This window comes from Bacteroides sp. MSK.20.12 (genome assembly GCF_019052435.1).
In the GTDB taxonomy this organism is placed as follows: Bacteria; Bacteroidota; Bacteroidia; order Bacteroidales; family Bacteroidaceae; genus Bacteroides; species Bacteroides xylanisolvens.
Map to the genome: position 1 here is coordinate 1 of NZ_JAHQVH010000021.1, position 57,671 is coordinate 57,671.

53 protein-coding genes and 1 pseudogene (1 of these 54 running past the window's edge) are annotated in these 57,671 nt (G+C 42.2%); 33 read left to right on the forward strand and 21 right to left on the reverse strand.

The genetic code is table 11. The features are described from left to right. Positions 1–431 precede the first annotated feature (431 nt). Both KTR06_RS12420 and KTR06_RS12425 read right to left on the reverse strand, forming a co-directional pair. Entirely contained in the window at positions 432–1,043 is a 612-nt protein-coding gene (locus KTR06_RS12420; protein ID WP_120070647.1) for a LuxR C-terminal-related transcriptional regulator, read from the reverse strand. Continuing rightward, entirely contained in the window at positions 1,033–1,737 is a 705-nt protein-coding gene (locus KTR06_RS12425; protein ID WP_120070650.1) for a hemerythrin domain-containing protein, read from the reverse strand. The genes KTR06_RS12420 and KTR06_RS12425 overlap by 11 nt, the downstream gene beginning before the upstream one ends. A 209-nt stretch (positions 1,738–1,946) precedes the next feature. Between KTR06_RS12425 and KTR06_RS12430 the strand changes: the two genes are divergently transcribed. The 10 genes from KTR06_RS12430 to ccsA all read left to right on the forward strand — a co-directional run bounded on the left by KTR06_RS12430 (position 1,947) and on the right by ccsA (position 13,887). Next, the gene (locus KTR06_RS12430; RefSeq protein WP_008640643.1) at positions 1,947–3,122 is read left to right on the forward strand and encodes a phosphoribosylaminoimidazolecarboxamide formyltransferase; all 1,176 of its coding nucleotides are present in this window, start codon (positions 1,947–1,949) and stop codon (positions 3,120–3,122) included. A gap of 135 nt (positions 3,123–3,257) precedes the next feature. Beyond that, entirely contained in the window at positions 3,258–3,764 is a 507-nt protein-coding gene (gene fldA, locus KTR06_RS12435) for a flavodoxin FldA (RefSeq protein WP_117684302.1), read from the forward strand. Between the two features lie 33 nt (positions 3,765–3,797). Continuing rightward, positions 3,798–4,160, forward strand: coding sequence for a DUF2023 family protein (locus KTR06_RS12440; RefSeq protein WP_117684301.1), 363 nt, complete (start codon positions 3,798–3,800; stop codon positions 4,158–4,160). A gap of 391 nt (positions 4,161–4,551) precedes the next feature. Further along, positions 4,552–5,892, forward strand: coding sequence for a hypothetical protein (locus KTR06_RS12445; protein WP_118407765.1), 1,341 nt, complete (start codon positions 4,552–4,554; stop codon positions 5,890–5,892). A 26-nt stretch (positions 5,893–5,918) separates the two neighbouring features. After that, positions 5,919–7,073 carry an imelysin family protein gene (locus KTR06_RS12450; RefSeq protein ID WP_008640647.1) on the forward strand — a complete coding sequence of 385 codons (1,155 nt, stop codon included), beginning with the start codon at positions 5,919–5,921 and terminating at the stop codon, positions 7,071–7,073. A 110-nt stretch (positions 7,074–7,183) separates the two neighbouring features. After that, complete coding sequence (locus KTR06_RS12455) at positions 7,184–8,614, forward strand: di-heme oxidoredictase family protein (protein ID WP_008640649.1); 1,431 nt, start codon at positions 7,184–7,186, stop codon at positions 8,612–8,614. 27 nt (positions 8,615–8,641) lie between these two features. After that, positions 8,642–9,856 (forward strand): porin, encoded by a 1,215-nt coding sequence (locus KTR06_RS12460; protein WP_217290381.1) that lies wholly within the window; start codon positions 8,642–8,644, stop codon positions 9,854–9,856. A 23-nt stretch (positions 9,857–9,879) separates the two neighbouring features. Then, positions 9,880–10,593, forward strand: a complete 714-nt coding sequence (locus tag KTR06_RS12465; protein ID WP_008640651.1) for a cytochrome c — start codon at positions 9,880–9,882, stop codon at positions 10,591–10,593. Positions 10,594–10,613: 20 nt separating this feature from the next. Continuing rightward, positions 10,614–11,768, forward strand: a complete 1,155-nt coding sequence (locus tag KTR06_RS12470; protein ID WP_008640652.1) for a Rid family hydrolase — start codon at positions 10,614–10,616, stop codon at positions 11,766–11,768. A 19-nt stretch (positions 11,769–11,787) separates the two neighbouring features. Next, positions 11,788–13,887: a cytochrome c biogenesis protein CcsA gene (gene ccsA / locus KTR06_RS12475; protein ID WP_008640653.1), complete on the forward strand. Its 2,100-nt coding sequence runs from the start codon at positions 11,788–11,790 to the stop codon at positions 13,885–13,887. A gap of 171 nt (positions 13,888–14,058) precedes the next feature. Here the strand turns inward: ccsA and KTR06_RS12480 are convergent, their stop codons facing one another. Beyond that, on the reverse strand, positions 14,059–16,380 hold the full coding sequence (locus KTR06_RS12480; protein WP_217290382.1) for a family 20 glycosylhydrolase: 2,322 nt from the start codon (positions 16,378–16,380) through the stop codon (positions 14,059–14,061). 188 nt (positions 16,381–16,568) lie between these two features. Here KTR06_RS12480 and KTR06_RS12485 point away from each other — a divergent pair, with 188 nt between their 5' ends. Next, positions 16,569–17,483 (forward strand): cation diffusion facilitator family transporter, encoded by a 915-nt coding sequence (locus tag KTR06_RS12485; protein ID WP_008022898.1) that lies wholly within the window; start codon positions 16,569–16,571, stop codon positions 17,481–17,483. Positions 17,484–17,572: 89 nt separating this feature from the next. After that, positions 17,573–19,135 carry an ATP-binding protein gene (locus tag KTR06_RS12490; RefSeq protein ID WP_217290383.1) on the forward strand — a complete coding sequence of 521 codons (1,563 nt, stop codon included), beginning with the start codon at positions 17,573–17,575 and terminating at the stop codon, positions 19,133–19,135. 280 nt (positions 19,136–19,415) lie between these two features. Here KTR06_RS12490 and KTR06_RS24500 read toward each other — a convergent pair whose 3' ends face one another. The 12 genes from KTR06_RS24500 to KTR06_RS12555 form a co-directional block, all read right to left on the reverse strand. After that, complete coding sequence (locus KTR06_RS24500; protein WP_227236521.1) at positions 19,416–20,537, reverse strand: Ig-like domain-containing protein; 1,122 nt, start codon at positions 20,535–20,537, stop codon at positions 19,416–19,418. A gap of 120 nt (positions 20,538–20,657) precedes the next feature. Further along, a complete protein-coding gene (locus tag KTR06_RS12505) occupies positions 20,658–21,473 on the reverse strand; it encodes a DNA-binding domain-containing protein (protein WP_004312541.1) in 816 nt (271 codons plus the stop codon). Between the two features lie 60 nt (positions 21,474–21,533). Continuing rightward, positions 21,534–22,733 (reverse strand): Ig-like domain-containing protein, encoded by a 1,200-nt coding sequence (locus KTR06_RS12510; protein WP_217290384.1) that lies wholly within the window; start codon positions 22,731–22,733, stop codon positions 21,534–21,536. A gap of 218 nt (positions 22,734–22,951) precedes the next feature. Continuing rightward, positions 22,952–24,145, reverse strand: coding sequence for an AraC family transcriptional regulator (locus KTR06_RS12515; RefSeq protein WP_141409364.1), 1,194 nt, complete (start codon positions 24,143–24,145; stop codon positions 22,952–22,954). A 104-nt stretch (positions 24,146–24,249) separates the two neighbouring features. Then, positions 24,250–26,589: a TonB-dependent receptor gene (locus tag KTR06_RS12520; protein WP_004312544.1), complete on the reverse strand. Its 2,340-nt coding sequence runs from the start codon at positions 26,587–26,589 to the stop codon at positions 24,250–24,252. Positions 26,590–26,698: 109 nt separating this feature from the next. Next, complete coding sequence (locus KTR06_RS12525; RefSeq protein WP_008770610.1) at positions 26,699–27,040, reverse strand: hypothetical protein; 342 nt, start codon at positions 27,038–27,040, stop codon at positions 26,699–26,701. A 125-nt stretch (positions 27,041–27,165) separates the two neighbouring features. Beyond that, positions 27,166–29,493, reverse strand: a complete 2,328-nt coding sequence (locus KTR06_RS12530) for a TonB-dependent receptor (protein WP_217290385.1) — start codon at positions 29,491–29,493, stop codon at positions 27,166–27,168. A gap of 84 nt (positions 29,494–29,577) precedes the next feature. Then, on the reverse strand, positions 29,578–29,934 hold the full coding sequence (locus KTR06_RS12535) for a hypothetical protein (RefSeq protein ID WP_032851504.1): 357 nt from the start codon (positions 29,932–29,934) through the stop codon (positions 29,578–29,580). Between the two features lie 71 nt (positions 29,935–30,005). Further along, on the reverse strand, positions 30,006–31,604 hold the full coding sequence (locus tag KTR06_RS12540; protein ID WP_009040471.1) for an aspartate:alanine exchanger family transporter: 1,599 nt from the start codon (positions 31,602–31,604) through the stop codon (positions 30,006–30,008). A gap of 48 nt (positions 31,605–31,652) precedes the next feature. Beyond that, entirely contained in the window at positions 31,653–32,555 is a 903-nt protein-coding gene (locus KTR06_RS12545) for a cation diffusion facilitator family transporter (protein ID WP_074910586.1), read from the reverse strand. Between the two features lie 276 nt (positions 32,556–32,831). Beyond that, entirely contained in the window at positions 32,832–33,500 is a 669-nt protein-coding gene (locus KTR06_RS12550) for a bifunctional 4-hydroxy-2-oxoglutarate aldolase/2-dehydro-3-deoxy-phosphogluconate aldolase (protein ID WP_217290386.1), read from the reverse strand. Positions 33,501–33,569: 69 nt separating this feature from the next. Beyond that, complete coding sequence (locus KTR06_RS12555; RefSeq protein WP_015530936.1) at positions 33,570–34,595, reverse strand: sugar kinase; 1,026 nt, start codon at positions 34,593–34,595, stop codon at positions 33,570–33,572. Between the two features lie 253 nt (positions 34,596–34,848). Between KTR06_RS12555 and KTR06_RS12560 the strand changes: the two genes are divergently transcribed. The 6 genes from KTR06_RS12560 to KTR06_RS12585 all read left to right on the forward strand — a co-directional run bounded on the left by KTR06_RS12560 (position 34,849) and on the right by KTR06_RS12585 (position 40,445). Next, positions 34,849–35,913, forward strand: a complete 1,065-nt coding sequence (locus KTR06_RS12560) for a LacI family DNA-binding transcriptional regulator (RefSeq protein ID WP_004303832.1) — start codon at positions 34,849–34,851, stop codon at positions 35,911–35,913. 30 nt (positions 35,914–35,943) lie between these two features. Then, positions 35,944–37,434 carry a UxaA family hydrolase gene (locus KTR06_RS12565; protein ID WP_008022926.1) on the forward strand — a complete coding sequence of 497 codons (1,491 nt, stop codon included), beginning with the start codon at positions 35,944–35,946 and terminating at the stop codon, positions 37,432–37,434. A 234-nt stretch (positions 37,435–37,668) separates the two neighbouring features. Then, the gene (locus tag KTR06_RS12570; RefSeq protein WP_217290387.1) at positions 37,669–38,268 is read left to right on the forward strand and encodes a hypothetical protein; all 600 of its coding nucleotides are present in this window, start codon (positions 37,669–37,671) and stop codon (positions 38,266–38,268) included. After that, positions 38,269–38,565 (forward strand): transcriptional regulator, encoded by a 297-nt coding sequence (locus tag KTR06_RS12575; protein ID WP_004313179.1) that lies wholly within the window; start codon positions 38,269–38,271, stop codon positions 38,563–38,565. Positions 38,566–38,591: 26 nt separating this feature from the next. After that, positions 38,592–39,944: a cell envelope integrity protein CreD gene (creD, locus tag KTR06_RS12580; protein WP_217290388.1), complete on the forward strand. Its 1,353-nt coding sequence runs from the start codon at positions 38,592–38,594 to the stop codon at positions 39,942–39,944. A 33-nt stretch (positions 39,945–39,977) separates the two neighbouring features. Beyond that, entirely contained in the window at positions 39,978–40,445 is a 468-nt protein-coding gene (locus KTR06_RS12585; RefSeq protein WP_049702551.1) for a macro domain-containing protein, read from the forward strand. A 441-nt stretch (positions 40,446–40,886) separates the two neighbouring features. On the opposite strand, the gene KTR06_RS12590 is transcribed toward KTR06_RS12585, so the two are convergent. The 4 genes from KTR06_RS12590 to KTR06_RS12605 all read right to left on the reverse strand — a co-directional run bounded on the left by KTR06_RS12590 (position 40,887) and on the right by KTR06_RS12605 (position 43,494). Further along, on the reverse strand, positions 40,887–41,408 hold the full coding sequence (locus tag KTR06_RS12590; protein WP_217290389.1) for a DinB family protein: 522 nt from the start codon (positions 41,406–41,408) through the stop codon (positions 40,887–40,889). Positions 41,409–41,469: 61 nt separating this feature from the next. Beyond that, positions 41,470–42,150 carry an RNA polymerase sigma factor gene (locus KTR06_RS12595; protein ID WP_022275226.1) on the reverse strand — a complete coding sequence of 227 codons (681 nt, stop codon included), beginning with the start codon at positions 42,148–42,150 and terminating at the stop codon, positions 41,470–41,472. A gap of 9 nt (positions 42,151–42,159) precedes the next feature. Beyond that, on the reverse strand, positions 42,160–42,603 hold the full coding sequence (locus tag KTR06_RS12600; RefSeq protein ID WP_008022934.1) for a GNAT family N-acetyltransferase: 444 nt from the start codon (positions 42,601–42,603) through the stop codon (positions 42,160–42,162). A gap of 162 nt (positions 42,604–42,765) precedes the next feature. Next, positions 42,766–43,494 (reverse strand): TetR/AcrR family transcriptional regulator, encoded by a 729-nt coding sequence (locus KTR06_RS12605; RefSeq protein WP_120070601.1) that lies wholly within the window; start codon positions 43,492–43,494, stop codon positions 42,766–42,768. 252 nt (positions 43,495–43,746) lie between these two features. Between KTR06_RS12605 and KTR06_RS12610 the strand changes: the two genes are divergently transcribed. The 9 genes from KTR06_RS12610 (at position 43,747) to KTR06_RS12645 (ending at position 48,676) form a co-directional block, all read left to right on the forward strand. Next, positions 43,747–44,025, forward strand: a complete 279-nt coding sequence (locus tag KTR06_RS12610) for a hypothetical protein (RefSeq protein WP_233471866.1) — start codon at positions 43,747–43,749, stop codon at positions 44,023–44,025. Between the two features lie 7 nt (positions 44,026–44,032). Beyond that, positions 44,033–44,731, forward strand: a complete 699-nt coding sequence (locus KTR06_RS12615) for an Imm19 family immunity protein (protein ID WP_217290390.1) — start codon at positions 44,033–44,035, stop codon at positions 44,729–44,731. Positions 44,732–44,802: 71 nt separating this feature from the next. Continuing rightward, positions 44,803–45,267 carry a hypothetical protein gene (locus KTR06_RS12620; protein ID WP_217290391.1) on the forward strand — a complete coding sequence of 155 codons (465 nt, stop codon included), beginning with the start codon at positions 44,803–44,805 and terminating at the stop codon, positions 45,265–45,267. An 80-nt stretch (positions 45,268–45,347) separates the two neighbouring features. Beyond that, positions 45,348–45,614 (forward strand): hypothetical protein, encoded by a 267-nt coding sequence (locus tag KTR06_RS12625; protein ID WP_151926703.1) that lies wholly within the window; start codon positions 45,348–45,350, stop codon positions 45,612–45,614. Positions 45,615–45,712: 98 nt separating this feature from the next. Then, complete coding sequence (locus tag KTR06_RS12630; protein ID WP_151926704.1) at positions 45,713–46,588, forward strand: pentapeptide repeat-containing protein; 876 nt, start codon at positions 45,713–45,715, stop codon at positions 46,586–46,588. Positions 46,589–46,631: 43 nt separating this feature from the next. Then, on the forward strand, positions 46,632–47,225 hold the full coding sequence (locus KTR06_RS12635; RefSeq protein WP_217290392.1) for a hypothetical protein: 594 nt from the start codon (positions 46,632–46,634) through the stop codon (positions 47,223–47,225). Between the two features lie 104 nt (positions 47,226–47,329). Then, entirely contained in the window at positions 47,330–47,884 is a 555-nt protein-coding gene (locus KTR06_RS12640; protein WP_120070701.1) for a hypothetical protein, read from the forward strand. Between the two features lie 69 nt (positions 47,885–47,953). Further along, entirely contained in the window at positions 47,954–48,040 is an 87-nt protein-coding gene (locus tag KTR06_RS24750) for a DUF6578 domain-containing protein (protein ID WP_317196101.1), read from the forward strand. Between the two features lie 369 nt (positions 48,041–48,409). Further along, positions 48,410–48,676: an immunity 17 family protein gene (locus KTR06_RS12645; protein WP_120070693.1), complete on the forward strand. Its 267-nt coding sequence runs from the start codon at positions 48,410–48,412 to the stop codon at positions 48,674–48,676. A 124-nt stretch (positions 48,677–48,800) separates the two neighbouring features. Here KTR06_RS12645 and KTR06_RS12650 read toward each other — a convergent pair. Beyond that, positions 48,801–49,617, reverse strand: a pseudogene (locus KTR06_RS12650) (MBL fold metallo-hydrolase). A 14-nt stretch (positions 49,618–49,631) separates the two neighbouring features. Beyond that, positions 49,632–49,988, reverse strand: a complete 357-nt coding sequence (locus KTR06_RS12655; RefSeq protein WP_217290393.1) for a helix-turn-helix domain-containing protein — start codon at positions 49,986–49,988, stop codon at positions 49,632–49,634. A 166-nt stretch (positions 49,989–50,154) separates the two neighbouring features. Here KTR06_RS12655 and KTR06_RS12660 point away from each other — a divergent pair, with 166 nt between their 5' ends. The 6 genes from KTR06_RS12660 to fucI all read left to right on the forward strand — a co-directional run. Next, positions 50,155–50,682 (forward strand): DJ-1/PfpI family protein, encoded by a 528-nt coding sequence (locus tag KTR06_RS12660; RefSeq protein ID WP_074708345.1) that lies wholly within the window; start codon positions 50,155–50,157, stop codon positions 50,680–50,682. 458 nt (positions 50,683–51,140) lie between these two features. Further along, complete coding sequence (locus KTR06_RS12665; RefSeq protein WP_151923724.1) at positions 51,141–52,742, forward strand: ATP-binding protein; 1,602 nt, start codon at positions 51,141–51,143, stop codon at positions 52,740–52,742. Positions 52,743–52,943: 201 nt separating this feature from the next. Continuing rightward, the gene (locus KTR06_RS12670; RefSeq protein ID WP_008640665.1) at positions 52,944–54,245 is read left to right on the forward strand and encodes a Na+/H+ antiporter NhaC family protein; all 1,302 of its coding nucleotides are present in this window, start codon (positions 52,944–52,946) and stop codon (positions 54,243–54,245) included. A gap of 106 nt (positions 54,246–54,351) precedes the next feature. Continuing rightward, complete coding sequence (locus KTR06_RS12675) at positions 54,352–54,906, forward strand: 30S ribosomal protein S16 (RefSeq protein WP_004300172.1); 555 nt, start codon at positions 54,352–54,354, stop codon at positions 54,904–54,906. Between the two features lie 178 nt (positions 54,907–55,084). Next, positions 55,085–56,080: a GntR family transcriptional regulator gene (locus KTR06_RS12680; protein ID WP_217290394.1), complete on the forward strand. Its 996-nt coding sequence runs from the start codon at positions 55,085–55,087 to the stop codon at positions 56,078–56,080. Between the two features lie 67 nt (positions 56,081–56,147). After that, a protein-coding gene (fucI, locus tag KTR06_RS12685) for an L-fucose isomerase (RefSeq protein ID WP_217290395.1) crosses the window boundary here: on the forward strand, positions 56,148–57,671 show its 5' portion. Its footprint extends 252 nt past the window's final position; 1,524 of the gene's 1,776 nt are visible here — the first part of the coding sequence; its start codon is at positions 56,148–56,150; its stop codon lies beyond the right edge, outside the window.

Sequence of the window (57,671 nt, forward strand, 5' to 3'; positions counted from 1 at the left end):
TATTACAAAAGTAATCACTTTAAAGAAAGCTACAAATAGTTACCCCCAAGAAATTGCGGGTGAGCCCCCATCAGCCTGTAACAGACTTTAAGCTGTATAAAAAAAACGAGCTAATTCTTTTTATAGAACCACTCGCCACTGCATCAGAAAAGCCAAAAGGCTTTTCCATAATACCTCAAATTTCCTGAAAACCAATCTTCTTTTTACCTAAAAACCTCTTACCTATTGTTATCCTTTTACCTTCTATTAAAAACTTATCCTATTGAACTAAACTAAAAAACTTTTAATACCTTAAATTATCTAATCTAATACCTTTTTAATATTTTCTTTATACCTTTTATAAACTAACAGCAATTTCTCAACTGCTTTGCAAAGGTACGAATATTTTTCGTGTGCGCAAACGGTTTTGTATTTTATAACACTTCCACAGGTTATAAATCTTTCACATCATTCAATGTAACTAACTTATTTACAATAGCATAAATAGTTAAACCAGCAGCACTATGTATTTGCAATTTTTTGCTAATATTCCTCCGGTGTGTGATAACAGTATGAATCGACAAGAACAGCTTTTCCGCTATCTCCTTATTCGTCATCCCCTTCACCACACAGATGACGATTTCTTTTTCCCGCTGACTAAGCGTATCCTGATTATCCACCTCTTCTTCTTCAGAAGCCACATTCAATAAACCGGCAATTTTCTTAGAAAGAATATCCAAATCATCGAATATTGAAATAGACTCATCATACTTACCCAATAGTGAAGCATCTACAAAAGAAGTGACCAGGGCTATTATACGTATCCTTTTACCAGATATTTCCTCCCGGAATTTAGCAACATCAAAATAATCGCCAAAAGCAGGATTGACAATCAGCATCTCGGGACATTGCGTTCGGACACAATCGTGTAATGCTTCAACAGACAACAATTCTATCGGTTGCACTTTTACGTTGGGAAGACGCTTCAACGCAGCAGTCAACCCACCACGAATAATTACAGAAGTTTCTGCAATAGCAATTCGAACGACCTCATTATTTTTCATTTTCCCTCATCCTCCTTTCCAAATTCAGAATAGCAGGAACAAAAATATAATCCTCCACTTTGCAATGAGATTCCAATCCGGCTTCGCAAGCATATATATCAAAAAGAGCCGCATTCAGAAGATTCTCATTTGCCTTGGCGGGACAATATTTTATAATGATATTTTTTAGTTCTGTCAACTTCTCCCCTACCTGATCGTGATGTTTGGAAAAGGTGCTGATCTGGTAGTTTTTGGGAGCATTTCCCTTTATCAATGAATCGACATACTTAAAGACGGTTTTCTCTTCATAATCCATGTGCTTACGCACTTCCCGTGTATATTCGTCAAAGAACTTGAGAATAAGAAAAGCCACGTCGTCCTGCGAACAGTCGATTGCCTCGATCAGTTTACGACGAATAGCCGGAAGAGAAAAATCAAGAAAATAAATATGCGCCTGCCGCAGATAATCAATCAATGCAGGTATGGAAATATCATCCTTATCCCCATTGAGCCGGGAAAAGCCTTCGGTCATAAAGTTGACTACAATCAGAAAGGTCCGGCAGTCCACTCCATTTAACTCACAAACTTCTTTGACTGTTTTGTCACCAAATCCCAACGAAAGTCCAAAACGGCTCATCACTTGCAACAAAGAATAATTATCGCTGATGAGATCGATCATCTTATCAGTTGACTTGTATTTCTGTAAATTATCCATCATACCTATGTATATTAGAGATTGCAAAGAAACGGAATATTTTGCTGAAATACAATCATCATTTATAGGTATTTTATGCCCTCATTCGTTAGCAAATACTAATTATATGCTACTATTTTGTGGCACAACTTTAGGCAAGCTAGTCTTTTTTTAGTAATTTTGTCGCTATCTATTTGTAATTAGTAACTCGTAATTTTATATTTAATAAAATGGCAAACGAACTCGAACTGAAATACGGCTGCAACCCTAATCAAAAGCCTGCCCGTATCTTCATGAAAGAAGGAGAACTCCCCATCGAAGTATTGAATGGACGTCCCGGTTATATCAATCTGCTGGATGCGTTCAACAGTTGGCAATTAGTGAAAGAACTAAAAGAAGCTACCGGACTGCCGGCTGCCGCGTCTTTTAAACATGTCAGCCCTGCGGGTGCTGCCGTTGCGGTAGAAATGAGCGACACGCTGAAAAAGATTTATTTCGTAGATGACATGAAGCTGTCCCCATTGGCCACAGCATACGCACGTGCACGTGGCGCAGACCGTATGTCATCTTACGGAGATTTCATCGCATTGTCCGACACTTGCGACGAAGAAACAGCACGTATTATCAACCGTGAAGTGTCCGACGGCGTAATTGCCCCCGACTACACAACCGAAGCGCTGGAAATTCTGAAGAATAAAAGAAAAGGGACTTACAATGTAATAAAGATAGATCCCGCATACCGTCCGGCCCCTATCGAACACAAAGATGTATTCGGAGTAACTTTCGAACAAGGAAGAAATGAATTAAAAATTGATGAGAGTCTTTTGAAAGAGATGCCTACGCAAAACAAAGAAATCCCTGCTGATGCAAAACGTGACTTAATCATTGCCTTAATCACTTTAAAATATACGCAATCCAATTCGGTATGTTATGCCAAAGACGGACAGGCGATCGGTATTGGTGCAGGTCAACAGTCACGTATCCACTGCACGCGTCTGGCAGGAAACAAAGCGGATATCTGGTATTTACGCCAACATCCGAAAGTGATGAACTTGCCATGGATTGAGAAAATCCGTCGTGCAGATCGTGACAACACAATTGACGTTTACATCTCGGAGGATTATGACGATGTATTGGCAGACGGTGTTTGGCAACAGTTCTTCACAGAAAAGCCGGAAGTGCTGACACGTGAAGAAAAACGGGCATGGCTGGATACAATGACAGGCGTAGCTTTAGGATCAGACGCATTCTTCCCATTCGGAGATAATATAGAACGCGCACATAAGAGTGGCGTCAGCTACATTGCACAACCGGGTGGCTCCGTACGTGATGACCATGTGATTGAAACTTGCGACAAATACAATATGGCAATGGCATTTACAGGCATCCGCTTGTTCCACCATTAAAAAATATCGACTATTTTTTATTCCATACATCCCCATTTATAATGAGAAGGAGACAAATCTTCCATTATAAATGGGGATTTCCTATTTCTTCAAGACCCTCTATCTTTGCAGCGTTACATTAAAAACGAATCAAAGATGAATAAAATTGGTGTATTTTATGGTTCCACAACCGGAACAACAGAAGACCTTGCCCGCCGAATTGCAGAAAAATTAGATGTACCCTCGGCACATGTATTTGATGTTTCCAAACTAACAGAGGCATTAGTCAATGAATATGACGTATTGGTGCTCGGCTCTTCTACCTGGGGAGCAGGCGAACTTCAGGACGACTGGTATGATGGAGTAAAAGTTTTAAAAAAATGCGATTTATCTCATAAGTCTGTAGCCCTGTTCGGTTGCGGCGACTCTGACTCGTATAGCGACACTTTCTGTGACGCAATAGGTATTCTTTATGAAGACTTGAAAGATACCCATTGTAAATTCTGTGGAGCAACAGACACCGCAGGCTACACATTCGACTCTTCTATCGCTGTTGTAAACGGCAAGTTTGTAGGGCTTCCGCTTGACGAAGTCAATGAAGACAATAAGACAGACGAACGTATCAGCGCATGGGTTGAACAAGTGAAACAAGAAATCAGCTAATTTTACCTTAACATAAAAAGAATACTTTGCATCATGGCAACTGAAAGAATCATCCCCGGCGAAATCCGGATTTTTCTTAATCACATTTATGAGTTTAAGAAAGGCGTACGCAACATGGTACTTTATACAATGAGTAAAGAGCACGAAGAATTTGCCATCCGCCGATTGAAAAATCAAAAGATCAGTTATATGATACAGGAAGTAGGCAACAATAAAATCAACCTGTTCTTTGGAAAGCCTGAATGTATGGAAGCCATGCGGCATATCATCATTCGCCCCTTAAATCAACTGACAGCCGAGGAAGACTTTATTTTGGGGGCCATGCTGGGATATGACCTCTGCCAGCAGTGCAAACGGTATTGCAGCAAAAAAGAAGGTATAAAGATGGCAGTTTAAGCAATAACCTTAGCATAAGTTTAGCTTTGTTTGTATCTAGTTTGTCTTGAGTCGGATCGTTTCTGAAAAGAGCAATTTCCTGATGGTAGATATATCCAAAAAGACTGGTTGTGAAGGAAACGATTCACTCAAATACAAACAAAAGCGATGATGAAATAAACAAGAAGGACAACTCTACACATTAACAACAGGCAAAGGTATATATCAGTAAAAATTACCACACTAATATATACCTTTGTCTTTTTTATTCTCTCAAAACTTATCTTTCTTTTACTCTTTAGTCTCAAATTACCTACATATACTGAATTTAAGAAATAACTATGCCTAGTATTAGGTATTGCCACATTTTTTAACCTCATCTAACTTTGCAACCGATAAAATTATTAAAAAGATGAGAAAAATAACCGCAATCGTTATTCTATGCCTCCTGCCTTCTCTTTCAAATTCAGCACAGGAGACAAAAGAAATTTCCAAAAATAGTAATTCTTCTTCTACAGAAGATTATACTAAATTCCGTTTTGGTGGATATGGTGAAATGGTCGCTAATTTTAAAGATTATGGCATCAACCGTTTCTATGGAGGAAACGATGGTAATCCAAAGAAAAACAGGAATACCATTTCAATCCCCCGTTTCGTTTTAGCTTTTGATTATAAGTTTAATTCCAAATGGATACTCGGTGCAGAGATTGAGTTTGAATCCGGTGGAACAGGTACAGCTTTCGAATTAGAAAACACCGAAAACGGTGAATACGAAACCGAAGTTGAAAAAGGAGGAGAAGTGGCTATTGAGCAATTTCACATCACACGTTTGATTCATCGCTCCCTCAACGTGCGTACCGGACATATTATTGTTCCGGTAGGACTGACCAACGCACACCATGAACCGATCAATTTCTTCGGAACTTCACGTCCGGAGGGTGAAACCACCCTTCTGCCCTCTACCTGGCATGAAAATGGTTTGGAAATCTTTGGTTCCTTTGGAAAAGGTTATGCCAGTTTTGACTACCAAGCTATGGTTGTAGCAGGTCTGAACCCTAACGGATTCGATCGCAATACATGGGTAGGCAGTGGTAAACAGGGAATTTTTGAAGAAGATAATTTCACTTCTCCCGCATATGTATTCCGCTTGGACTATAAAGGAGTTCCCGGCTTACGTGTAGGTGCCTCATTCTATTATTGCGCAGATGCAGGAGCCAATTCCGACAAGGAACAGACTTATTCAAGCTATGGAAAAATTCCGGTAAGAATCTTCACCGCAGATGCACAATATCGCAATAAATATGTAACGGCACGTGGTAATATTTTATATGGAAATTTAGGAAACTCTTTGGGAGTGAGCCAAGCAAATGTCAAGTTATCCAATAAATCACCGTACAGTCGTCTGGCACCGGTAGCTAAGAATGCTGTAAGCTATGCAGCAGAAGCCGGTATCAATATCCGCTCAGTCTTCGGAGGCAATAAAAAGATTCCGGTTATCTATCCATTTGCCCGCTATGAATACTACAATCCACAAGAAAAAGGAGAAAAAGGGCAAACGATGGAAAAACGCTGCCAAGTAAGTATGTGGACAGCGGGATTAAATTGGTATGCGTTGCCAAACTTAGTGATAAAAGCTGACTATGCCACCCGTCAGATTGGTACCAACAAAGTTTTTGGCGTTTCAAAAGCATATAACAGTGAAAACGAATTTTCCATTGGAATAGCCTATATAGGATGGTTTATCAAGAAATAACAAATAATCAATTATTTAATTTTTATATGATGAAAACAAAATTCTTTTATGTTGCAGCCCTCATATGGGGATTAGCATTTACAACTACTTCTTGTAGCAGTGACGATGACAACCCGACAGTAGATCCTGCTAACATCGATTACACTTCTGAAAACGCATCAAGCTGGCATAACTACATGAGAAATGTAGCAGCACTTTTAAAAACAGATGCAACCAATCTTTATAACGCATGGAACTCAAGTTATAAAGGAGGCGACAGTTATGCTTCTCTCTTTAAGGCTCATAACGGTTCTCCTTATGCAAGTGCATTGAGCTGTGTAGAAGAAATCGTAGATAAATGCGCGGAAATTGCCAACGAAGTCGGTACCGCCAAGATTGGTGATCCGTACAACTTATACAAAGCGGGAAATACAGAAGAAGCATTGTACGCTGTGGAATCCTGGTACAGCTGGCATTCACGTGATGATTATACAAACAACATTTACTCCATCCGGAATGCGTATTACGGTTCTTTAGACGGCAGTATAAATGCTAACTCTTTATCAACTGTAGTCGCCGGTGTTAATCCATCCTTAGATACTAATGTAAAGAATGCCATTCAAAAAGCGGCAAAAGCCATTCAGGATATTCCGCAACCTTTCCGTAATCATATACCCAGTAATGAAACAGTAGCAGCAATGGATGCTTGTGCCGAACTGGAAAGTATATTGAAGAATGACTTAAAATCTTATATTGCCAATAATGCCAACAACATCAATACCGACGCCGTACTGAATCCTGTGGTAATGCAATATGTAGATGCAGTAGTAGTACCTACCTATAAAAGCTTGAAAGAAAAGAACGATGCTCTCTACAATGCAGTAATAGCTCTTGCAGACAACCCGTCAAATAGCGCTTTCGATAAAGCCTGTGAAGCTTGGATCACCGCACGTGAGCCATGGGAAAAGAGCGAAGCCTTCTTGTTCGGTCCGGTAGACGAGATGGGACTTGATCCTAACATGGACAGCTGGCCTTTAGACCAGAATGCCATCGTGCAAATTCTGAATTCTCAAAGCTGGAGTGATCTTGAATGGAATGAAAATGATGATGAAGCCGCTGTTGAGTCGGCACAGAATGTACGCGGTTTCCACACATTAGAATTCCTTCTCTACAAAAACGGTGAACCACGTAAAGTACAATAAAGACTTATCTTAGCTAAGATATTATTGAGAAGTAAAGGTTGGAAGTCAATCATCCACCTTTACTTCTTTGGTATGTTTAAAACATATTATTGAAATAAAGTCAATAAACAATGAATCACTTTCTAAAATATTCATTCTCTATTTTTTGCCTGTTGGCATGCTCAGCCTGTGATGACGACGGAATTGGCGTATTGGATATCGAAATCCCGGAAGGCTATGCCCTGTCAGCCGGAACATCAACCATTTTCTTGAGTTCATCCGTTGCTTATGATACGCCTGCAGATTGGATAACAGGAGCATATGACGTACGCTTCACCCGAGGCGACAGGCTATATGACGATGTACGTACAAGCAACAACGGGCATGGTGGCGGTCTCGGACCTGTTTATGCCGGTTACTCGTGCGGCAGCTGCCACCGGAATGCAGGGCGCACTAAACCCTCTTTATGGACAGAGGGCGGATCGGGCAGCTATGGTTTCTCCTCCATGCTGGTTTACATATCCCGTAAGAACGGAGCTTTCTTTCAGGATTATGGCCGTGTGCTTCATGACCAGGCAATCTACGGAGTACAACCGGAAGGCAAACTATCCGTAGAATACACTTACGAAACATTTTCTTTCCCTGATGGAGAAGCCTACACGCTTTGCAAACCGCAGTATAGCATATCCGAATGGTATGCCGAAGAGATCAAACCGGAAGATTTGTTTTGCACCGTACGTATTCCATTACGTCACGTAGGTATGGGACAGATGATGGCATTAGATCCCATTGAAATTGAAGCACTCGCAGCAAAAAGCAATTATCCCGAATATGGAATCAGCGGACGATGTAATTACATCACCGAACGGGGAGTAAGATGTCTGGGATTGTCCGGCAACAAAGCCCAACATGCCGATTTAACGGTAGAGTTAGGATTCTCCAGTGATATGGGTGTTACCAACAGCCGCTATCCGGAAGAAATCTGCGAAGGACAAACGCAAGTCAACCAAGGCAGCATGATGGGACTTTCTTATGACCAGTTGGATGTCAGCACAGAAGAGATGGAAAATGTAGATCTCTATATGCAGAGTCTCGGCGTACCCGCCCGGCGTAATATAAACGATCCGCAAGTAATCAAAGGGGAACAAAACTTTTATAAAGCCAAATGTCATCTTTGTCATGTGACGACCCTGCATACCAAACCACGCGGTACTGTGTTATTAAACAATACCCAACTCCCGTGGCTGGGCGGTCAGACCATTCACCCTTATTCCGATTATCTGTTACACGACATGGGTTCGGAAATTATGGGAGTCGGCCTGAATGACAACTACGTAAGCGGCCTGGCACGTGGAAACGAATGGCGCACTACCCCTCTTTGGGGAATTGGCCTGCAAGAAAAGGTCAACGGGCATACTTATTTCCTACATGACGGCCGTGCCCGCAATCTGACAGAAGCTATCATGTGGCATGGCGGAGAAGGAGAAGCATCGAAGAACTTATTTAAAAACATGAGTAAAGAAGACCGCGATGCGCTGATCGCATTTTTAAATTCACTTTAAACTAAAAGTAGTATATACAAAGCAATTATGAAGAAATTTATAATCATTGCCATGCTGACTGCCATCATGCCTTTGGCTGCAATGGCGCAACATGAAGAAGATACAGAAAATGGTGTAGTATCATTGGCTGGAAGAGAAGGATTCACGATCGAAACCAAGAAGGGAGATTTCGTATTCAAACCCTATCTGCTCGTACAAACCAGTGCAAACTTCAATTGGTACGGCGATGAAGGACTAGATAAGGCATATAATCAGGATAACATAGCCAACTCCGGTTTTTCCGTTCCTTACGCTGTACTCGGGTTCACCGGAAAGGCTTTCGATAAAGTATCTTTCAACCTTTCCATCAATGCGGCAGCCAGCGGAGGCGCATTACTTCAACAGGCATGGTTTGATGTTCAGCTGAAAAAGCAATTTGCCATCCGGGTCGGTAAATTCAAGACTCCGTTCTCACATGCCTATCTGACAACACTGGGAGAAACATTGTTACCCAATTTACCAGTATCACTCACTGCTCCCGTTATCCTCCCCTACTCCTTGAATGCGGTAACACCTAACATTGGCACCGGATTCGATTTAGGGGTAGAGATTCACGGTTTAGTGGCTGACAAATTCGGGTATGAAATCGGTCTATTCAATGGTACGGGCGCTTCTGTCAACACCGCGACAAAGACATTCAGCGATGACTGGCACATTCCGTCTTTACTGTATGCCGGACGTTTCACTTATATGCCGAAGGGAGTGATGCCTGCCACACAGGGAAATCCGAACAGGCTGAATGAAGACAAAATTATGTTTGGTATTTCTACTTCTATTAATGTAGAAAGTGAAAATGAAAGTACCAATGATTATCGTGCGGGATTAGAGTTTGCAATGCTAAAAAACAAACTTTATCTGGGTGCTGAAGTTTATTATATGAATGTAGGTTTTACAAAAAGACAAAAGATTTCCGAGTCATATAATTACCTGGGCGGTTATGTACAAGGTGGTTATTTTATAGCTCCCCGCCTGCAGGCAGCCGCACGTTATGATTTCTTCAATCGTAACGGAATGGACACCAATGGTTTCCTGAATATGCCAGCCGTAGGCATGAACTATTTCTTCAAAAACTGCAACTTGAAGTTACAAGCTATGTACCAGTATATTGCCCGCAAAGGTCATGACACCCAACTCGATCGGGATAACGATGATTTAGGTTTGGCAGTACATTCGGCCAGTATTCTACTTCAATATACATTCTAAATAGCACAAGAAAGGATTTGTTTATGAAAAAATACATTCTTTTCGGTGGCTGTCTACTGTTATTGGCATATATCACGTCATGTGATGACGGACGTATTTATGAAAAAACAGAGACCCTGTCAGAAGAAGGACGCACATTGAGAATGAGCGGAAGAATCAGTGGTATCAATAAATGGCCCGATGGTTATAGTGTTGTAGTGGCAGGCTTCAGTGATGAGAGCGAGTATGCCGTTGTCACAAAAACAATTCCGGCGGTCGAAAATGATGAGATTCAGGTAACCATGACAGGAGTCAGTGACAAAGTAACCACTATTGAGTTATGCGTTATTAATAGATTAAGAAAACGAGTAATCAGCTTTCGGTCAATGGACGATCTTACGGCAGTTGACGACACTATTCTTATGGATGTGGGAACTGTGGATGCAGGTATGTATCATGGCATTCAGGAAAAAGTATTTAATACTACATGTGCCCACTGTCATGGTGGAGGTAGTTCGGCAGCAGGCAACCTGTATCTGACAGAGGGCAAAAGCTATGAGGCACTCGTCAACCATCCGTCAAAGAAAGTAGACGGTATGTTACTTGTCAAGCCAGGCAGTGCACAAGAAAGTGTATTGCATACATTATTGAATACCACTATTAGTTCAACTTGGGGATACGATCACTCTAAAGAAATACTGTCATCCCCTATTTTGACCCTTATTGACGATTGGATCAATAACGGCGCACAAGAATAAATAGTTATTATACAATTGATATGAACAACAAAAAACAACAGAATATTCAGTCTGAAAAGACACTAACAGAGATTTTTAAATACAATGCAGGAGGAGAAGCTTCAGAGTATCACATCATCATTCATTCTACTAAACCGGAAGATACATACGAAGAACAACTGAATGCAGTATTAAACACTTACGACTATTTACTTACCCAAGAACTGAAAGGAGCAGTCGCCATCCTCAAACGCTATTTCTTAAGTGACGCCGCCAATCAGGCAGATACACTATTGGCATTGACAACTGAAGGTTCGGGCTGCACACTTTCCATTGTGGAACAGCCCCCGCTGGACGGAACCAAGATTGCCTTATGGGTCTATCTGTTGACTGACGTACAGACGCAAGTCCTGCATAACGGGCTTTTCGAGGTGAAGCACAGTGCCTACCGCCACTTTTGGGGTGGTAGCGCATTCAATCGTGCCGCCAATTCGGAATACCAGACCCGCCTGTTATTGAACGACTATGTGATGCAACTCATGGAGCAAGGTTGCAGACTGGCGGACAATTGTATCCGCACATGGTTCTTTGTACAAAATGTAGACGTGAATTATGCCGGAGTAGTGAAAGCGCGTAATGAAGTTTTCGTTACCCAAAACCTGACAGAAAAAACACATTACATTTCCAGCACCGGTATCGGCGGTCGCCATGCCGATCCGAAAGTACTGGTACAAATGGATACTTATGCCGTAGCAGGATTACAACCGGAACAGATTCATTTTCTCTATGCACCTACCCACCTGAATCCGACTTATGAATATGGAGTAAGTTTTGAACGTGGCACGTATGTAGATTATGGCGACCGCCGCCAGATATTTATTTCGGGTACGGCAAGCATCAACAACAAAGGCGAAGTGGTATATCCCGGCAACATTCGCAAACAGACAGAACGGATGTGGGAAAATGTGGAAACCCTGCTAAAAGAAGCAGAATGCACTTTTGAAAATTTGGGACAAATGATTGTATATTTGCGTGATATAGCCGACTATGCAGTCGTTAAAGCAATGTATGACCAACGTTTCCCACACACTCCCAAAGTATTTGTTCATGCTCCGGTATGTCGCCCCGGATGGTTGATTGAGATGGAATGTATGGGAGTGAAAGAATGTAAGAACAAGGGGTACGCTCCATTTTAAATCATAAAAGATTATACCGTTGAAAAGGTTACTTATTATCTTATATATCTGTCTGGTGGGACTACTCGCTGCAGCTACTTTTGTAGAGCAAGCGTATGGGACAGATTTTGTAGAGAGAAATATATATCATACATGCTGGTTTTGTTGTTTGTGGGGAGTTATTGCCGCAATTGCACTTGTTGCTCTCATCCGACGTGCTTTATGGCGACGGTTCCCCATATTGTTGTTTCATGGCTCCCTCCTCGTTATCCTGGTGGGGGCCATGATTACGTTTACCGGCAGTAAAAAAGGATACGTACATTTACTGCCGGGAGTGACGGCAGGTAGTTTTCAGGAGTCGGAAAGCGGAAGAGAAGCAGACCTGCCATTCACAATACAGCTGGATAGTTTTCGTATAGCATACTATCCCGGAACTGAAGCTCCGGCAGACTACATCAGTTATATCACCTACTCTCTTCCCGGACAAAAAGATGTTCTGTCACACGAACAGATTTCAATGAACCGTATATTTACATTACAAGGTTTCCGTTTCTATCAGTCATCTTTCGATGATGATGGAAAAGGGAGTTGGCTGACTGTCAATTATGACCCGTGGGGTACGGGAGTTACGTATGCAGGATATGTTCTGCTCGGTATCTCCATGATCTGGTTATTATTTTCCCGCTATGGCGATTTCCGACGCCTGCTAAGTCACCCGCTACTGAAAAAAGGAGGTGTATTTCTATTGTTCCTCTTCTGTCTTGCAGGTAGTATGCAAGCACAAAAAAAACTTCTCCCGGCACTGAAACGGGTACAAGCAGACAGTTTGGCACAAGAACAGGTCATTTATCACGACCGAGTAGTACCATTCAATACATTGGCGCGCGATTTCATTCAGAAATTGACAGGCAAAGCTTCATATAAAGGTTTGACGCCTGAACAGGTAATTGGTGGCTGGCTACTCTATCCGGAAGTATGGAGAAATGAACCATTGATATACATCAAAAATACAGAGTTGCAGCATTTGCTAAACTTACAGACACCTTACGCCCGATTAACCGATTTATTTGACGGTCCGGTCTACCGTCTTCAGAAAACCTGGCAACAAGAACAGGGAAAAGGTAGCAAACTCGCCAAAGCCATCCAAGAAACGGACGAAAAAGTGGGATTGATCCTGATGCTGGAAAAAGGAACATTCATTCAGCCATTACCCACTGATGGCAGCGTGCAACCACTCTCCGAACTGGAAATAAAAGCCGAACTACTCTACAACCGGATTCCGTTCAGCAAGATTCTTTTTATGATTAATCTATCATTGGGAGTATTGTCTTTCCTGCTTCTGCTTCAGTACAGCCTGCGAAGAAGGGTACTCTCACCGAAAGCCAAAGCGATTACCCGCACAGCAGGAGCGTTCTTTTCTGTTGCGCTCTATCTTGCTTTCATATTCCATTTAGCAGGATATTGCCTACGTTGGTATATTGGCGGACGCATTCCACTTAGCAACGGTTACGAAACCATGCAGTTTATGGCACTCTGCATCCTCTTGGTAGCCTGCCTGCTCCATCGAAGATTCTCATTCGTACTTCCATTCGGATTCTTGCTCTCCGGCTTTGCGTTGTTAGTCTCTTATCTGGGACAAATGAATCCGCAGATAACGCCATTAATGCCGGTGCTCGTCTCTCCGTGGTTAAGCATTCATGTTTCATTGATTATGATGTCTTATGCCCTATTGGCATTTATCATGCTAAACGGAATACTGGCATTATGTCTCCGAAAAAAAGAGCCGGAAAACAATGTCTCTGAAAATGACGACAGACAAGATAACCGGATAGAACAGTTGACGCTAGTCAGCCGTTTGCTACTCTATCCTGCGACGTTCTTTTTAGGGGCAGGCATCTTTTTGGGAGCAGTCTGGGCAAACGTTTCCTGGGGAAGATACTGGGCGTGGGACCCGAAAGAAGTATGGGCGCTGATTACCTTCCTTGTATATGGAGCAGCCTTCCATTCACAAAGCCTGCGCATTTTCCGCAAGCCTTTATTTTTCCATATTTATATGATTCTTGCTTTCCTTACAGTCTTAATGACTTATTTCGGAGTGAATTATGTTCTTGGCGGGATGCATAGTTATGCAAACTCCTGAACCACCATACATAAGAATCGGCCGAAGTGATTCACCCGCATTTCTTTTATTTGGTTGTTAAGTTGAAAAAACATTAATGTATTCATTTTGGAATATGAATAGATGATGTATTCTAAAAGAGGTAAAGAGGGTGCACTTCACAAAAGGATACCCTCTTTTACCCATCCAGTTTCACACACGTGCGTGCACCTCATGTTTCAACCACGCACCCGGCAGCATTTCTTTTTCACCTTTTTCATTCACCAGTTCCATCTGCAATACACCTCCGTTACAATCGAAGTAACGAACCTCTATCGGATGCAATCCGGCTTTCAATGCCTTCTGCACAATAATCTCTACCGATGAGTGTGCACCGTCATTATCTCCCAGCAATTCACCGTCAAGCGTCAATGTACTACCGTCATCCGATAGAAGGGCAAAGGTGTAAATACCATCAGCGGGAACTTCCAGATAACCGGTCATCACCAAACCGATATTTCCTTTCACCTCTTCGGGGATAGATACCGATTCTACCACATATTCCCCTTTTACCGGAGCCGAATCAATGTCTGCACAAAGATTACCGCGGAAGTCATGCCATACAGCTTTCAAGCCGGGCTGCAAGGCAGCCGGAGCAGTCACCGCCTCCGCATAAGGAGCCTTTACATATTTAGTACGCGCCACATCCGAAGGAGAACCATCGGGACGAAAGGTACGGAAAGCGAAATCGGTAGTCTCCGTCACGTCCAGAGCACCATTATAAAGAGCGGATTCCTTGGTAGGCATACTGCCGTCTGTCGTATAGCGTATTTCAGTACCGGGCAACGGGCAAGTTAAGTCAACCGTTGTTTCATCGATAAATGCATTCACTTTATAGAATCCCTGCAAATCGGGCACCCGATAATTTATCCTCATCACATCCATCCGTTTAAACTGCGGAACAAGCTGACGATAAAACTCTTCGAGGCTTGGTTTAGCAACCGGCTCTGCCCAGGCTATTTCGCTCAATGCAATCATGCGGGGAACAATCAGGTATTCAATGCGTTTCATAGTCGGAATCCATTCAGCCCAGAGATTAGCCTGTACACCCCAGATATATTTCTTCTGTTCCGGTGATAACCGTTCATCTGCACACGGATCGTACGCCAGTATTTTCTTTACTGAATTCTGATCCTGCGCATAATCGAAATAGAAATATTCATTCGGACAAGCAATCACTTTCTGCTTTTGCGCGGTCGCCGTAGGCAACGCGTCTTTCGCCCAACTTCTCCACCATGTAATAGCGGCATCGGAAGATAATCCGTCGGCTACCACTTCATCCCAGCCGATGAGTTTCTTTCCGTTGGCGAGGAAAAATTTCTCTATGTCACGTACAAACCATGCCTGAAGCTCTTCTACCGAACCCAACTTCTTCGTACGGATACGTTTCTGACAGAGAGGGCATTTCTTCCAGTTGGCTTTTTCCACTTCATCACCACCCATGTGCACATATTCATAAGGGAAAAGTTCGAAAACTTCTTTGAACACATTCCGGCAGAATTCCAGTGTCGCATCTTTACCCGGACAGATAGGAGAAGAGAAGATTTCTCCCCATCCGATTAGTCCGTCGCATGCCAACTCCGGATATTGACTGATAGCCGCGAGAAAATGCCCCGGCATATCAATCTCGGGAATGACATCGATTCCTCTTTGTGCAGCATAGGCCACTATTTCTTTGATATCATCGTGAGTATAATAACCTCCATACAGCGTATCTCCTTCCACAATGCGTATCTTATTTTGCGGAATCAGGAAATCGGTATTATCTTCTTCTTTCGCACGTGCCATGCAGGTACGGTCGTGCTTATTAAACTTACGCCAAGCTCCTTTTTCGGTAAGCAGCGGGTATTTCTCAATCTCTATACGCCAGCCCTGATCGTCAGACAAATGCCAGTGGAATTTATTGAGTTTATACAAAGACATCAGATCCAATACATGCTTCACCTCATTCTTATTCCAGAAGTGACGGGAAGCATCCAGCATAAACCCACGCCATTCAAAACGGGGTGCATCTTCTATTTGCACAACAGGGATTGAATAAGTTTGTTTTTCTCCCTGCACTTCTATCGCTGCAGGAAGCAGCTGGCGAATAGTAGTAATCGCAGAAATGATGCCTGAATAGTCACTAGCCTCTATCTGGATATATTCCGGCGTAGACTGAAGCCTATAAGAACCGGGCTTGCCACCGGTATCTTTCAACTGAAAATACATATCTACCTGATCCTTATCAGTAGTGACTTCCACAGAAGTTGATATGACATTGCGGAGAATCTCCTGCAGGTATCCGACTGCCGGAAATAACGACTGATCGGACACTCCAATCTTCATTCCATCTTTTAAAACAAACGAGCCCGACTGCTCGGTCAGACTAACGGGGGTAGGTAAGATTGCAATCTCTTGCTTGACGGTGGGCGTACAAGAAGAAAAAACACAAACTGATACAATGAGTAAAGAGCTACTTAGTTTTTTAAACATGCGGTTAACTATTTAATAAATGATTTGTCCTGTTTTTAATTGACCATCTATATATAATACAACTAAAACATATAAACTACTAAAAGACCGGGAAAAGTTTTTTTGCGACTTGACACCACAGACTCCTATAAATGTTTATCTTTGCTAGCCAATCGCAATCAAACAATTAATTATAAAGAGTCACTTCAATGTCAAGAGAGAACATCTTAATCAAAACCTCATGGATTAGCACCATTGGCAATGCAATCCTGTCCGCATCAAAAATCATCATCGGTTTATGGGCCGGTAGTTTGGCGGTAGTGGGCGACGGTATCGACTCGGCAACCGACGTCGTTATCTCTATCGTTATGATTTTTACGGCACGCCTCATCAACCGTCCTCCTTCAAAGAAATATGTATTTGGTTATGAGAAAGCGGAAGGCATCGCGACAAAGATTCTGTCACTGGTGATATTTTATGCCGGTATGCAAATGCTGATATCTTCCATTCAAAGCATCTTTTCAGATGAAGTGAAAGAGATACCATCGGCTATCGCTATCTATGTGACTATATTCTCTATTGTCGGCAAACTGATGCTGGCTTCGTACCAGTACAAACAGGGAAAGAAAATAGACAGTTCCATGCTGACGGCGAATGCGATAAATATGCGTAATGATGTTGTCATCTCGGCCGGAGTTTTATTAGGGTTGATTTTTACTTTTATATTCAAATTGCCGATACTCGATTCGATAACGGGATTGATAATCAGCCTCTTTATCATCAAGTCGTCCATTGGTATTTTTCTCGACTCGAATGTGGAGCTTATGGATGGCGTGAAGGATGTCAATGTGTATAATAAGATATTCGAAGCTGTCGAGAAAGTGCCGGGAGCAAGTAATCCGCACCGGGTCAGGTCGAGAATGATAGGAAACCGGTATATAATTACGCTCGATATAGAGGTGAATCCGCAGATAACGATTACACAAGCGCATGAGATTGCCGGGGCGGTGGAGAAAAGTATTGAAAGCTCGATAGATAATGTCTATGATATTCTGGTGCATGTGGAACCTGCCGGGGAGTGTCAGACGGATGAGAAATTCGGGGTAGACAAGGATATGGTGTGACACGTGAAAATCTTCGGCAACAAAGAAAGCTATTCCGCTTCTTTTTCTTAACTTTGCATTCATCGTTCACATTTTAATAAAAATTTGATATGGAAGGAACATTCAGGCGCTATCCTATCGGGATACAGGACTTTGAACAGTTGCGCAACAATAAATACATCTATGTTGATAAAACTGCATTGATTTATCAACTCGTAAGTACAAACACTGTTTATTTCTTGAGTCGTCCCCGTCGTTTCGGAAAGAGCCTGCTCATCTCTACGCTCGAAGCCTATTTTCTGGGAAAGAAAGAACTTTTCAACGGACTTGACATGGAGCAGTTGGAGAAAGACTGGACAGTGTATCCGGTGCTACATATCGACTTTAGCGGCAGTAAATATATGGAAGCAGAGTCACTTCGCGCATCTATCAATGTTCAGCTGTTACTTTGGGAAAACATCTACGGACGTCAGGAAGGCGAAGACACATTTAGTTTACGTCTGGAAGGTATCATCCGCCGCGCTTATGAGCAAACCGGGCAGCAGGTTGTCGTATTAGTGGACGAATATGACGCCCCGATGCTGGACAGTAACAATAACCATGAGTTGCAGCATGAGATTCGTGGTATCATGCGCGACTTCTTCAGCCCCTTAAAAAAGTCAGGTAAATATCTTCGCTTCCTCTTCCTGACGGGCATCAGCAAATTCAGCCAGATGAGCATATTCAGCGAACTTAACAATCTTCAGAACGTCAGCATGAGCGACAATTACAGCACTATCTGCGGTATCACCGAACAGGAACTGCTGACGCAGATGAAAATTGATGTCGAACAGATGGCACAAGCCAACGATGAAACGTATGAAGAGGCGTGCGCCCACTTGAAGAAGCAATATGACGGATATCATTTCAGTAAATCCTGTGTGGATGTGTACAATCCTTTCAGCCTGATTAATGCTTTTGCCCAAAAGAGTTATGAGAACTACTGGTTTTCTACCGGTACCCCTACCTTTCTGATAGAACTCCTGCAACAAATGAACTTTGACATCCGGCTGCTCGACCGTATGGACGCCAAGCCGGAAGACTTCGACAAGGCTACGGATTGTCTCACCGACCCTATTCCGGTGCTCTACCAAAGCGGTTATCTCACAATCAAGTCGTACGATGCTTTCTTTCGTACCTATACATTAGGCTACCCGAACGAGGAAGTAAGAATCGGCTTTATCGAGTCGCTCATCCCTTCTTATCTTTACCAACCTACGCGCGAAAGCAACTTTTATGTAGTGTCCTTTGTGCGTGATTTAATGAAGGGAAACCTTGAATCTTGCCTTGAACGCACCCGGTCTTTCTTCGCCTCTATTCCGAACGACCTGAACAACAAAGAGGAAAAACATTATCAAACCATATTCTATCTTCTGTTCCGCTTGATGGGACAATATGTGGATACCGAAGTCAAAAGCGCTGTCGGACGAGCGGACGTGGTTATCAAAATGCAGGATGCCATTTATGTACTTGAATTTAAAATGGACGGCACCGCGGAAGAGGCTTTGGCACAAATTAACAGCAAAGGGTATGCGATTCCTTATGAGGCAGACCACAGGAAAGTAGTGAAGGTCGGCATCAACTTCGACAGTACCACGAGAACAATTGGAGACTGGAAAATCGAAACGGATTAACAGCGTACGCCACTTGCTTGAAGTAGACAAGGATATGGTGTGACACGTGAAAAAGGCACCAGTTGCTCTCGTCTGTGAGTAACTGCTGCCTTTTTGCGTGTTCTGTGCTGTCGTAGCCGGGAAATTAGGGTGTATTGCCACAGCTTGCTGTGGTGCGTTTCCCTAACTTGTTGTGGCATGCTCTCCTTGCCTGCTGTGGCATGCTCCCCTAGCCTGCTGCGGCACGTCTCCCCAGCCTGCTGCGGCACACATCCCTTTCCGCCGTTCCGGTTTTACGTATTCAATAGGCTGTTGCTTTGATACGCAGCTTGATGGCATTTTCGGCTGTATCCAGTACCAGTTCGCAGTTTTCAGAGGTTACAGAACTATCGGCGACGTCCATTTCCAATGAGGTGATTTTCTCAAGATCGAGTTGGGTTAAGGTGTATCCGTCTCCTTTCACCACCGTGAATCCACCTTCGGGGAAATAGGATGGCTGCATACTCCATTGAGCCACAAACGTCAGTTTGTACGGGTTGGCAAGTGCTTTGGTCAGAGTCATCGGCATCAGTGTGCTTGCGTTATCATAGGAGAACATAAGCTCGGCGTTCTCCCATGTCCCCCCTTTGTAGAAGAAGCTGCCGCCTTCATCACTGTTATATTTATTTGTTTGCAATACGATTCTCCCGTTCACGGAAGAACCTTCATCCATAATAAGCTGGCATCCCTCAAAGACATAAACAGCCCGGCCGGTAGGATTATCAAGCTTTGCCCCGCTGCCAAGTATCAACTTCGTATTCGTCGGATAAAGCGCTATCACACAATTTGAGTCATCAGTGGTATTCATCTTGATATTGCTGAGTTTCAGGGTGGTTGATTCTATAGTGACGACATCTGATTCTGAGCCTGTTACATTAGACAAAGTAAATCCACCGCCATCCAGTTCGATATACCGGTGCGGGTCTGAAGTCTCTCCATAGCAGAGTTCGAGTTCAAACCCTGCCCCCAGCCTGATTTTCGTAGGGCTATCGGGGTTGCTGGAAGCATCTTCGAACGCAACTTGTAGTTGCTCGGGAGCATTGATAATTACAGCATCCGATACCGTTACGACACAGGTTGCCGACTTACCGCCTGCCGTTGCCGTGACGGTGGCGGTTCCTTCGGTCAGGGCGTTCACTTTCCCGTTTTGGTCTACGGTAACCACGGTGGTCTTATCGCTGCTCCATGTCACGGTGTTTTCCGTTGCGCTGGCAGGAGTTACGGTGGCGGTCAGTGTTTCCGAGCTGTTGGAATTCAGCAGGAGTGTTTCCTTGTCAAGGGTGATTTTCTCTACCGGTGTAGAGTTGTCTTTGTCGTCGCCGCCGCAGGCGGTTACCAACGTTGCTGCCACAAGGCAGAGGAAAAAGATTCTTAGTTGTTTCATGCGTCTTTCTGTTTTCTTTAAAAGGGTAAATTATGAAAGGCTACCGCTTTTTTTGTTTGCCATGAGGGCGGATACGCTGTCTGCAGCCGGACTGTCCGCCCTCATTCGTGACCTGCTTCTTTATGCAGCCGGGTCGGGGGCTTCACCTCCTCCGGGGATTTCAGGGTCGGGCGCTTCGCCGCCGCCACCGCCGCCACCCGCGTTTTCGTCACCCAGCAGAATCGGGAAACGGTAAGAGCGTGGCGTTTTCAATGCCTTGTTGCTTCCGCTATATTGTGTCGTGATGCTTAGCGCATAGAGCTTTCCGGCTTCTATGGCAGGTAGCATGATGGTGAGTTGTGACGGTGCGTTGTGAACGATGACGGACACTTTCAACGGGACGGCTCCCTCTTCGTCTTTGGTGAGATAGATGCCGACCGAAGGGTCGTCACCGAGGATTTTAATGTTGCTTCCGCTGATAACGGCAGGACCGCCGGAAGTGATGACCTGGCTGATACTCTTCGTCACGGAGTCGGTGATGGAGTTGATGACCGGCCCCGTCTGTGCCAGCCCGTTGCAGATTACTTTTACGGCTTTGAGCTGGTCGCGCAGCAGTTGTCCCGGTGTGTAGGACACACCGAGCGAGTGCTTCGTGGCGTCAAACTGGGCGTTCTCCCCGAGGAACGAACCGCGTACGGTGACGATGTACTGTCCCACACCGTCTACCACACTCTTCCCTTCGGCGATGGCTTCCACCTTCTTCTGGTCGGCAAGGTCGAGGATGTTCTCGATGGTTTCCTGCCGGTACTCGGTACGCTCCTTGATGATGCGTGCTGCGATTTCTTTGTTGTGCAGACTGCCTGTGATGCGTGCGCGTCCGGTGTAGTCGCCTTTTTGCTCGGTCATGATGTTGTCGTAAAGGTCAACATTGAGCGTGATTTTTTCGTTTGTTGCCATGATAATGATTGTTTTAAGGAAAGTGAATATCTATTTATTGGTTACGTTCTGTGCTGCTTGTCATTTCGCACGTATCTTGATAGCATTACCGTCCAGATAAAGTTCGAAATAACTGTCATAATATGTCATGCCCCCAGTAGTATTAGTCATCAGATGGAACTTCATAAGATCACTGTCAGTCAAGGTGTAGCTGTCGGTTCCCTTAACAACGGTTTCGGCTCCTGGCCGGACAGTGAAACGACTCAACACGTAATCATATAGATCTAATTTAAAATCAGAATCCGCCGGAAGTTCGTTTTCAACCGTAACGGTGGGGATGGTCACTTGATTGCCATTAATCGCAGCTTGCAGACAGAGGCTCCGTTCACTCATATACGTTCCCTCCTCCCTTGCTATTATTTTTCCGCCTTTCAGTTGCAGTATTCCTGTAGGGGCAACAAGCACTTCCTGCCCCTTTATGCTGTTGGAGATTTCAGCATCGCCTTCCATAATGAGCGTGGCATTATCACCGACAGAGATACCAATTAGCTGGTCATTATCATTCCCATCGCCGGAATATAGTTCGAAGCCGTTACCCAGCGTTAGTTTGCAAGACGCCCTAACAAATATGCAGGCGATATTAGTTGAATAGGTATCAGCATTTCCATAAATGTTGAGGTTGGTCAGCTTCAATGACGCGCCGTTTATAAGCTCAAAAAGGCTTTTGTCGCTAGCGGTACGGGAAATACTATAATTATCACCGCTGATAGGATTATTTCCGCCGTCAATAGCAATGTGTTTGCCGTCTATTGAAAAGGCAAAATGCTCTGCATCCGCAGCAACCCATATATATCCACCGAGGATGATTTGTGTTGGTGCATCCGCAGTGCCGTCTGCCGTTTCAATAGCGGTTTTCAGTTCGGCTACGGTAGTGACAAGCGTCTTGTTGCTGCTAACCGTCACAAGGCAGGTGGCGGACTTTTCGCGTGCGGTGGCGGTGATGGTGGCTGTTCCTTCAGCTACGGCGGTCACCAGTCCGTCTTTACTTACGGTGGCTACGGAAGTTTTGTCACTGCTCCATACTACGGATTCGGCAGTCACCCGGTCGGGGACAATGGTGGGAACCAGCGTTTCGGTCGCTCCCGATTTCAGGGTCAGAGTCTCATGATTGAGGGTGATGCTCTCTACGGGCACAGAGTTGTCGTCATTGTTGTCGTCGCCACAGGCGGTTGCCAACGTTGCTGCCATAAGGCAGAGGAAAAAGATTCTTAGTTGTTTCATACTTCTTTTGTCTTTCTAAAAGGGTGAATAAATCGTGTTCTCTTTTCGGACAAAAGTAATATGCAACAACGAAAAGGTATAGCCAAAATCCTGCATTGTATAGCCAAAATCCTGCAAATCTTGCAGGATTGCCGGAAATTCCATTGTTCGGAGAAACTTCTACCTATGCATTGATGGAAACAACAGCATTTGATGATAAAAGAGTATCGCCTTCTCCTTTAAAGTACAGACTTTTGTTGGCGGAACTCAGTAGGAGTCATTTTTACCAATTCGCGGAAATTGCGGTTGAAGGTGCGCATTGCCTTGAAGCCCGACGCTCCGGCAATGTCTTCGATTGTGTGGTTCGCGTAGTCCGGAAGCAGGAGCAAGTCCATGGCATGACGGATGCGCAGGCGGAGAAGATAATTTTGCAAGGTCAGTCCTGTGGCACACCCCACAGCGGCGGAGAGATTACGCTCGTTTGTGCCAAGAGCTTTAATCAGGTCGTCACGCTTGAAGTTGTAATCGAGGTACGGTTGTTCTTTCTGCAGATAGGCTTCGAGCTCTTCAAACAAGTGGTTGCTATCGCCAGATTGCAGGTAACAGATGAGGTCGCCCATATCGGCTTCGAGCGGTGGTTGGGGCAGTTTCCCATCCTGTTCGACGATAAAACGGCGTAGCATCTCGTAAGTGTAATGATAGTTAGTGTACAGCCATGCAAAAGCAGGATAGAAAACCACGATAAGGAAACTGAAACTAAACTCGGGTATTGGTCCCGGACAGACAAGTAAAACCCATGCGCCAATGCCGACACTCAACGCATAAAGGAAAGCGCGCATCGTCCACCGGAGTTCCAGTTTTGAGATACACTCTCCGGTCAATTCTTTTAAATGCGTGATGTAGTGGTGTTTTTTACGGAAAAAGAGGCGGACGTAAACGAACAGTTGTACGGTATAGGTGACACCGAACAAGGTCCGCACTGCCAACGGGAGATTGTGAACGACACACGCACGCCATTCTGCTAAAGAATATACACAGACGTCCGCTTCAATGCAGCAACTCACCACATACAGCAGAATGAAAACGAGCGAAGGCGCCGCATGCTTCATCACATTGGCAAAAGTGACGTATCTGCTGTCGAACAGCAATATCAACATAAACGTGAACATCAACGCCTGCGAAGAAGCAAGCACCAACACCAATATTGAGAATAAGTCCAACGACCGGTATACGCCGAACCCGTCAACCAGCAACTCCGCCAAATGACCGGCAGCGATAATGAGAGAAGCAGCGATGAAGAAATGGCATGCACGCCTGTATTTGGGATTAATGGCGTGCGCCATCTGCTTGAAGCAGACAAGACCGAAAGATATAGACAGACATATTCCGATAATAATGCCGTTTGTTAGTGTGTGTAAAGCCGGTATATCCATTGCTTAGCATTTATTTTCCCGACAAAGTTAATGAATCTTGACGAGAAACCGACTAGTTACACCCTGTAAAACTCGACAAGTCTGCAAAATCGTATAGAAACAACCTAATAGCTAATCTTCACTCCGGCAAAGAAACTTCTCGGCAGAGAAGGCCCGTAAATATAGCCGGAATCCCGATTAGCTCCTCTATCAAAGTCCTTCTGATAAGACTCAAAGAGGTTCTGAACTCCGCCGTTTAGTTGCAAATCGACTGTTTTGTATAGCTTGAAGTCATAAGCCAGTTTCACTCCCAAATCGAAGAAACGGGGTGTACGGATGGCTTCCGCCTTTCGTTCGGGCATTGCGCCCAGTTCGGCGTTCTCGGCGGTGATATCCATGCGTTGCACTAACATTCTCCCGGTATAAGTTCCTGACAGGGCAATGGATAAAGGTTTGATGGGAGTATAAGTAGCTGTGAAGTAACCATATGTATCGGGAGTACGGAAAATTTTCTTTTCTGCCGGTGCGTCGTCATGCCATTTATGAGGTTCATCGTATCGGCTGCGTTGCAAAGTGAGTCCCGCTTGTATTTGCAGGATGGAAAGATAAGCCACTTTGCCCTCCAGCGTTAGCCCCATCACTTTCGCGCCGGGACCGTTACTGCGTGTTTTTACCAATATCCCATCGCCACGGTCATAAGGTTCGCCCAACACGAAGACATCTGTCAGTCTTGTATAAAAGCCCTCGATCAAGAAATTCGTCTGGAATACTCCGAAACGGTGATACATATCTGCGGACGCACTGAAACTTTGGGATTTCTCTTCTTTCAAGTTCTTCGCACGCTCAATCATTGCCACTGTTCCGCCCACATTTTCAATATGCATATCTTCATCAAAAGCCTGCGGAGCACGGAATCCGGATGAATAGCTCAAACGCAGGTTTATATTCTGTGTCGGGTTGAAACGCAAGTTGGCACGGGGGCTAAAGATGACATTATCTACCATGTTATGCTTATCCAGACGACCACCGATCAGAATGCCCCAACGGTCGTTCTTCCACTCGTTCTGCAGAAAAGCACTGTAAATATTTACCGTCTGATCCGTGTGGCGGTCATATCCCCACATATTATCTTTCAGACGATCACGGTTATATTCAAGTCCTGCCGTGAGGTCAGAAGGCATAAAAAAACACTTATCAAACGTATGTACATACTGCGCGCCGCCCATAGCGGTTAAATCCGTTGTTTTTCCATAGGCTTTCAGAGGATCGTTACCCGGTCCGTAATAACTGTCCCGATCTGTATTGGCGGCTGACGCAAAGATACTTAGACGGTTCTTTTCATCTGGCGAGAAATAATCGAACTTCAAACTTCCACCATCAATCGAATGTTGCAACTGCTCTGCAATATGGGCTTCGTGAGGAGGACGGTCCAACATATCCCCTCCCCGACGGAATTCCTGCATGTGGTGATATTCGAAGGTTAGTTTGGAGTAAGTGCTTGTTTTCAGATAAGAGCGGAAGCCCACTGTCTGATTCTTCAATTTAGGTAGTTCGGTGAATCCGTCTCCGTCATAATCATATCCGGACCGGTGACGGTTCTGACCAAAGATATACAGTCCGGCACGATGATCGTCCGTCACTAATGAAGCATTCAGGGAGGTATTGTTATCGAATGAGGAGCCGCCCCCTAAAGCAGTAAGGGTGTGCGACAGCTGGCCGGAATTGCGCAAAGGCTCTTTGGTGATTATATTGATGGTTCCTGCAATGGCCGAAGAGCCGAACAAGGCGGAACCTCCCCCACGCATCACTTCTACGCGTTCAATCATGCTGGCGGGAATCTGTTCCAGGCCATACACTCCGGAAAGGGCACTGAATACGGGACGGGAATCTATCAAAATCTGCGTATACGGTCCGTCCAGTCCATTGATGCGGACTTGCTGGAAACCACAATTCTGGCAGTTTGTCTCTACACGTACACCGGGCTGAAAGTTCAGCCCTTGCGATAAAGTGGAAGAGTTAGTCGTTTCAAATAGCTTCAGATCGACGACATTTACCAAAGTAGGAGCCAAACGGCGCGTCGTTTCACTGCGGTTGGCGGAAACCACTACCCCATCCAAAGCAATCGCGTCCTCTTCTATTTCAAAATCCTCTTCCAGTGTCTTTCCTTTTTTCAGAGTCACGTTGCGGGTCACGGTCTTGTAGCCGACCGAGCTAACCTCCAGTATAAAGTTACCTTCCGGCAAATTCTTCAAAAAATAATGTCCGGTAGCGTCGGTCACGGTTCCTATCGTTGTTCCTTTCAGTGCAATGGTGATGTAAGGAAGGTGCTCTTTCGTTTTCTTATCCAGTACATGGCCTATGATGTTCGCATCGGATTTTTTCAGTTCAGGGTAGTCCGGATGTTCAGCCAATGCGTATGACAGGACACAATACAGGCCGGCCAGGACTAAAAGATATTTCTTCATTGTCGTTAGTCTTTTAATGTTTAAAATCAAAAATAATAATAAGGGAAAGGGAAGCAGCGATCATTAATCGTTGTTCCTAACTGATGAATACTGTTCCCGAAAAGATAGACTAAGCGACAGGAGGTGCTCTAAGAGATATGACGCCCGGACAAGAACGGTGATATGGCTCAACTTGCGGGCGGATAAACAGGATACATAATAGAGATAAAGCAGCGACCGCGAATGTAGGTATTAATCCGCTGTCTGTCACCAATACATGATTCAACAGGTGAATGAGTTGGAATTCAACCGTCGTATGGCTATGTTCACTGCCTTTTTTAAATGGATGCGAATGGACAATCGTTACCCCGTTTACTACATGGGAGTGAGTAAATAAAGTGATTCCTGCCATGTACGAGATAAACAGTACAGGCAAAAACCACTTCATTATATGTAGGTACAATTGTTTCATCCGGTAATCTTGCACATCTATTCTGTGCAGTAAAGTCAGGGTTTAGTTTGTTTTTTTGCAAAGATAAGGATTGTCTCCATGCAAAACAATCCCTATTTATAACGATTTTAAATCTTAACCGAATCTTAATAACTGATCTTCACCCCGGCAAAGAAGCTTCTCGGAAGTGACGGACCATAGATATAGCCGGAGTCACGGTCAGCTCCTTTATCGAAGTCGTCCTGATAGGCATTGAAAATATTCTGTATGCCGGCATTCAACTGGAGGTTCATCGACTTATAAAGTTTGAAGTCATAAGCAGCTTTCAAACCGATGTCGAAAAAGTCTTTGGTATTCACCGTTATCGGATTTTCAAGGAATCCCGGAACCGGCTCGTGGGGAACCAGCATCGAACCGGTATAGGTACCGGAAAGAGCGATAGATAACGGTTTTATCGGGGTGTAGGTTGCTGTAAAATAGCCGTAAGTATTTGGCGTACGCATCATTTTCTTCACCGCCGGAGCTTCTTTGTTCCAGATGTGCGGTTTGCTGTAATGGCTCTGTTGCAGAGTGACTCCCGCCTGAACTTGGATTTTATTCAGGTAAGCCATCTTTCCTTCCAGTGTCAATCCCATAACTTGCGCTCCTGATGCATTGTGACGGGTACGTGTCAGAATTCCATCCACTACCTCTCCGTCGGTAAGGGCAAAAACATCCGACAACTTTGTATAGAATCCTTCTACCAGGAAGTTAACCTGAAACGCACCAAAGCGATGATAAATATCTGCCGAAGCACTCAAGCTCTGTGATCTTTCTTCTTTCAGATTATCCGCCAGTTCAACCATCGCTACATTACCGCCTACATTTTCCACATGCAAATCTTCGTCGAAAGCCTGCGGAGCACGGAAGCCGGATGAGTAACTGAAACGAAGATTGATGTTTTCTGTCGGATTATAACGCAGGTTGGCACGCGGACTGAATATCACATGGTTAATCAGATTATGCTTATCCAAACGGCCGCCAATCAGGAATCCCCAATGATCATTTTTCCATTCGTTCTGAAGGAAAGCACTACCGATATTCACTTTCTGGTCTACCGTGCGGTTGTATCCCCACATGTTATCTTCCAGTTTGTCCTGATTGAACTCTATTCCGGCAGTCAGGTCGGAAGGCATGAAGATGCATTTGCCGAAGCTGTAGACATACTGTGAGCCTGCCATCCAGTTCAAGTCAGTGGTGTTTCCGTAAGCATCCAAAGGGTCTCTGTCACCTGGACCATAATAGCTGTCGCGATTGATATGCTGTGCAGATGCAAACACATTGAAACGATGGTTCTCGTTAGGGGAGAAATAATCGAACTTCAGTCCTCCGCCATTGATTGAGTGTTCGGTCTGCTCCGCCACATTCGCTTCATGAGGCGGGCGGTTCAATAAGTCTCCTCCCCTGCGGAATTCTTCCATGTGGTGATATTCAAAAGTAAGTTTCGAATAAGTCGTTGTTTTCAGGAACGAACGGAAACCAATTGTCTGACCGTGCAATTTGGGTATTTCGGAATATCCGTCGCCGTCATGGTCATACGCAGAACGGTGGCGGTTCTGACCGAAGATATACAGACCTGCACGCTGGTCGTCCGTCACGAGAGACGCATTCAATGCCGTACTGTTGTCGAAAACGTCGCCATCGCCAATTCCCGTAATCGTATGAGATAACATACCAGAGTTGCGCATCGGTTCTTTGGTGATGATATTGATTGTACCGGCAATGGCAGATGAGCCGAACAGTGCCGAGCCGCCTCCACGCATCACTTCCACACGTTCTATCATGCTGGCAGGAATCTGTTCGATACCATACACACCGGAAAGCGCACTAAAAATGGGACGGGAATCGAGCAGGATTTGCGTATAAGGGCCATCCAGTCCATTGATACGCACTTGCTGGAAACCGCAATTCTGACAATTGGACTCTACACGAACACCCGGCTGAAAGCTCAAGCCTTGTGCCAAAGTCGTAGAATTGGTATTCTCAAAGATTTTCAAATCTACTACATTCACCAGTGTCGGAGCAAGACGTCGGGTGGTTTCATTACGATTGGCAGATACGACTACGCCATCCAAAGCAACCGCGTCTTCTTCTATCTCGAAATCTTCTTCCAATGTACGCCCTTTCTTCAGCGTCACATTCCGTCTGACGGTTTTATATCCCACCGAACTAACCTCCAGCACAAAATCACCTTCGGGAAGATTCTTCAAGAAATAATGTCCGGTAGCATCGGTCACTGTTCCGATGGTCGTACCTTTCAAGGCGACTGTAATATAGGGTAAATGCTCTTTTGTATTTTTATCAAGAATATGGCCAACAATGTTGGCATCTGACTTACGTAATTCGGGATGATCAGGATATTCATGGGCTTGTCCTTCGAGGGCAGGCAACAATGTGCAGCACAAGCAGACAAGCGAAAAGATGTAATTCTTCATTTTTCGTTTGTTATTCGTTTTCGATAAGTATTTACATGGATAGACAGATAATGCCCTACCTCATGCAAGGTACGGTATCATCATTTAAAGAATAGAGAAACGAATAACCGGGGGTGCCCTAAGTCCCACTACCCCATGATACGGACAATGATAGTGAGTGTGTTGCGAACGTCCGGGCAACAAGCATAATAAAAAAGGAATGAAAAGGGAAAGAGCAAAAACAACAGCCGCACCGTCTGCCGTTAAGTGAGACAGACAATGAATCAGCTGTAGTTCGACTGTAGAATGTTCATGTGCCGCCCCTTTCTTAAACGGGTGTGAATGGACGATTGTCACGCCATTGACCACATGCACGTGGGCAAAGAATGTAAAGCTTACCAGATACGATACAAACAGTATCGGCAAGAAGTAGCGTGTAATATTCAATAACAATCGTTTCACCTCATTTTTTTCTTTGAGACGACAAAGATACGAACTATTTATTTAACAATCAATTATTATATGAAATTCTGTTAATATACAGCCGAGGCTATTACTTGAATAAACAAAATTAAGAATACCATGGCAATCGGATAAACAGTTGCGTAAGCTACGCTCGGAATATTGCTATCCACCATCGAGTCAGCGGCAGCGAGTCCCGGAGTACTTGTCATCCCTCCCGTAATAGTTCCCAGCAAATCGAGCAGACTGATTTTAAATACGAAATGTCCGACAATGGCTGCAACAAGCATTGGCACCAATGTGATGGCGGCTCCTACTCCGAACATCAATAATCCGCTTTCCTGGAAGGTAGCTACCAGATTCTTACCGGCAGAAGTTCCCACTTCGGCAAGGAAAAGAAGCAGACCTAACTGGCGCAACAACTGATTGGCAGGTCCGGACATAGACCAGATAATGGGTCCTGTCTTACCTATCGCACTCAACACAAGAGCTACCATCAAAACTCCCCCGGTCAGTCCCGGTGAGAATGACAGGCTATCAGAGAAAGAGATATTTATTTTGCCGAATAACACGCCCAATACAATACCCATTGCAATGGGGAAAAAGTCCGTATCAGATAGTTTCTTCGCATTATTTCCCAACAGGCGGGCTACTCCTTTAAGTCCCTCTTTCTCACCGACTACCATCAGTTTATCACCAAACTTCAAGGCTAGATCGGGAGACGGAGATAAATCAATACCGCTTCGACGAACACGAGTCACTGTACAACCAAAGTTTTTCTGTAAGTTCAAATCACCCAGCTGTTTGTTTATCATGTCTTTTTTAGTCAACAACAAAGATTCTATTTCCTGTGTTTTATCCAAAGGCAGTTCACCTTCTTCTCTATTGCCTACCAACACAGCCAGTTGATCCAGTGACTCTTCGCTGCCTACGGCTTGTATGTAGTCTCCTTCATGCAACACCGTATGGGCGGTAGGAATGGATATTTCATCATTGTGTTTCAGACGTGAAATGACAGCACCTGTCATACCACGCGCATTAATTTGCACCAAGCTGCGATCGAACACATTCGCATTAGTGACGCGATAAATACAAGTAGTCAATTCCGGGAATTGTCCGCGACGTTCTATCTCCAGGCGACGGGCTTCTTTATCTAAATCCACCCGCATGATTTTAGGCAACAGCTTGACAAACAGAATCACGCCGATCACTCCAAACGGATATGCGATACCGTAAGCAATGGATGCCAGAGGAGAATTGGTACTGTCGATGGCAACAGCCAAACCCGGCGTACTAGTCAGCGCTCCGGCAATCAGACCGACAACACTCGGTGTATCGATATCAAATGCATATTTCAGTCCGACTGCGGTAAGACAGGCGGAACAAATAATAAGCATAGTGATGAGAATAAGCGTCTTTCCTTTGCTACGGAAAGAATCGAAGAATCCGGGCCCTGCCTGAATACCGATGGTAAAAATGAAGAGCACCAAGCCGAAGTTTCCTAATTCTTTAGGAATGATAACACCAAAATGCCCGAAAAGAAGGGCAATGAAAATAACTGCCGACACATCGAGAGATAACCCCTTAATTTTAATTCTTCCCAGCATAAATCCCAATGCGACAATCAGGAAAAGGGAAAAATAAGAGGAATGCAATAAGTCAGTAAACATAAAAAATAAAGGTTAGTTAGTTTAAGGGCGCGAAGGTACGGATTTTATTTAATCCTCACAACATTCCTTGCAGCAAGTAGTTTTTTCGTCTTCAAACTCCAAAGTGGCATGATGAATACCTGCCTCTTCAAGTGCTTCCTTTATATGCTGTTTCACTTCTTCCAACTGTGTGATATTGTCAATAACAATATGGGCAGTCAAAGCGGTTTCCGTTGTGCTTAACGCCCAGATATGCAGGTGATGGCAATTCTCCACGCCGGGTTGTTCCATGATAAGTTGCTGTATCTTTTGAGCGTCTATCCCCACCGGTACTCCATCCAACGACAACCGAAGGCTATCGTGAAGCAATCCCCAAGTAGAGACAATAATGACAACAGCAATGCCAAGCCCGATAATCGGGTCAATAATGCTCCATCCTGTATAGGTGATAATAATACCGGAAGCAACTACGCCCACAGAAACCAATGCATCTGCTGCCATATGCAGGTAAGCTCCTTTCACATTCAGATCCTTATCTTTATCTTTCATAAAGAGCCAGGCAGTCAGCGCGTTGATGACCACTCCCACCCCGGCTGTCCATGCGATGGCAGAACCATCTACGGAAACCGGATGGAACAATTTATCTATACTCTCGGCAATGATAATGCCCACGGCAACCAATAATATAACTGCATTTAATAAAGAGACAAGAATCGTACTCTTCTTATATCCATACGTGTAACGGCTATTGGGATGAACTTTCTGCAACCGGAAAGCCAACATAGCAAGCACCAGACTGGCTACATCACCCAAGTTATGCCCAGCATCAGAAAGCAATCCCAGAGAATTATAATAAAACCCTACTCCGAATTCTACGATAACAAAAGCAATATTCAGAGTGATGCCTATAATGAAGGCCTTATTGAGCGATATCAACTGATGATTATGTTCGTGGTGATGATGAGGTTCCATATTATATATTGTTATTATATCTATAATCTAAAAAACATCTCATCGGGAGATTGGTTCATCCCCATTCCACTTTCGGCAATAGTAACGGCTCCCCTCCAGAAAAAACAAGCCACCGAAATGAATGAATCATCCCGATGGCTTATCCCCTTTAAACACCTTTAAACAAAATGAAAATATGCCTCATATACTAACTAAACTAACTAACCCTCGAGGCATATTTTAAAGAGGCTGTCGCATCAACCTCTTTTTATTATAGACAGCTTTCGCTCTCTAATCTTATTTACGAGCTTCGGCAATATAACCGAGAGCTTCTTCACATTTTGCAGTTACATAAGCCCAGTCTTCTGCTGCCACTTTATCTTTCGGGAACAACTTAGAGCCCATACCTACGCAGAATACACCAGCTTTAATCCATGCAGTCAGGTTTTCTTTAGTAGGTTCTACCCCACCTGTTACCATCAGCTTAGACCATGGCATCGGAGCCATCAAGCCTTTCACGAAGTTAGTTTCGTAAACATCACCCGGGAATACTTTGCAAAGATCGCAACCTACTTCCTGCGCAAAACCTACTTCTGACACAGAACCGCATCCCGGAGTATAAGCTACCGAACGACGATTACATACCTTAGCAATTTCAGGATTGAACAACGGACCTACTACGAAGTTAGCACCCAGCTGCAAGTACATAGCAGCAGTAGCCGGATCAACGATAGAACCGATACCGATTGCCATTTCAGGACATTCTTTTGCTGCGAACTTAACGATTTCAGCAAATACTTCCTGTGCGAAGTCACCACGGTTTGTGAATTCAAAAGCACGAACACCACCGTCATAACAAGCCTTTACTACTTTCTTTGCAACTTCTGCATCTTTGTGATAGAATACAGGAACCATTCCTGTAGAGCCGATCTTATTCAATACGGCTATTTTATCGAATTTTGCCATCTTAATTTCTTATTTTAAATGAATTGGTTTTTCAAACTCTCAACTCTCCATTCTCAACTCTCAACTTATTTACCTCTGTACGCGACCGCTTGCGTCACCACCAGCCAATGCTTCTACTTCTTCTATAGAAACAAGGTTGAAGTCACCATTGATAGTATGTTTCAATGCAGATGCAGCAACAGCGAATTCAAGAGCAGCACCCTGATTAGGTTTAGTCATCAAACCATGGATGATACCGCCGGAGAAAGAGTCACCACCACCTACACGGTCGATAATCGGATCGATATCATAACGTTTTGAAGTATAGAATTCTTCTCCGTTGTAGATCATAGCTTTCCAACCGTTGTGAGTAGCAGAGAAAGATTCGCGCAAAGTAGAAACTACATATTTGAATCCGAATTCTTTCATCATTTGCTGGAAGATACCCTTGTAGCCTTCAGCATCTGTGTGGCCAGCCTCAACGTCAGCATCCGGTTTGAAGCCCAAGCAAAGTTCTGCATCTTCTTCGTTACCGATACATACGTCTACAAACTGCATCAACGGTTTCATGATAGACTGTGCTTTTTCTTTCGTCCACAGTTTCTTACGGAAGTTCAAGTCAACAGAAACAGTTACGCCGTGACGTTTTGCAGCTTCACAAGCCAGACGAGTCAACTCGGCAGCCTTGTCAGAAATAGCCGGAGTGATACCAGACCAGTGGAACCAGTCAGCACCTTCCATGATAGCATCAAAGTCGAAATCAGTAGCGTCAGCTTCAGCAATTGCAGAATGAGCACGGTCATAAATAACTTTGCTAGGACGCATAGAAGCACCTGTTTCCAAGTAGTAGATACCTACACGGTCGCCACCACGGGCAATAAAGTCTGTCTTTACGCCATATTTACGCAATGCGTTAACAGCAGACTGTCCAATTTCGTGTTTCGGTAATTTAGTTACGAAATAGGCGTCATGTCCGTAGTTGGCACAGCTCACTGCAACGTTAGCTTCTCCACCACCATATACTACATCAAAAGAGTCAGATTGAACAAAACGAGTATTACCCGGAGTTGATAATCTAAGCATGATTTCGCCTAATGTAACGACTTTCTTTCCCATAATCTTATGTTTTAAATTCTAAGTTATTAATATTATGAACTTTCAATTTATCATTTCATCCCTATTTTAGGGGTTAACACGCTGATAATATGCCTATTAATCCATAAAAAGACTAACACCACATACCTTTCGTGTGCGGGCACAAAGATACAACAATTTTCGTAATTACAAAAATTGTTATATATTTGTATCGAAAATATTAAGATTATTATTGTGTGCGAGCACAAAAACCTATATAAATAAAGGTTATCGTATGAATAAATTGCCCGAAAGGATCAGAATCAAAGACATCGCCCGTCTGGCAGATGTATCAGTGGGAACAGTAGACCGCGTTATTCATGGACGTAGCGGAGTGTCGGAAGCCAGCAAGAAACGCGTAGAAGAAATTCTGAAGCAGCTTGACTACCAGCCCAACATGTACGCCAGCGCTTTGGCTTCTAATAAGAAGTATACGTTTATCTGTCTGCTGCCGGAGCATCTGGAAGGCGAATACTGGACAGCGGTAGAAACCGGTATCCACGAAGCTATTGCCACCTATTCGGATTTCAATACTTCGGTGAAAATCAACTATTACGATCCGTACGACTACCATTCATTCGAGAATGCCAGCGAAGCCATTCTGGCTTTACAGCCGGACGGAGTGATGGTAGCTCCTACCGCTCCGCAGTATACGAAAGGTTTCACCGATCAGTTGCAGGCATTGGATATACCTTATATATATATAGACTCCAATATCAAAGACGTTCCTCCCCTCGCCTTCTTCGGTCAGAACTCACGCCAAAGCGGATACTTCGCTGCCAGAATGATGATGTTACTGGCACGGGATGAAAAGGAAATCGTTATTTTCCGCAAGATACATGAAGGAATTGTGGGCTCTAACCAGCAAGAGAACAGAGAAATCGGTTTCAGGCAGTACATGAAAGAACATCATCCGTCTTGTACTATACTGGAGCTCGACTTGCATGCCGAACGCAACGACGAAGACAATGAGATGCTGGATGAATTCTTCCGTACCTATCCGACAGTGAAGAACGGAATCACATTCAACTCTAAAGCCTATATCGTCGGCGAATACCTGCAAAGTCGCGGAAAGAAAGATTTCAATCTGATAGGCTATGACCTTCTGGAACGGAATGTCACCTGCCTGAAAGAAGGAAGCATCTCTTTCCTCATTGCCCAGCAACCGGAACTGCAAGGCGCCAATGGCATCAAAGCTCTTTGCGATCACCTTATTTTCAAGAAAGAAGTGACCTGCATCAACTATATGCCCATCGACTTGTTAACGGTAGAAACAATAGACTATTACCATAGCAAATAACAACAAAGTACAACTTTACAAGTACATTACATGGAAACAAAGTATTTAAGAATTAATCCTGCCGACAACGTTGCCGTTGCCATTGTTAACCTCCCGGCAGGAGAGCATCTTTCTGTAGATGACATTGAAATTACATTGAACGAAGACATTCCCGCCGGACATAAATTCGCATTGAAGAATTTTGCTGAAGGCGAAAATGTAATCAAGTACGGTTATCCTATCGGACATGCACGAATGGCAAAGAAACAGGGTGACTGGATGAACGAAACGAACATCAAAACCAACCTCGCCGGATTGTTGGATTACACTTACAACCCGATTCAGGTTTCTTTGGATATTCCTCATAAAGATCTTACATTCAAAGGTTATCGTCGCAAAAACGGTGATGTAGGGGTAAGAAACGAAATATGGATTATCCCGACGGTAGGTTGCGTAAACGGTATCATCGGTCAACTGGCTGAAGGACTGCGTCACGAAACCGAAGGCAAGGGAGTGGATGCCATTGTCGCTTTCCCACACAACTACGGTTGCTCACAACTTGGTGACGACCACGAAAATACGAAAAAGATTCTTCGTGACATGGTGCTTCACCCCAATGCGGGCGCCGTATTGGTAGTAGGCTTAGGATGCGAAAATAACCAGCCGGACGTGTTCCGTGAGTTTCTGGGCGAGTTTGATGAAGACCGCGTGAAGTTCATGGTTACTCAAAAGGTAGGTGACGAATATGAAGAAGGAATGGAAATCCTGCGCGATTTATATGCAAAGGCTTCTAAAGATGAACGTACCGATGTTCCTCTGTCCGAACTGCGTGTGGGATTGAAATGCGGTGGCTCCGATGGTTTCTCCGGCATTACGGCAAACCCGCTACTGGGTATGTTCTCCGATTTCCTGATTGCACAGGGAGGCACAAGTGTATTGACAGAAGTTCCGGAAATGTTCGGCGCAGAAACCATCCTGATGAACCGTTGCAAAAACGAGGAACTGTTTGAACAGACCGTCCATCTGATTAATGACTTCAAAGAATACTTCCTGTCACACGGAGAGCCTGTCGGCGAAAATCCTTCTCCGGGAAACAAAGCCGGCGGTATCTCTACTCTGGAAGAAAAAGCATTGGGATGTACCCAAAAGTGCGGAAAGAGCTATGTATCCGGCGTGATGCCTTACGGTGAACGTTTACAGAAAAAAGGTCTTAATCTGCTTTCTGCTCCGGGCAATGACCTGGTTGCAGCCACCACCCTTGCTGCAAGCGGATGCCACATGGTACTTTTCACCACCGGACGTGGTACTCCTTTCGGTACTTTTGTTCCAACCATGAAGATTTCCACCAACTCGACGCTGGCTAAAAACAAACCAGGATGGATTGACTTCAACGCTGGTGTGATTGTAGAAAATGAACCGATGGAAAAGACTTGCGAACGTTTCATTGATTATATCATCAAAGTGGCAAGCGGTGAATTCGTAAACAACGAAAAGAAAGGCTATCGCGAAATTGCTATCTTTAAAACAGGTGTAACCTTGTAAATTGTTCTTTTTTTGATACAGTAACTTATACGAAGTTAAAAGGCACATCATTAACACCATAGAATTGCTATCCCCTACTCAACAAGAAGTTGAACGGGACAGCAATTCTTTTTTGTATAATACCATATCAAAGCCTCATCATACCATTGAACTCTTTATTATCAAAATATTCAAGCAAAAAGTTTGTTCATCTGAAATCTTTTATTTTACTTTGCATCACAAAGCACTTTTTATATGAATAAAGATAAAGCATTAGAATCGGTAAATGAGATAAAAGAGTTGATGGAAAAGTCCTCAAAGTTTATCTCTCTAAGTGGTCTCGCTGCAATCATGGCGGGCATTTATGCATTAGTTGGCGCATATATCGCCACACAAGTTATTACACCGGACACTCATTTAATTGTTGCCCTTGAATTGATGGCTATAATAGCCTCGCTCGTATTGGTAGCTGCTGCGGTCACTGCTTGCATCCTGTCCTATTACAAATCCAAGAAGACAGGGCAAAAATTTTTCAGCCGCCTCACTTACCGGGCATTGTGGAATTTCTCTCTTCCGATGCTGACCGGAGGTGTTTTATGTATTTCCATCCTTATGCACGAGTATTATGACATCCTGGCTTCGGTCATGCTTCTATTTTATGGGCTGGCACTGGTCAACGTTTCCAAGTTTACTTATTCCAGCATCATATGGTTAGGTTATGCTTTCATCTGTTTGGGCGTCGTAGACTGTTTTTGGGAAGGTCATTCATTATTGTTTTGGACCATCGGTTTCGGCGGTTTCCATATCCTCTATGGTATATTGTTCTATTTACACTACGAAAGAAAGAGATCATAAATGATAGAAGCATTCCAATATATTAATAAAGCATTCGAAAGCAAGGTCCGACTGGGCATCATGGCTATTCTGATGGTAAATGAGGAAGCTGATTTCAATTTTCTGAAAGAGCAGCTCTCTCTGACCGACGGCAATCTTGCCAGCCATACCCGTGCCCTAGAAGAACTGGGATATATCGTATGCAACAAAAGTTTTGTCGGACGAAAACCACGGACTGTTTTTCAGGCAACCCCGCAAGGCAGAGAAGCTTTCAAATCGCATATTGAAGCCTTAGAGAAATTTCTAAAATCAAAATAAATAATTCATCAAAACACTACTGGCTTATGGACGCTTTCAATGAAAATTTAAATGAGCAACAGGCGCAGCAACCTATGGGATGCCTCCACCGTTTCTCCAAAACAATCAAGGTTGTCATCATCGGATTATTAATCCTTCTCCTGATGATCCCCATGTTTATGATTGAGAATCTTATTTCCGAACGGGGACGAACCCAGGAAGAAGCTATCGACGAGGTAAGCGAAAAATGGAGTCTTGCACAGACCATCACTGGCCCTTACCTGAATCTCCAGTATCCGGTTGTCACTGAAAACAACGGTGAGAAGAAGGTTTCCATCAAAGACCTGATACTTTTTCCTGACGAGCTTATGGTCAATGGACAACTGAAGACTGAAATCCTGAAAAGAAGTATCTATGAGGTCAATGTATATCAATCGGAACTGACATTGAAAGGTTCATTCAGTTCGGAAGAATTGAAAAAGAGCAGAATAGACATGGACCAGTTGCAGTTTGACAGGGCAGCTATTTGCTTGAACCTGACCGATATGCGGGGTATCAGCGAACAAATCAGCATCACCTTGGGAGATTCTGTTTATATATTCGAACCGGGTATGGACAACAGAGGAATAGCTAACACCGGAGTTCATGCGATCGCTAATTTGTCGGAGTTGAAGCAGAACAAAAAACTGCCATACGAAATAAAAATCAAACTGAAAGGTTCACAGTCACTCAACTTTATTCCATTGGGTAAAACAACCCGTGTAGATCTGAAAGCCAACTGGAATACACCGAGCTTTACCGGAAACTATCTGCCTAACAACCGGAATATTACGGAGAAGGAATTTTCCGCACAATGGCAAGTTTTAAACTTGAACCGGAATTACTCACAAGTGATGGTTGACTTCAACACCTCAAATATCAAGGATATTGAGAGTTCCAGTTTCGGTGTGAACTTCAAAATTCCGGTGGAACAGTACCAACAGTCTATGCGTTCCGCAAAGTATGCCATTCTGATTATCCTACTGACTTTCGGAGTTATCTTCTTCACTGAAATCATGAACAAGACCCGCATTCATGCCTTGCAGTATTTATTGGTAGGACTGGCTCTCTGTCTATTCTACAGCCTGCTCCTCTCCTTCTCCGAACACGTCGGTTTCAACCCGGCCTATTTGTTATCTTCTGCACTGACTATTATACTGGTAGGCGGATATATGTTCGGAATCACCAAGAAAAAGAAACCGTCATTAATCATGTCCGGTTTGTTGGCTATACTCTATATTTATATCTTTGTGCTTATCCAACTGGAGACTTTCGCATTATTGGCAGGCAGCTTAGGACTGTTTATCATTCTGGCAATAGTGATGTATTTTTCAAAGAAAATAGACTGGTTTAATGAATAAGATTCTATTTCTCAAGCTGTCAATTAGAAAACTATGGATATAATATATATTAAAGGAGATGCTACATCTCCTATCTCACCGGGTAATAAAATCATCACTCACATCTGCAATGATATTGGAGGATGGGGAAAAGGATTCGTATTGGCACTTTCCAAAAAATGGAAAGTTACCGAAGAAGCTTACCGCCAATGGTATAAATCCCAAGAAGAATTCTCCTTAGGAGATGTACAGTTCGTCCACGTGGCAGATGATATATATGTCGCCAATATGATAGGACAGCAGGGTATCTACAAAAATACAAATGGATTACCTCCTATCCGCTATGAAGCAGTCCGACAATGTTTAAAAAAAGTAGCCTTGTTTGCAATGGAACAGAAGGCAAGTATACATATGCCACGAATTGGTTGTGGATTGGCTGGCGGGAAATGGGAGCTTATCGAACAAATTATCAAAGAAGAATTAATTGATAAAGAAATAGCTGTAACCGTATATGATTTATGAATAAATCCAGAGTTACTCAATAAACAAGAGGCTTTCTTCTGAAACACTTGACAAATGGCTTTTTATTTTGTATCTTTGAGGAAACAAAAGCAATAAGAGGAATGAAAAATATAAGAAAAATAGAGACATAAAAAGCCTTTAAACTGATACATTTCAGTATTAGTACAGATATATCATAGGGCAATAATCTAACGATCATTGCCCTATTTTGTTTATATTTTTACTTAATTCATTCTATCGAATCTCTAAAAACGATCAAAATAGTTTTTAATAAAATCTGATACCATTTATAATAAACTATCAAAAAGTTTATTATAAACAGAAAGTACGTTTATTAAGAGCGTAGTCCTTAATTGTAAAAATTGAGAAACACGTTTGCATACAATAGCAGGTCATTAATAAGTCTATTTATTCACACAGTAATAGAAATGGACATAATCATTATTTCATCCAAACGATTGGATACCCCAACTCTCTTTTGATTGCTTCCATTTCTGCACTGTGCCACATTTCATGTTTAAAGCTCCACGACAATGCTTCATATTTAGTTTCCGCAACAGGATGTTTAAACGGGAGAGGCTGCAAGCACTCTGCCAAAACATCATCATTCAGAGTTTCCAGATTCTCGATACAGATTTGATGAACAATTTCCGTTTGTTCTCTCAATTCAGCAACTGGAATCAAGTCCTTTTCTATGGAACGATGCAATGTTCCCATACCATTGAATATTCTATTATATTTTTGGATAGGCACTAATCGCCCCACCTTTTCGTTCACTCCGGTAACAGCTGTCAGTTTATGAAAATTCTGTGAAACAAGCAGATGTCCCACTTGCCAAATAAAGTTAGAATCTGTTCCTTCAGGAATAACATACCACAAATCTTCCGGCAATTCAGACATCAAACGATTCACAAATGTGCGAGCTTCTATAATCTGCTCCTTTAAAAAGTCAATTTTACTCATAACTATATGTTTTTTAATTATACATATAGTTAGTGGAAAAGCAAATGAGCTTTGTGACAACTTACTGCAAGAATTTCTCCCAATAATTTTTCCTCGGTAGTTCTTTTTCAAACTTCCTATATAAATCGGCAAGCCTCATCATTCGTTGCACCATTGTATATTCTTTATCCATATCAATAGAATATACCGGTTTGCAAATGCGACATTTACAAGCACCATCGGGATTATATAACGGGCAAGTATCATTCATAAAAGCTGTGATTTTCTGAATGGAACGATTATAGATTTGCCGCACATTACTTTCTTTCAGTTCCATGATTTCGCCAATCTGTCGATAAGGCAACCCGATATTTTCTCTAAAGATAAAAATCAGACGAGCATCATTATTCAGACAATGATTTAAAGCGGTGATACACCAATCGCACCTTTCTTTTATCCATTCCCGCTTCGCTTCTTCCCCACCGGAATATTCAATTTCCGGCAACGAACGGAAATATTCGATTTCCGACATTTTCACATGCTTTTCACATGCTGCATATCTACCAATAGTGCGACGAGCGATAGTGTATATCCATGTAGAAATCTCCGAATCGCCTTTAAAGCTACTGATACTTTTGCAAAGTTCATACCAGACTTCCTGTGCTGCTTCGCGGGCGATTTCTTTATTCTGAATCATCCGGTGAGCAATCATGGAAATCATATTTCCATATTCTTTCACCAAACGATTGATATCTATTTCCATCGTTACACACTAAAATGTTTTCTTCAAATATATCATATCCACCAACTGCACACCATCCTCATACATCGGATGATCGTAGTTGTCAGTAAAGAAATTCTTTATCCGGTGAGAAATCGCAAAACCACAATGTTCATAGAATGATCTGGAAGAAGGTACATCTCCTGTGCCCACCAACATTTCAGAGCACTTCCCCTGATAATATTCAAATAAAAACTCTATTAAACGTTTTCCGTACCCCTGTCGTTGAAAGAAAGGAACAGTAGCAATATTCTTGATTTCATAAACTCCTTCCCCCTCACGTGTCACCACACAAAGAGCTTTCAGCCCGTCATCATAAAGAACAAACATATCACCGCGTTCCAGATATCGGTCAATCATACTTTCTTGTTCATCAGCCAAGAGTAATAAATCAAGGAATTCTTTTTTATCTGAAGTTACTAGTTTTATCTCCATATTTTTAGATATTGAACGGTGTGGAAGTCATTGACCTGTACCGTTATATTTGTTTATCAACAACCTATAAAATAGTTTATTGCAAAGATATAAACTTTCGCCGAATAAACAGCTTTCCGGAAATATTACCGACACAACGGTAAAATGGATTCCGCCTGGACACTACAACTGTTTCACAAACTCGTTCGACAACCCCGTACATTCGGCTATCACATCAAGAGCAACACCTTTCAGTTTGAGTTTGCGAGCTATCTCCACTGTTTGTTTTTGTTGTTCAAGAGTATTGAAGACCAAGGTAATCACCTGACCGATGGCTTCGATAAACCGTTTTCGTTCCGGACGTTTTGAGAAGTCTACGCCCCAAAAAGTGGAACGTTTACGGTGAAGAATCAGGTAATAGATACCTGCATTTATCAATGCCGAAATGATATCGATGTGAAGCCCTGTATCCTTAAACAGATCATTGTAGCGGGTAAATACATCAGCATAGAATAATTCCCGGTTGGCTGCCAGCCGACGAGTAGTAGGATTATCTTCGGACAATTCCCAAAAAAGCAGTTTTTGCATCTCACTATCGTTATAGAGGGCATTGGCAAGATTGGTAAAGACTTCGGTCATTACCTTTTCATTAATTGTCGCCATCGGATGTTTGGGGGTGAACAGATCAGAAATCCAATAGTCTACCGAAGCGGCATAAAGCGAAAGTATCTTCTCCACAGAAGTGTAGTTACGTTTCAACACGTCTACACGAATGCCTGCTTTCTCCCCAATATCCACCATCGTGATACGGGACAATCCTTTTTCTTTTGACAGTTCCGACACAGCTCGGAGGGTAGCCTCCTTTAATTCGTTGCGAGTACGGCGTATTCTTTGCGTCTTATCCTCTTTCACTTCAAACGGTTATCTTCGATTGGTAGCAAAGGTAATAATTTACCCGAAATTATTAGTAAGCAAGTTCGAATAAAATAAAAATAAATAAATATTTAGAGAAATAATTTTCTTATAAATATTATCATTACATTTGCGTATTACTCGTTACAAAAACAGTATAATTAGTATACTGCTAAATATAAAATGATTATATGTGATCTATATGAAAATATAATCTTTAAATAAATGATAACTATTTTATAAGATACAAACATGAAAGCATATCAGGCAAAAGAAAGAATAAATATACCCCATCTGCTGATACACGCCTGTCAGAATAAAGGCAAACAAAGCCAGTATACATTACTGCCCAAATCAATTGTTGGAAAACTGCTAAATACCAAAAAGAAAAGATCGTTTGACGATATTTTAGAAGAAAGTTTTAATGGTATAATTAAGAAAAATAATAGCAAACAAAATAACATCGATCACAAACGGGTAAATTATTCTAAAAGGAATTACCCGCCAAACATTTGTTACAATCAAAAATAAAAATATAATGAAAATAATACTAGAAAAAGAATATTCGTTCGCAAATGCATTCTTTTGGGATGTAATATTACATCATCATATACAAGCAGTAGATGAAGAAAAGGAAGCAAACTTTGATGAGATATGGAATGAAGAACTAGCCCCAGCATCTTTAGATAGAAAAGAATGTGTAGAATATTGGAAAAAATTATCTCAATCCGAATTAGAGACATCTGATAATGAAGGGGAGATAGAAAATCCGAATACTCTATTACTTCCTGTGAATAAGGATATAACACTAAAAATAGAATTTCATCCATGCTACACATACTATTTTCTAAATAATATCCTAATTGGAGAAATTTGTGGACATTTTCACCTAAAATACATCACATATCCAGAGTTGCTACAGATTGCCAAACAAAAATATGGAGATATACTATTCCATTTATTGTTACCTTTGTCCGCCATCAGAGAACAAGAAAAAGAAGCAGCCTTCGACGAAATAACTCAAAGATTGAAACAGATCCCGATATTTCAGGAACAGCCAGATTATATTAGCAAATGTCTCTTAAGCGGATTATTAATACCTAACTCCGATATACAAGAGATTCCTGAAATAGGGACTATCTGTACAAGCAACCATTCCTATAGAAATGCATTGGTGTATGATGATGATGTAAAGTTGGAAATAAAAGATTTGAATGCCCTTTTATCAAAACTATAGATGCAAACAAAATAATTCATGTTATGTCATTCCTTTTAAAGTCATTCGCAACAAACTAAAAAATAGAAGCAATGGGATCTTTCAAAAAGCTGGTAAATATTTTATTAGGAACAAAAAAAGAATATGCAGTAAAAGATTTGGGAATCTTTCACTCTAAGGTTTGTGATTGGTGGCAGAATGAGCACTACGCCTGGTGGAGCACAGTGCAGTTGCCATCATATTCGGAGGAAACTGTGATTTGGTTAGAAGGAAATGCTTCAGCTCCTTTGTCACAACAGTTATTGGATTTACAGGCATTGTTGGAGAATTGGAAATCAGTGATTGCCCGAGTGGAAAGTTTATTACCTAATGAAAGCCGATTGGCACATAAAGAAGAAACATATACTTCGTGGCAGAATAGATTTTATCCGGAAGAAATAAAATCATCCGTCAAGTACAACGATAGCTGGGAAATCACATTTACCACAGATGATTTAGATTATTGTTTCAGCTTTATTTGGAAAAATAACACTGTGCGGGATTTAACCCTATATTGACTAGATGATAACAACCTGCAAACTGTCCAAAATCAGTTAGTGACTTAACACTAGCAATAATAATTAAATAATAGAAAGTTATGAAAATAATTAATGAAGAAAAGCTGAAACCAGTTATAACTTTAAAGCAAGTTATGATTGAAAATAAACCAATAACTAATGTTATATACGATGATGATGGTGATTGGCTATGTTTTCATGCATATACAATTAAAGAAGATGATGCTTATGTTGTTTCAATAGAACAAATTATCGAACATGATAAAACTCTACTTTCTTTGCCTGATTTGAGAGAAGGAGAAAAAGTCAGACGTTCCAATATCAATGAATTGTGGGAAAAGTATTAGGTTCTGCATTGCAAACATTCATAATGTATTGCTAACAAACAGCACACCTCCAAAAGCATACGCTGCCGAACATTATCACCCGCAAAATAAGACAGAAAATGAACACTGAATACAAAGGCTTAAAAATAGCGGAAGATGCAAAATTTGAGAATATGGATTTTGTGGATTATGATTTCACAAAGTCGGATATCACCGAAGTCGTTTTTAAAAACGTGAACTTCCGTAATTGCATTTTCAATAAGACTATTTGCGGACATACCAGATTTTGGTGCTGTTTCTTTGAAAACTGCACATTTACAAGAGTTGATTTGTCTGCTACCTACCTCGGAGCTTGGGGCGGTGGGCAGAATAATTGCACTTTTGTCAAATGTAAATTAGGTAAAATCACAAACGCTTCATATATAACAAATACCGTATTTGAGAACTGCAAGATAAAAAGTTACATAATATATTGTTTTTATATGGAAAATGTTCGCTTTGTAGGTTTGATAGATGATTTTATGATACAGAGAATGAGAAAAGAGGAAATTACACAGTATCAAACTTCAGATAAAGCAGAACAAGTTATCTTCCGGATTAAGAAACATACAAAAATGGAGAATATCCTTAATGCTTCTAAAGTAATCATGAAGAATATCGATTTTTCATTGGCAACGATGCAATTCATCAATTTCAAAGAATGTGAATTAGAGCATATCATCCCACCTATAGATGATAAACATCTATTAATCGGTAAGAATTTGGATAAAATTACCGCAAGAGTATCAGAAGAGATTGAAAAAGACTGGTATAATGCAGATAATAAAAGTTGGGCTTTGAATTGCATAAAAAACGTACTAGAAGAAGCACCGATAACGATTGTTTGCTGGCATGAATTCAAACATTTTGAGAATGAGGAGTTTGCTGATAGGTTAATGGAGCTATTTATAAAAGCAAAAAGGGAATTGGACGATAGCAAACAGCTAACAACATAATGCTGCACACTACCGGATATTATTAACCAAGTAAACAAAAAATATGGAACTAAAAAAATGTCTCTTATATAAAGCAATCCTTGCCCCAACTGACCAACCGTCTTTGGGTTGGATTGGAGGATGTCCACCTGCTTATTGTGGTGAAGAGGATACTTCTTTTACAGGTTACCTCTTTTATATGACTTTAATATTACCTAATAAGCAAAGACAAATATCTATTTTTCTACCTGAAGATTGGGAAATCTATCTATGCAAGAATAGGTACCCCGATTGTGCAATCAAGGTTATTGAACATGATATTTCTTCGGAAGGTACAAAAACAGAGCTACAACATCCGGCAATTATAAAACATGATATTATCCTTTATAAAGAATGTTGTGATACTGAAACGGGAAATGAGCCTTTCCTGGTAAAGCTGGGTGGTATCCCCCGCTTAGTCCAAAATAAAAAATTCTATTATGATCAGCTAGAAAAAGATAGATATTCTTTTTATATGCAAATAGATGAAGACGGCTATCCTCTTGATGGACTACTGAAAGGTAATTATCCTTTCTGTTATAGCGCATTATATTTGTATGCCAAACAGGATAATAACATTGTGGAAAATATCATTGCCGGTTATTGGCAATCGACATAACAGAAAAAAGATTAATGACACATGGCATAATAATAGTAAACAAACAGCAGAATAGGTAAGAAAGAAATACCGCCGGACACTATAATAAAATAAATAAAAGAATTATGGCAAGATATGAATTAGGAGCAATCTATAAAATTGATGGCAAAAATAAGGGAACTTATTATGCAAGACTTCTAACAAAAGATTGTTATGGAGTTTTTGCCCCATTGAAAGGTGAATTAAACGAAGAAACATTCTCTCAAACTCCTTATCATCTCTATCTTATTTGCAATTCTTTTCCTGTGAAACGAGGCATATGGGAAAAAGTAATCCCTTCTCCTGATAAAACAGACATTAAACGCTGGCAACGTCCTGACTTGGCACATTTTGCTAATTTTAATAGGATTTTTTTTCTTAATCAATGCATTATCTCTCAAGATGGGCTGATACATGAATGCAATAAGAAGAATTTCATAAATTTGGTCAAGGCTGGAATGATTTCACATATTTTCAATAGACATGAAAATATTCCAGCATTTTTAATGGAATATTATGAAGAATATCCTAAAAGCTATATTATAAACAAGAAAATGATTCACACAGGAACTCCTGAATATCAAAAGGAACAATTAGAAGTCTTAGATGAATTGGGTTTTGATACGAAAAACTTATTATAATGCACACCTCAATAGTCCAAAATGGTAATTAGTTACCCACTATTAAGCAACCAATAAAAAATAAAACATATGGAAAATTACTACACAGTACTTTATGAAGGATGGCAGATGCAATGTTGCGGTCAGCCATTCAGTATAAACGATATGGTTAGATGAGATGTTTTTACTTTCAATAAAACACTAACTGACGTCAACCAAACAATAGAATACATATACAATGCACATTATGAAACGAGTGATGGATTACATATTTTACAAGGAACAGTCCATCAAATAAATGCGATTTATACAAAATATAAGCCATCTGCAGCCAATCCTCAATTTCTAATTCCTGTTTCAAGCCTTCTTAGAAGTGTGGTTGATGCTAACGGATATGAAGAAGAAATTAATGGAATGACTTTTGACTCTTATATTGTAGTATTGAGAAACGTTAGCATTAAAAAAGTTACTAACCAAACAGTACGTGGTTTAAAGTAGCACACTGCTAAACATTGTTAGTTAAACAATAAAACTAAAATAACAAACATGGAAAAAGAACAAGATTTTTTTAGCAACCTGACACCAACAAGTGGCGGTTTAATCCTCGTCGCTTTGGGAGCTTTAGTTCTTATCGGGGCTATTCGCCGATGGGAATGGATATTTGACATGACGGGACAACGCAACGGAAGATTCAATTTTCTCCTGTGGCTATATGACGTATTCGGTGAAAAAGGATTGAGAGTCGGAATGATTATCAATGCTATCATCATCATGCTTGGTGGGATCGGGATAATGATATTTATGAAATCATGAAATACCGTGGGCAGGAGAAATCACATTTCGGAAATAAATAAAAGAGAAGAATATAGAACAAGACATTATTGATAATGAGTTGGCTATTCAACTTTGATCTCCTCCTCATGTTAAAGACCTCTTTCTACAGAAGTATTTTCTCCAAATCATCAGGTACATACGCCATTCCGGAAAACTCCCGGGATGCTTCTTCTGTATAAGACTTCTTGCGAGTTTCCAACGTCTTATCCTCCGTGTGATATAACAATAAATTCTTTACTCCCAATTGTTGTGCCAGCCTGCCTGCATCCTGTGCCGTACTATGATGTTTTTCATAAGGTTTAAAACGTTCACGGTCCGCATATAAACAGAATGCTTCACACAATAACCAGTCTACTCCTTCAGCATACGCACGGTTTTGCTCATTATATGGTTCATCTCCCAAACAAGCCAGAGACTTTCCATCAGGCAATAATGCCCGGAAGCCAAATTGTTTTTCTTTAGTGGAGGCAATATCGAAAAATTGTACATTCAAGTCTCCGAGCCGGAGAGTATCACCATGTTTGACGTCACAGAACTCAACATACTTATTGATAGCTCCTATAACCGAAACAGGAAGCGTCATGCGGCATATTTGATCCAACACCATCAATACTTTATCGTGTCCATACACACGAAACCTACCGGAATAGTGTCCATTGGATGCCCACTGCGCAATGATACGTATCATCCAGACAGCTCCCAGTATATGATCGGTATGAGCATGCGTCACAAACATATCATGTATACTGTCAATAGGCACATCCACTTTTTCCAACTGATTTAAAATTCCATTTCCCCCCCCCTGCATCAACCAACAGCACTGTCTCTTTCGTTTTAAGGATAAAACAAGTATTATAGCATTTGGTTACAGTAGCATTACCCGTTCCGAGCATAATCAGTTCAGTCTCTATCTCATTCATTTCTTTCGTTGTCATTAATGTTGCTGATTCATTTGTCTATGGTCCAAAATAGTACTCATATTCTCCAAGGCCCATCCCACCAGTCCTTCAATATGAGGAATCAATGTACCGCCTGTATCTGTCAGGCAATACTCCACACGGGGAGGTATTTCAGCATACACTTTCCGTTCAACTAATCCATCTGATTCCAAAGTACGCAATGTAACAGTCAACATTCTTTGAGAGACATCTTCTATCGTTTTATGGATATCACTAAAACGCATAGTTCCATTTGCGTTCAGCGTAATAAGCACCAGCATCGACCACTTATCTCCCAAGCGGCTAAGCACATCTCTTATCGGACAATTCCCCGTCGGATGAAAGTTTTTCATTCTTTAACGTTTTGTATTTTATTGAGCTTCAGCAATAGTTACCTCTATGTAACTTCCTTATTTTCAAGTACGTTATTGCATTTCTCAAATAAGAAAGATACATTTGCATCACAAAAGTAATAAACTTACTAATAATAACTATTGTTTCATTTAAATAATTATGATTATGGCAAAGAAAGTTGCAGTTTTAGCAGTGAATCCGGTAAATGGTTGTGGACTATTCCAATATTTGGAAGCATTTTTCGAGAATGGCATTTCATATAAAGTATTTGCCGTATCGGATACGAAGGAGATTAAAACAAATTCAGGAATCAGCCTGACAGTGGATGATGTGATTGCTAATTTGAAGGGACACGAAGATGAGTTTGACGCACTCGTTTTCTCTTGTGGCGATGCAGTGCCTGTATTTCAGCAGAATGCCGATAAGCCTTATAATGTAGATTTGATGCAAGTCATTAAAACGTTCGGGGATAAAGGGAAAATTATGATTGGACATTGTGCCGGTGCAATGATGTTTGACTTTACCGGTATAACCAAAGGGAAAAAAGTAGCAGTTCACCCATTAGCCAAGCCAGCTATTCAAAACGGAACAGCTACCGATGAGAAATCAGAGATAGATGGTAACTTCTTCACCGCTCAAGATGAAAATACCATTTGGACAATGTTACCACATATAATTGAAGCATTAAAATAATGCCTACAGTGTAGATACAAAACAATAAATATAAACATTATAACATAAATCTACACATCCCAAGATGGAAAGGTATGTTCCTTTAAAAGAAACGATGCGTTTCTCGGTGTGCAACAAGTCGTTTCTTTTAAAGGAACGACTTGTTGGTTTAAAAGGAAAAATGATAAACATACCACCCTAGTAATCAAACATTTACAGATCATCAAAACAACAACACAACTACACGCCCAACTTTAATAATTTTCAACAAACATACAACATCCATACACCCATAAAAAATATATCCTCTCTATCCTATTCTCTTTCCGTACTATAATAAAGAAAAACGGAACATTATGAAAAAACAAAAACAGTATTCTTCATTCTTAAAAAGTCCGTATATTAGCAGCTTGAAGATTTGAAAGAGATGAACAGCATACTCATTTTGAGTTTATCTAACTAAAGATGCCTAAAACAATATGACCAGAGAGAAAGAAAATTACAATGCATTTTTACTTCATTTTTTAGAAAGGTTGAATGGCTGTGAATCTATTGAAAACAAAATCACAGAATCACTGACAGATATTTGCGAATACTACGGTTTTAAAAGAGGATTCATTTACCAAACTGATGGATTTCGCTACTTTTATCTAAAGGAAACTGTCGGAAATAGCGACAACATCCTGCGACAACGTTTTGAAATCAGCGAAATGACCAATCAACATGCTGCGCGTATAAATGGAAAGAACAAACCTTTTTATGCTTGCAGAAACCAAAATACTTCATGGAATGATGTAGACATCGTGGATTTTTATAAAGTCGACTCATTACTAATCCGGCAAATTCAAGACTCCGAAGGGAAAATTATCGGATTTATCGGATTTGGAGACAGAGAACATGCAATATCCTTCACCGACGAAGAACTTCAAGTGATTCATCTCATTTTAGGCTCCCTCTCCAAGGAAATAGCAGTGCGGGAATATAAAGAAAGAGAAGTGCGGGCAAGCAAGACATTAAGCAGCATCATGAATAATATGGGAGTTGACATTTATGTGAACTCTTTTGATTCTCATGATATGCTATATGCCAATGAATCTATGGCCGCTCCTTACGGAGGCATCGAACATTTTGAAGGAAAAAAATGCTGGCAGGCTCTTTATAAAGATAAAACCGGAGAATGTGAGTTTTGCCCTAAAAAACATTTGATTGATGAAAACGGACAACCTACCAAAGTCTACTCCTGGGACTACCAACGCCCGTTTGACAAATGTTGGTTCCGGGTATTCAGTGCAGCATTTGCCTGGATTGACGGACAAATAGCACATGTTATAACCAGTGTCGATATCAACCATCAAAAAACGATTGAAGAAGAACTAAGAGTAGCCAAAGAAAAAGCAGAAAATCTGGACCGCTTAAAATCAGCCTTTCTCGCTAACATGAGTCACGAAATCCGCACTCCGCTAAATGCGATTGTTGGTTTTGCAAGTCTGTTGGTTGAATCGGACGACAAAAAAGAACGTCAGGATTATGTTGACATTATGCAGGAAAACACAGAACTTCTTTTGCAGTTGATTTCCGATATTCTCGATTTATCGAAAATAGAAGCCGGAACACTCGACTTCACCATGGATCACCTGGATATCAAGAGCTTCTGCGAAGATATAATGCGCAATTATGATATAAAAGAAGATAAACCCGTACCCGTTTTGCTGGCTCCGGATTTACCTGAATATTATATTTACACAGACAAAAAGCGTTTAATGCAGGTTATTACCAATTTCATAAATAATGCTCTCAAATTTACGAATGAAGGGCAGATTATGTTGGAATATCGCCATAAAGCAGAAAGTAACGAGATAGAATTCGCTGTCACAGACACAGGTATGGGGATTGCGCCCGATAAAGTAGATCAGGTGTTCGACCGATTTGTAAAACTCAACTCTTTTTCAAAAGGCACGGGCTTAGGTCTATCTATTTGCAGAAGTATCATCGAACATCTTGGCGGCACTATCGGTGCCGAATCCGAAATAGGAGTCGGCAGCCGTTTCTGGTTCACACATCCCTTGCGCTTAAATCAATAAGAAATAATAAAAAGAACCTGCCCTACTTATCAATAGTAGGAACAGGTTATACTTTTTTTCTATGGAGTGTCTCCCTCATCTATAGAAAGATCAATGAAATAATGCCTTCTTTCGACTTCCTTTTTGCCACTTCCTGTGAAAAACACTACTTTTGCATCGCTATTTTGATTTTAGAATAAAACAAATACCCAACGTTCATTTATGACTGAAGAAAAAATACATAAAGACCGTCCCGGAAACTGGTGGGCATTAAGCCCGTTACTCGTATTCCTTTGCCTCTATCTGGTAACTTCCATCCTCGTCAACGACTTTTATAAAGTACCTATCACAGTGGCTTTCCTCGTCTCTTCCTGTTATGCCATCGCCATTACACGCGGCTTGAAACTGGACCAGCGTATCTATCAATTCTCGGTAGGAGCTGCCAATAAGAATATCCTCCTGATGATATGGATATTCATCCTTGCCGGAGCTTTTGCCCAAAGCGCAAAGCAAATGGGTGCAATCGATGCCACCGTCAATCTGACACTGCATATTCTTCCGGATAATTTATTGCTGGCAGGCATCTTTATTGCCGCCTGTTTCATCTCTTTATCCATCGGAACCAGTGTGGGAACTATTGTCGCCCTTACTCCCGTTGCCGTAGGACTGGCAGAAAAAACTGAAATAGCTCTCCCCTTTATGGTAGCCGTTGTAGTAGGCGGTTCTTTTTTCGGAGACAACTTATCTTTTATCTCCGATACCACCATCGCTTCGACAAAAACCCAGGAATGTGTAATGCGCGATAAATTCCGTGTAAATTCTATGATTGTCGTCCCGGCAGCCATCATTGTGTTGGGAATTTACATATTTCAAGGACTATCCATTACAGCCCCCACCCAAACACAGACCATTGAATGGATCAAAGTTATACCTTATATAATAGTATTAGGAACAGCCATTGCCGGAATGAACGTGATGCTCGTACTCATAATCGGTATATTGACAAGTGGTATCATTGGCATCGCGACCGGCAGCTTCGGGATCTTCGACTGGTTTGGTGCCATGGGAACAGGAATTACAGGAATGGGAGAACTGATTATTATCACTCTGCTGGCCGGAGGGATGCTCGAAACAATCCGTTATAACGGCGGTATCGATTTCATTATCCGGAAACTCACCCGCCACGTCAATGGTAAAAGAGGAGCCGAACTAAGCATCGCAGCCCTGGTAAGTATCGCCAACTTATGTACTGCCAACAACACGATTGCCATTATCACAACAGGACCGATTGCCAAAGATATTGCCGTGAAATTCCATCTCGACCGAAGAAAAACAGCCAGTATCCTCGATACTTTCTCCTGCCTGATACAAGGGATTATTCCATACGGAGCGCAGATGCTGATTGCAGCGGGACTTGCCAGTATCTCCCCCATCAGTATCATCGGCAATCTCTATTATCCGTTTACAATGGGAGCATGCGCCTTACTAGCAATCTTGTTCCGCTATCCGAAACGGTATTCGTAAAAAAGATGCGAAATGTTTGTCAATCAAAAGAAAAGCCGTATCTTTGTGCCCGCTATTACGAGATAATAGCATAATTCAAATCAATCATTAAAAACAATTATTTAAAATGGCAACTAGAATCAGATTGCAAAGACACGGACGTAAAAGTTACGCGTTCTATTCAATTGTAATTGCAGACAGCAGAGCACCACGTGATGGTAAATTTATTGAGAAGATTGGTACTTACAACCCTAACACCAATCCTGCTACAGTAGATTTGAATTTCGACGCTGCATTGGCATGGGTACTGAAAGGTGCACAACCAAGTGACACTGTACGTAACATCCTTTCTCGTGAAGGAGTTTACATGAAGAAACATCTTCTGGGCGGTGTAGCAAAAGGCGCATTCGGAGAAGCAGAAGCAGAAGCTAAATTCGAAGCTTGGAAAAACAACAAACAGTCAGGTTTGGCTACTTTGAAAGCTAAACAAGACGAAGCTAAGAAAGCTGAAGCTAAAGCACGTCTGGAAGCAGAAAAGAAAATCAACGAAGTGAAAGCAAAAGCACTCGCTGAAAAGAAAGCTGCTGAAGCTGCTGAAAAGGCTGCTGCTGAAGCACCTGCAGAAGAAGCTGCCGCAGCTCCGGCTGAAGAAGCTCCTGCAACAGAAGCTGCTGCTGAATAAATTTCAGCAGATTCCGAACAAGAAATTAGGAAAAAGCAATAAATCCTCTCTGGTCCGCCGGAGGGGATTTTTTTATTACTTTCTGCTATAAAACATATCAAATTATTTATTCCGTTCAAAATAAAATGCCTTTCTTTGCATCAGCATAGTTCAGCATAGTATTACTTATTTTTCGAATATGAAACGAACTGATAGAAAGGCAACATTCGGACAACAGGCAAGCAAGGTTACGCAACTAGCGGACGCACTTAGCCAGGCGATTTCCAGGAAAGAATTTCTTGAAGGAGATTCTTTGCCTTCCATCAATCAGTTAAGCGCTCAATACGGAGTATCACGTGATACGGTTTTCAAAGCTTTCCTTGATTTACGCGAACGAGGACTGATCGACTCCACTCCCGGCAAGGGCTATTATGTGACGAGCCAGGTGACCAATGTTTTATTGCTGCTCGACCAATATACTCCTTTCAAAGAAGCTTTATATAATAGTTTCGTCAGACATCTGCCTATTAACTATAAGGTAGACTTATTGTTTCATCAATACAACGAACGGTTGTTCAATACGATCCTCCGGGAATCCATCGGGAAATACAACAAATATATCGTGATGAATTTCGATAACGAGAAATTCAGCACTGTTCTCAATAAAATTAATCCTTCAAGATTATTACTTCTCGATTTCGGCAAATTTGAAAAAGAAAAGTATTCATATATCTGCCAGGATTTTGATGAATCTTTCTTTCAGGCATTGAATCAGCTCAAGGAAAAGTTGAAGAATTATCGCCAGCTCGTTTTTCTGTTTCCAAAAAGCCTGAAACACCCCCAAAGCAGTAAGGTATATTTTACCCGTTTCTGCCAGGAACAGGGATTTCTCTGTGAAATACAGGAGGATATTGAGAACCTGATTGTACGTAAGGGAGTTGCCTATATCGCCATCAAACAACAAGACGTAGTAAAGGTGGTGAAACAAGGAAGATTGGAAGGACTGAAATGCGGAAAAGATTTTGGCCTGTTGGCTTACAATGATATTCCTTCCTATGAAGTGATTGACGAAGGAATAACCTCATTGAGTATTGATTGGGAAATGATGGGAAATGAAGCGGCCAATTTTGTTCTCAATAATGTACCGGTGCAGAAGTTCTTGCCGACGGAAGTAAGACTTCGAAAGTCGCTTTAATTTTTTTTGCGAAGACATCAGCACAGTTCAGCACAGATATTAATTAATCCTTTAATAGATAAAAACCATGAAAAAGTATCCGAAAATCGGGATTCGTCCCACAATCGATGGTCGTCAGGGTGGCGTTCGCGAAAGCCTTGAAGAGAAAACAATGAATTTAGCAAAAGCAGTAGCCGAGTTAATCAGCAGCAACCTGAAAAACGGTGATGGCAGTCCGGTGGAATGTGTTATAGCCGATAGCACGATCGGACGCGTAGCCGAAAGTGCCGCTTGTGCGGAAAAGTTTGAAAGAGAAGGGGTCGGCTCTACCATTACCGTCACTTCTTGCTGGTGCTACGGTGCTGAAACGATGGATATGAACCCGCATTATCCGAAAGCTGTCTGGGGATTCAACGGCACAGAACGTCCGGGAGCTGTATACCTTGCTGCTGTACTTGCCGGACACGCACAAAAAGGCCTTCCCGCATTCGGTATCTACGGACGCGACGTTCAAGATTTGAACGACAACACAATCCCTGAAGATGTATCGGAAAAGATTCTTCGCTTTGCACGTGCCGCACAGGCAGTAGCTACGATGAGAGGCAAATCTTACCTGTCAATGGGTAGTGTATCTATGGGTATCGCCGGTTCCATCGTTAATCCTGATTTCTTCCAAGAGTATCTGGGAATGCGTAATGAGTCAATAGACCTCACAGAAATCATCCGTCGAATGGACGAAGGCATCTATGACCACGAAGAATACGCCAAAGCCATGGCCTGGACTGAAAAAAATTGCAAGACAAACGAAGGTGAAGACTTCAAGAACCGTCCTGAAAAACGTAAAACCCGTGAACAGAAAGATGCTGATTGGGAATTCATTGTAAAGATGACGATTATCATGCGCGACTTGATGACCGGAAATCCCAAATTGAAAGAAATGGGATTCAAGGAAGAAGCCTTGGGACACAATGCCATTGCAGCCGGTTTCCAAGGACAACGCCAATGGACAGACTTCTATCCTAACGGTGACTATCCGGAAGCTCTGCTCAACACTTCTTTTGACTGGAACGGTATTCGTGAAGCATTTGTCGTAGCTACCGAGAACGATGCCTGCAACGGCGTAGCTATGCTGTTCGGACATTTATTGACCAACCGCGCCCAAATATTCTCCGACGTACGTACTTACTGGAGTCCTGAAGCCGTGAAACGTGTAACCGGCAAAGAATTGAGCGGATTGGCAGCAAATGGTATCATTCATCTTATCAATTCCGGCGCAACGACTCTCGACGGTTCCGGCCAATCATTAGACGCGGCAGGCAGTCCGGTTATGAAAGAACCATGGAACCTGACGGACGCTGACGTAGAAAACTGCCTGAAAGCAACTACCTGGTATCCGGCAGACCGTGACTACTTCCGTGGCGGCGGTTTCTCTTCCAACTTCCTGTCAAAAGGTGGCATGCCCGTAACCATGATGCGCCTCAACCTGATTAAAGGCTTAGGCCCTGTCCTGCAAATCGCAGAAGGATGGACAGTAGAAATAGATCCGGAAATCCACCAAAAACTGAATATGCGTACAGATCCTACATGGCCTACCACCTGGTTTGTACCGCGT

Coding starts and splice junctions, on each gene's coding strand:
- KTR06_RS12420 (WP_120070647.1), bottom strand. CDS start 1,043: ATGAAAAATAATGAGGTCGTTCGAATTGCTATTGCAGAAACTTCTGTA.
- KTR06_RS12425 (WP_120070650.1), bottom strand. CDS start 1,737: ATGGATAATTTACAGAAATACAAGTCAACTGATAAGATGATCGATCTC.
- KTR06_RS12430 (WP_008640643.1), top strand. CDS start 1,947: ATGGCAAACGAACTCGAACTGAAATACGGCTGCAACCCTAATCAAAAG.
- fldA (WP_117684302.1), top strand. CDS start 3,258: ATGAATAAAATTGGTGTATTTTATGGTTCCACAACCGGAACAACAGAA.
- KTR06_RS12440 (WP_117684301.1), top strand. CDS start 3,798: ATGGCAACTGAAAGAATCATCCCCGGCGAAATCCGGATTTTTCTTAAT.
- KTR06_RS12445 (WP_118407765.1), top strand. CDS start 4,552: ATGAGAAAAATAACCGCAATCGTTATTCTATGCCTCCTGCCTTCTCTT.
- KTR06_RS12450 (WP_008640647.1), top strand. CDS start 5,919: ATGATGAAAACAAAATTCTTTTATGTTGCAGCCCTCATATGGGGATTA.
- KTR06_RS12455 (WP_008640649.1), top strand. CDS start 7,184: ATGAATCACTTTCTAAAATATTCATTCTCTATTTTTTGCCTGTTGGCA.
- KTR06_RS12460 (WP_217290381.1), top strand. CDS start 8,642: ATGAAGAAATTTATAATCATTGCCATGCTGACTGCCATCATGCCTTTG.
- KTR06_RS12465 (WP_008640651.1), top strand. CDS start 9,880: ATGAAAAAATACATTCTTTTCGGTGGCTGTCTACTGTTATTGGCATAT.
- KTR06_RS12470 (WP_008640652.1), top strand. CDS start 10,614: ATGAACAACAAAAAACAACAGAATATTCAGTCTGAAAAGACACTAACA.
- KTR06_RS12480 (WP_217290382.1), bottom strand. CDS start 16,380: ATGTTTAAAAAACTAAGTAGCTCTTTACTCATTGTATCAGTTTGTGTT.
- KTR06_RS12485 (WP_008022898.1), top strand. CDS start 16,569: ATGTCAAGAGAGAACATCTTAATCAAAACCTCATGGATTAGCACCATT.
- KTR06_RS12490 (WP_217290383.1), top strand. CDS start 17,573: ATGGAAGGAACATTCAGGCGCTATCCTATCGGGATACAGGACTTTGAA.
- KTR06_RS24500 (WP_227236521.1), bottom strand. CDS start 20,537: ATGAAACAACTAAGAATCTTTTTCCTCTGCCTTGTGGCAGCAACGTTG.
- KTR06_RS12505 (WP_004312541.1), bottom strand. CDS start 21,473: ATGGCAACAAACGAAAAAATCACGCTCAATGTTGACCTTTACGACAAC.
- KTR06_RS12510 (WP_217290384.1), bottom strand. CDS start 22,733: ATGAAACAACTAAGAATCTTTTTCCTCTGCCTTATGGCAGCAACGTTG.
- KTR06_RS12515 (WP_141409364.1), bottom strand. CDS start 24,145: ATGGATATACCGGCTTTACACACACTAACAAACGGCATTATTATCGGA.
- KTR06_RS12520 (WP_004312544.1), bottom strand. CDS start 26,589: ATGAAGAAATATCTTTTAGTCCTGGCCGGCCTGTATTGTGTCCTGTCA.
- KTR06_RS12525 (WP_008770610.1), bottom strand. CDS start 27,040: ATGAAACAATTGTACCTACATATAATGAAGTGGTTTTTGCCTGTACTG.
- KTR06_RS12530 (WP_217290385.1), bottom strand. CDS start 29,493: ATGAAGAATTACATCTTTTCGCTTGTCTGCTTGTGCTGCACATTGTTG.
- KTR06_RS12540 (WP_009040471.1), bottom strand. CDS start 31,604: ATGTTTACTGACTTATTGCATTCCTCTTATTTTTCCCTTTTCCTGATT.
- KTR06_RS12545 (WP_074910586.1), bottom strand. CDS start 32,555: ATGGAACCTCATCATCACCACGAACATAATCATCAGTTGATATCGCTC.
- KTR06_RS12550 (WP_217290386.1), bottom strand. CDS start 33,500: ATGGCAAAATTCGATAAAATAGCCGTATTGAATAAGATCGGCTCTACA.
- KTR06_RS12555 (WP_015530936.1), bottom strand. CDS start 34,595: ATGGGAAAGAAAGTCGTTACATTAGGCGAAATCATGCTTAGATTATCA.
- KTR06_RS12560 (WP_004303832.1), top strand. CDS start 34,849: ATGAATAAATTGCCCGAAAGGATCAGAATCAAAGACATCGCCCGTCTG.
- KTR06_RS12565 (WP_008022926.1), top strand. CDS start 35,944: ATGGAAACAAAGTATTTAAGAATTAATCCTGCCGACAACGTTGCCGTT.
- KTR06_RS12570 (WP_217290387.1), top strand. CDS start 37,669: ATGAATAAAGATAAAGCATTAGAATCGGTAAATGAGATAAAAGAGTTG.
- KTR06_RS12575 (WP_004313179.1), top strand. CDS start 38,269: ATGATAGAAGCATTCCAATATATTAATAAAGCATTCGAAAGCAAGGTC.
- creD (WP_217290388.1), top strand. CDS start 38,592: ATGGACGCTTTCAATGAAAATTTAAATGAGCAACAGGCGCAGCAACCT.
- KTR06_RS12585 (WP_049702551.1), top strand. CDS start 39,978: ATGGATATAATATATATTAAAGGAGATGCTACATCTCCTATCTCACCG.
- KTR06_RS12590 (WP_217290389.1), bottom strand. CDS start 41,408: ATGAGTAAAATTGACTTTTTAAAGGAGCAGATTATAGAAGCTCGCACA.
- KTR06_RS12595 (WP_022275226.1), bottom strand. CDS start 42,150: ATGGAAATAGATATCAATCGTTTGGTGAAAGAATATGGAAATATGATT.
- KTR06_RS12600 (WP_008022934.1), bottom strand. CDS start 42,603: ATGGAGATAAAACTAGTAACTTCAGATAAAAAAGAATTCCTTGATTTA.
- KTR06_RS12610 (WP_233471866.1), top strand. CDS start 43,747: ATGAAAGCATATCAGGCAAAAGAAAGAATAAATATACCCCATCTGCTG.
- KTR06_RS12615 (WP_217290390.1), top strand. CDS start 44,033: ATGAAAATAATACTAGAAAAAGAATATTCGTTCGCAAATGCATTCTTT.
- KTR06_RS12620 (WP_217290391.1), top strand. CDS start 44,803: ATGGGATCTTTCAAAAAGCTGGTAAATATTTTATTAGGAACAAAAAAA.
- KTR06_RS12625 (WP_151926703.1), top strand. CDS start 45,348: ATGAAAATAATTAATGAAGAAAAGCTGAAACCAGTTATAACTTTAAAG.
- KTR06_RS12630 (WP_151926704.1), top strand. CDS start 45,713: ATGAACACTGAATACAAAGGCTTAAAAATAGCGGAAGATGCAAAATTT.
- KTR06_RS12635 (WP_217290392.1), top strand. CDS start 46,632: ATGGAACTAAAAAAATGTCTCTTATATAAAGCAATCCTTGCCCCAACT.
- KTR06_RS12640 (WP_120070701.1), top strand. CDS start 47,330: ATGGCAAGATATGAATTAGGAGCAATCTATAAAATTGATGGCAAAAAT.
- KTR06_RS24750 (WP_317196101.1), top strand. CDS start 47,954: ATGGAAAATTACTACACAGTACTTTATGAAGGATGGCAGATGCAATGT.
- KTR06_RS12645 (WP_120070693.1), top strand. CDS start 48,410: ATGGAAAAAGAACAAGATTTTTTTAGCAACCTGACACCAACAAGTGGC.
- KTR06_RS12655 (WP_217290393.1), bottom strand. CDS start 49,988: ATGAAAAACTTTCATCCGACGGGGAATTGTCCGATAAGAGATGTGCTT.
- KTR06_RS12660 (WP_074708345.1), top strand. CDS start 50,155: ATGGCAAAGAAAGTTGCAGTTTTAGCAGTGAATCCGGTAAATGGTTGT.
- KTR06_RS12665 (WP_151923724.1), top strand. CDS start 51,141: ATGACCAGAGAGAAAGAAAATTACAATGCATTTTTACTTCATTTTTTA.
- KTR06_RS12670 (WP_008640665.1), top strand. CDS start 52,944: ATGACTGAAGAAAAAATACATAAAGACCGTCCCGGAAACTGGTGGGCA.
- KTR06_RS12675 (WP_004300172.1), top strand. CDS start 54,352: ATGGCAACTAGAATCAGATTGCAAAGACACGGACGTAAAAGTTACGCG.
- KTR06_RS12680 (WP_217290394.1), top strand. CDS start 55,085: ATGAAACGAACTGATAGAAAGGCAACATTCGGACAACAGGCAAGCAAG.